53 protein-coding genes and 1 riboswitch (1 of these 54 running past the window's edge) are annotated in these 57671 nt (G+C 44.6%); of the genes, 7 read left to right on the forward strand and 46 right to left on the reverse strand.

Annotated elements, in window-relative coordinates; all coding sequences use genetic code 11:
• The 25 genes from AC0MXB_RS06105 to AC0MXB_RS06225 all read right to left on the reverse strand — a co-directional run.
• The coding region (locus tag AC0MXB_RS06105) for a branched-chain amino acid ABC transporter permease (protein ID WP_474038757.1) at positions 1–587 on the reverse strand (587 nt) is incomplete at its 3' end.
• Positions 588–732: 145 nt separating this feature from the next.
• Positions 733–1902, reverse strand: a complete 1170-nt coding sequence (locus tag AC0MXB_RS06110; RefSeq protein WP_474038758.1) for an ABC transporter substrate-binding protein — start codon at positions 1900–1902, stop codon at positions 733–735.
• A gap of 350 nt (positions 1903–2252) precedes the next feature.
• Positions 2253–3401, reverse strand: coding sequence for an NAD(P)/FAD-dependent oxidoreductase (locus tag AC0MXB_RS06115; protein ID WP_474038759.1), 1149 nt, complete (start codon positions 3399–3401; stop codon positions 2253–2255).
• The gene (locus AC0MXB_RS06120) at positions 3391–3681 is read right to left on the reverse strand and encodes a (2Fe-2S)-binding protein (protein WP_474038760.1); all 291 of its coding nucleotides are present in this window, start codon (positions 3679–3681) and stop codon (positions 3391–3393) included. The genes AC0MXB_RS06115 and AC0MXB_RS06120 overlap by 11 nt, the downstream gene beginning before the upstream one ends.
• Complete coding sequence (locus AC0MXB_RS06125) at positions 3681–4118, reverse strand: 4Fe-4S binding protein (RefSeq protein WP_474038761.1); 438 nt, start codon at positions 4116–4118, stop codon at positions 3681–3683. Before AC0MXB_RS06125 ends, AC0MXB_RS06120 begins: the two co-directional genes overlap by 1 nt.
• Entirely contained in the window at positions 4119–5207 is a 1089-nt protein-coding gene (locus tag AC0MXB_RS06130; protein WP_474038762.1) for an NAD(P)/FAD-dependent oxidoreductase, read from the reverse strand.
• The gene (locus AC0MXB_RS06135) at positions 5204–5509 is read right to left on the reverse strand and encodes a (2Fe-2S)-binding protein (protein ID WP_474038763.1); all 306 of its coding nucleotides are present in this window, start codon (positions 5507–5509) and stop codon (positions 5204–5206) included. Before AC0MXB_RS06135 ends, AC0MXB_RS06130 begins: the two co-directional genes overlap by 4 nt.
• Positions 5510–5753: 244 nt before the next feature.
• Positions 5754–7238, reverse strand: coding sequence for a sigma-54 interaction domain-containing protein (locus tag AC0MXB_RS06140; RefSeq protein ID WP_474038764.1), 1485 nt, complete (start codon positions 7236–7238; stop codon positions 5754–5756).
• Positions 7239–7272: 34 nt separating this feature from the next.
• A complete protein-coding gene (locus AC0MXB_RS06145) occupies positions 7273–9117 on the reverse strand; it encodes a methyl-accepting chemotaxis protein (RefSeq protein WP_474038765.1) in 1845 nt (614 codons plus the stop codon).
• A gap of 194 nt (positions 9118–9311) precedes the next feature.
• Positions 9312–9857 (reverse strand): TetR/AcrR family transcriptional regulator, encoded by a 546-nt coding sequence (locus AC0MXB_RS06150; protein ID WP_474038766.1) that lies wholly within the window; start codon positions 9855–9857, stop codon positions 9312–9314.
• 58 nt (positions 9858–9915) lie between these two features.
• A complete protein-coding gene (locus AC0MXB_RS06155) occupies positions 9916–10338 on the reverse strand; it encodes a response regulator (protein WP_474038767.1) in 423 nt (140 codons plus the stop codon).
• An 87-nt stretch (positions 10339–10425) separates the two neighbouring features.
• The gene (locus AC0MXB_RS06160) at positions 10426–12432 is read right to left on the reverse strand and encodes a methyl-accepting chemotaxis protein (RefSeq protein WP_474038768.1); all 2007 of its coding nucleotides are present in this window, start codon (positions 12430–12432) and stop codon (positions 10426–10428) included.
• Entirely contained in the window at positions 12429–15413 is a 2985-nt protein-coding gene (locus AC0MXB_RS06165) for a chemotaxis protein CheW (RefSeq protein WP_474038769.1), read from the reverse strand. The genes AC0MXB_RS06160 and AC0MXB_RS06165 overlap by 4 nt, the downstream gene beginning before the upstream one ends.
• A gap of 19 nt (positions 15414–15432) precedes the next feature.
• Positions 15433–16416: a GGDEF domain-containing response regulator gene (locus AC0MXB_RS06170; RefSeq protein WP_474038770.1), complete on the reverse strand. Its 984-nt coding sequence runs from the start codon at positions 16414–16416 to the stop codon at positions 15433–15435.
• A 151-nt stretch (positions 16417–16567) separates the two neighbouring features.
• Positions 16568–17197 (reverse strand): Fe-only nitrogenase accessory AnfO family protein, encoded by a 630-nt coding sequence (locus AC0MXB_RS06175; RefSeq protein ID WP_474038771.1) that lies wholly within the window; start codon positions 17195–17197, stop codon positions 16568–16570.
• A 14-nt stretch (positions 17198–17211) separates the two neighbouring features.
• A complete protein-coding gene (locus AC0MXB_RS06180) occupies positions 17212–17520 on the reverse strand; it encodes a 2Fe-2S ferredoxin (protein ID WP_474038772.1) in 309 nt (102 codons plus the stop codon).
• A gap of 16 nt (positions 17521–17536) precedes the next feature.
• Positions 17537–18796: a nitrogenase cofactor biosynthesis protein NifB gene (gene nifB / locus AC0MXB_RS06185; RefSeq protein ID WP_474038773.1), complete on the reverse strand. Its 1260-nt coding sequence runs from the start codon at positions 18794–18796 to the stop codon at positions 17537–17539.
• A 24-nt stretch (positions 18797–18820) separates the two neighbouring features.
• On the reverse strand, positions 18821–20185 hold the full coding sequence (locus AC0MXB_RS06190) for a nitrogenase component 1 (protein ID WP_474038774.1): 1365 nt from the start codon (positions 20183–20185) through the stop codon (positions 18821–18823).
• Positions 20145–21530, reverse strand: coding sequence for a nitrogenase iron-molybdenum cofactor biosynthesis protein NifE (gene nifE, locus AC0MXB_RS06195; protein WP_474038775.1), 1386 nt, complete (start codon positions 21528–21530; stop codon positions 20145–20147). Before nifE ends, AC0MXB_RS06190 begins: the two co-directional genes overlap by 41 nt.
• 76 nt (positions 21531–21606) lie before the next feature.
• A complete protein-coding gene (nifK, locus tag AC0MXB_RS06200) occupies positions 21607–23004 on the reverse strand; it encodes a nitrogenase molybdenum-iron protein subunit beta (RefSeq protein WP_474038776.1) in 1398 nt (465 codons plus the stop codon).
• Between the two features lies 1 nt (position 23005).
• A complete protein-coding gene (gene nifD / locus AC0MXB_RS06205) occupies positions 23006–24616 on the reverse strand; it encodes a nitrogenase molybdenum-iron protein alpha chain (RefSeq protein ID WP_474038777.1) in 1611 nt (536 codons plus the stop codon).
• A gap of 34 nt (positions 24617–24650) precedes the next feature.
• A complete protein-coding gene (locus AC0MXB_RS06210; protein WP_474038778.1) occupies positions 24651–25061 on the reverse strand; it encodes a P-II family nitrogen regulator in 411 nt (136 codons plus the stop codon).
• 11 nt (positions 25062–25072) lie between these two features.
• The gene (locus tag AC0MXB_RS06215) at positions 25073–25399 is read right to left on the reverse strand and encodes a P-II family nitrogen regulator (RefSeq protein ID WP_474038779.1); all 327 of its coding nucleotides are present in this window, start codon (positions 25397–25399) and stop codon (positions 25073–25075) included.
• Positions 25400–25443: 44 nt separating this feature from the next.
• Positions 25444–26262, reverse strand: coding sequence for a nitrogenase iron protein (gene nifH, locus AC0MXB_RS06220; protein ID WP_474038780.1), 819 nt, complete (start codon positions 26260–26262; stop codon positions 25444–25446).
• A gap of 562 nt (positions 26263–26824) precedes the next feature.
• Positions 26825–27883 (reverse strand): response regulator, encoded by a 1059-nt coding sequence (locus tag AC0MXB_RS06225; protein WP_474038781.1) that lies wholly within the window; start codon positions 27881–27883, stop codon positions 26825–26827.
• A gap of 241 nt (positions 27884–28124) precedes the next feature.
• On the opposite strand from AC0MXB_RS06225, the gene AC0MXB_RS06230 reads away from it, so the two are divergent.
• A complete protein-coding gene (locus tag AC0MXB_RS06230; protein ID WP_474038782.1) occupies positions 28125–28556 on the forward strand; it encodes a MarR family winged helix-turn-helix transcriptional regulator in 432 nt (143 codons plus the stop codon).
• A gap of 77 nt (positions 28557–28633) precedes the next feature.
• On the opposite strand, the gene AC0MXB_RS06235 is transcribed toward AC0MXB_RS06230, so the two are convergent.
• The 6 genes from AC0MXB_RS06235 to AC0MXB_RS06260 form a co-directional block, all read right to left on the reverse strand.
• Positions 28634–30568, reverse strand: a complete 1935-nt coding sequence (locus tag AC0MXB_RS06235; protein WP_474038783.1) for a sigma 54-interacting transcriptional regulator — start codon at positions 30566–30568, stop codon at positions 28634–28636.
• A complete protein-coding gene (locus tag AC0MXB_RS06240) occupies positions 30565–31734 on the reverse strand; it encodes an MFS transporter (protein WP_474038784.1) in 1170 nt (389 codons plus the stop codon). The genes AC0MXB_RS06235 and AC0MXB_RS06240 overlap by 4 nt, the downstream gene beginning before the upstream one ends.
• A 21-nt stretch (positions 31735–31755) precedes the next feature.
• Complete coding sequence (locus tag AC0MXB_RS06245; RefSeq protein WP_474039294.1) at positions 31756–33753, reverse strand: LTA synthase family protein; 1998 nt, start codon at positions 33751–33753, stop codon at positions 31756–31758.
• A gap of 179 nt (positions 33754–33932) precedes the next feature.
• On the reverse strand, positions 33933–35648 hold the full coding sequence (locus AC0MXB_RS06250) for a methyl-accepting chemotaxis protein (protein ID WP_474038785.1): 1716 nt from the start codon (positions 35646–35648) through the stop codon (positions 33933–33935).
• A gap of 87 nt (positions 35649–35735) precedes the next feature.
• Positions 35736–37178 (reverse strand): tetratricopeptide repeat protein, encoded by a 1443-nt coding sequence (locus AC0MXB_RS06255; RefSeq protein ID WP_474038786.1) that lies wholly within the window; start codon positions 37176–37178, stop codon positions 35736–35738.
• A 29-nt stretch (positions 37179–37207) separates the two neighbouring features.
• On the reverse strand, positions 37208–38611 hold the full coding sequence (locus AC0MXB_RS06260) for a sodium:solute symporter family protein (protein WP_474038787.1): 1404 nt from the start codon (positions 38609–38611) through the stop codon (positions 37208–37210).
• 159 nt (positions 38612–38770) lie between these two features.
• Here AC0MXB_RS06260 and AC0MXB_RS06265 point away from each other — a divergent pair, with 159 nt between their 5' ends.
• Together AC0MXB_RS06265 and AC0MXB_RS06270 are read left to right on the forward strand one after the other, a co-directional pair.
• The gene (locus AC0MXB_RS06265; RefSeq protein WP_474038788.1) at positions 38771–39670 is read left to right on the forward strand and encodes a LysR family transcriptional regulator; all 900 of its coding nucleotides are present in this window, start codon (positions 38771–38773) and stop codon (positions 39668–39670) included.
• Between the two features lie 14 nt (positions 39671–39684).
• Entirely contained in the window at positions 39685–40749 is a 1065-nt protein-coding gene (locus AC0MXB_RS06270) for an AbrB family transcriptional regulator (protein WP_474038789.1), read from the forward strand.
• Positions 40750–40759: 10 nt separating this feature from the next.
• On the opposite strand, the gene AC0MXB_RS06275 is transcribed toward AC0MXB_RS06270, so the two are convergent.
• The 3 genes from AC0MXB_RS06275 to dapF form a co-directional block, all read right to left on the reverse strand.
• On the reverse strand, positions 40760–41383 hold the full coding sequence (locus tag AC0MXB_RS06275; protein WP_474038790.1) for a LysE family translocator: 624 nt from the start codon (positions 41381–41383) through the stop codon (positions 40760–40762).
• Entirely contained in the window at positions 41376–41846 is a 471-nt protein-coding gene (locus tag AC0MXB_RS06280; protein WP_474038791.1) for an Lrp/AsnC family transcriptional regulator, read from the reverse strand. The genes AC0MXB_RS06275 and AC0MXB_RS06280 overlap by 8 nt, the downstream gene beginning before the upstream one ends.
• Positions 41847–42021: 175 nt before the next feature.
• Positions 42022–42864: a diaminopimelate epimerase gene (dapF, locus tag AC0MXB_RS06285; protein WP_474039295.1), complete on the reverse strand. Its 843-nt coding sequence runs from the start codon at positions 42862–42864 to the stop codon at positions 42022–42024.
• Between the two features lie 236 nt (positions 42865–43100).
• On the opposite strand from dapF, the gene AC0MXB_RS06290 reads away from it, so the two are divergent.
• Positions 43101–43982, forward strand: coding sequence for a helix-turn-helix domain-containing protein (locus AC0MXB_RS06290; protein ID WP_474039296.1), 882 nt, complete (start codon positions 43101–43103; stop codon positions 43980–43982).
• On the opposite strand, the gene AC0MXB_RS06295 is transcribed toward AC0MXB_RS06290, so the two are convergent.
• The 3 genes from AC0MXB_RS06295 to AC0MXB_RS06305 are packed head-to-tail and all read right to left on the reverse strand — an operon-like array spanning position 43957 to position 46360.
• The gene (locus AC0MXB_RS06295; RefSeq protein WP_474038792.1) at positions 43957–44970 is read right to left on the reverse strand and encodes a LacI family DNA-binding transcriptional regulator; all 1014 of its coding nucleotides are present in this window, start codon (positions 44968–44970) and stop codon (positions 43957–43959) included. The two genes, AC0MXB_RS06290 and AC0MXB_RS06295, sit on opposite strands and share 26 nt — an antisense overlap.
• Positions 44970–45884, reverse strand: a complete 915-nt coding sequence (locus AC0MXB_RS06300) for a bifunctional enoyl-CoA hydratase/phosphate acetyltransferase (protein ID WP_474038793.1) — start codon at positions 45882–45884, stop codon at positions 44970–44972. The genes AC0MXB_RS06295 and AC0MXB_RS06300 overlap by 1 nt, the downstream gene beginning before the upstream one ends.
• Before the next feature lie 41 nt (positions 45885–45925).
• Positions 45926–46360 carry a Fur family transcriptional regulator gene (locus AC0MXB_RS06305; protein ID WP_474038794.1) on the reverse strand — a complete coding sequence of 145 codons (435 nt, stop codon included), beginning with the start codon at positions 46358–46360 and terminating at the stop codon, positions 45926–45928.
• A gap of 149 nt (positions 46361–46509) precedes the next feature.
• On the opposite strand from AC0MXB_RS06305, the gene AC0MXB_RS06310 reads away from it, so the two are divergent.
• A complete protein-coding gene (locus tag AC0MXB_RS06310) occupies positions 46510–47484 on the forward strand; it encodes a P1 family peptidase (protein ID WP_474038795.1) in 975 nt (324 codons plus the stop codon).
• A gap of 311 nt (positions 47485–47795) precedes the next feature.
• Here the strand turns inward: AC0MXB_RS06310 and AC0MXB_RS06315 are convergent, their stop codons facing one another.
• Positions 47796–47936 (reverse strand): hypothetical protein, encoded by a 141-nt coding sequence (locus tag AC0MXB_RS06315; protein ID WP_474038796.1) that lies wholly within the window; start codon positions 47934–47936, stop codon positions 47796–47798.
• Between the two features lie 296 nt (positions 47937–48232).
• On the opposite strand from AC0MXB_RS06315, the gene AC0MXB_RS06320 reads away from it, so the two are divergent.
• Positions 48233–48898 (forward strand): GntR family transcriptional regulator, encoded by a 666-nt coding sequence (locus AC0MXB_RS06320; protein WP_474038797.1) that lies wholly within the window; start codon positions 48233–48235, stop codon positions 48896–48898.
• Between the two features lie 102 nt (positions 48899–49000).
• Here the strand turns inward: AC0MXB_RS06320 and AC0MXB_RS06325 are convergent, their stop codons facing one another.
• The 8 genes from AC0MXB_RS06325 to AC0MXB_RS06360 all read right to left on the reverse strand — a co-directional run bounded on the left by AC0MXB_RS06325 (position 49001) and on the right by AC0MXB_RS06360 (position 56978).
• Positions 49001–49438, reverse strand: coding sequence for an ATP-binding protein (locus AC0MXB_RS06325; protein WP_474038798.1), 438 nt, complete (start codon positions 49436–49438; stop codon positions 49001–49003).
• 89 nt (positions 49439–49527) lie between these two features.
• A riboswitch (cyclic di-GMP riboswitch) is annotated at positions 49528–49612 on the reverse strand.
• A gap of 194 nt (positions 49613–49806) precedes the next feature.
• Complete coding sequence (locus tag AC0MXB_RS06330) at positions 49807–50664, reverse strand: CoB--CoM heterodisulfide reductase iron-sulfur subunit B family protein (protein WP_474038799.1); 858 nt, start codon at positions 50662–50664, stop codon at positions 49807–49809.
• The gene (locus AC0MXB_RS06335) at positions 50661–51620 is read right to left on the reverse strand and encodes a succinate dehydrogenase/fumarate reductase iron-sulfur subunit (RefSeq protein WP_474038800.1); all 960 of its coding nucleotides are present in this window, start codon (positions 51618–51620) and stop codon (positions 50661–50663) included. Before AC0MXB_RS06335 ends, AC0MXB_RS06330 begins: the two co-directional genes overlap by 4 nt.
• Positions 51620–53329, reverse strand: coding sequence for an FAD-binding protein (locus tag AC0MXB_RS06340; protein WP_474038801.1), 1710 nt, complete (start codon positions 53327–53329; stop codon positions 51620–51622). The genes AC0MXB_RS06335 and AC0MXB_RS06340 overlap by 1 nt, the downstream gene beginning before the upstream one ends.
• Positions 53330–53362: 33 nt before the next feature.
• Complete coding sequence (locus AC0MXB_RS06345; RefSeq protein WP_474038802.1) at positions 53363–53920, reverse strand: Fe-S-containing hydro-lyase; 558 nt, start codon at positions 53918–53920, stop codon at positions 53363–53365.
• Between the two features lie 15 nt (positions 53921–53935).
• Complete coding sequence (locus tag AC0MXB_RS06350) at positions 53936–54781, reverse strand: fumarate hydratase (RefSeq protein WP_474038803.1); 846 nt, start codon at positions 54779–54781, stop codon at positions 53936–53938.
• Between the two features lie 383 nt (positions 54782–55164).
• Complete coding sequence (locus tag AC0MXB_RS06355) at positions 55165–56034, reverse strand: LysR family transcriptional regulator (protein ID WP_474038804.1); 870 nt, start codon at positions 56032–56034, stop codon at positions 55165–55167.
• Positions 56035–56186: 152 nt separating this feature from the next.
• Positions 56187–56978: a fumarylacetoacetate hydrolase family protein gene (locus AC0MXB_RS06360; RefSeq protein ID WP_474038805.1), complete on the reverse strand. Its 792-nt coding sequence runs from the start codon at positions 56976–56978 to the stop codon at positions 56187–56189.
• Between the two features lie 146 nt (positions 56979–57124).
• Here AC0MXB_RS06360 and AC0MXB_RS06365 point away from each other — a divergent pair, with 146 nt between their 5' ends.
• Positions 57125–57671: the 5' portion of a LysR family transcriptional regulator gene (locus AC0MXB_RS06365; RefSeq protein WP_474038806.1), read on the forward strand. 356 nt of this gene lie beyond the right edge of the window; 547 of the gene's 903 nt are visible here — the first part of the coding sequence; the start codon lies at positions 57125–57127; its stop codon lies off the right edge, out of view.

A 57671-nucleotide genomic window follows, 5' to 3' on the forward strand; every position in this document is an offset into this window, starting at 1 on the left:
GTAAAGGAAATAACCGTATTGACGTTAATGCCCATAAGCATAGCCGCGTCATTATCAAAGGAAACGGCGCGCATAGCTTTGCCGAGCTTCGTATATTGCACGACGTAGGTCAGGATCACCATGAGAACGACAGAAACAACAAGGATTAAGAGCTGCTGGCTGTTAATCACGAGAGGTCCTATGTTATATACATCGGCTGTAAAAATGGCCGGGAATGTTCGAGGCTGAGGCGTTACAAGCAATACACCGCCATATTCTAACAAGAGCGATACGCCAATGGCGGTAATTAAAACGGCAATTTTCGGCGCATGGCGCAGCGGGCGATAAGCCAGCCGCTCAATGACCATACCGGCGATTCCAGTTAAAACCATCGATGCTAGAAGTGCAGGAAAAAAAGACATGTGTAAAAGTGTCGTTGAGAAAAATCCTACATAAGCCCCCACCATGTAAATATCGCCATGAGCAAAGTTAATCAGACGAATGATACCATAAACCATGGTGTACCCCAGGGCGATCAGCGCATAAATGCTGCCGAGAGAAATGCCGTTGATTAACTGTTGTAATAGTTGTTGCACGAAAGAATCCATTCGGGCTTCCCCTCCTAATAAACATAATAGACAAGCTACTAAACATTAGAAATGCTTTTTAAGCAAGCAGGGCAAATGCCGTCTAAAAAGCGATCGGCATTTGCCGTAACTTACAATAGAGACAAAAGAAAGTTACTTTACACTTTTAGGGTTTTACAGTTTCTTTATAAACCTGTTTGCCGCCTTTCATCTCGATGATGACAGCGCTCTTGACAGCATCATGCTTGTCATTCAGCGTCAAGGAACCAGTAACAGCAGGGAAGTCTTTCGTATTTGCTAAAGCTTCCCGGATTTTTTCCGGTTCAGCGCTGTTGGCCCGTTTAATGGCGTCAACGAGAGCGTAAGCAGCATCATAACCAAGAACGGCCATAGCGTCAGGTACTTGACCATATTCTTTTTTATAAGCTTCTACAAAAGCCTGTGATTTAGGACTCTTATCTTCTACAGAATAATGATTTGTGAAGAAGGTATTATTCAAAGCATCAGCTCCGCCAATTTCAGCAAGCTTCGGCGAATCCCAGCCGTCGCCGCCAACAAAAGGAACAGTAATTCCCAATTCGCGTGCTTGTTTAACAATCTTACCAACTTCTTCATAATAGCCAGGGAGATAAATCACATCAGGATTTGCTGCTTTAATCTTCGTTAAAGTCGCTTTGAAGTCCTGATCTTTTTGCAGATAGGCTTCTTCAATGGCAATTTTACCGCCGCCTTTTGTAAAGGCTTCTTTAAAGAACTGCGATAATCCCTTACTGTAATCACTGGAATTATCAATCAGTACAGCTGCATTCTTCAGTTTTAATGAGTTCAACACGAAATTCGCACCAACAGTGCCTTGGAAGGGATCAATGAAACATACGCGGAAGGTATAATTTTTCACCTTGCCAGAGTTTTCATCAAGAGTTACTTTAGGATTTGTCGTAGCAGCAGCAACAAAAGGAATTTTGTTGGCTTCCGCTACCGTCGAAGCGGCAATCCCATTTGAGCTTGTAGTAAAGCCCGTAACAGCTACCACTTTGTCCTGCGAAATAACTTTTGTCATGGCATTGGACGATTCCGAAGGCTCGCCTTTGTTATCAGCTACAACCGTTTGAATCTGCTTGCCTAAAACCCCGCCGTTGGCGTTGATTTCTTTAAAAGCAAGCTTTGCGCCATTGGCTGCTGCCGTTCCAAACGAAGCTGTATTGCCTGTCAACTCGTAGACAACACCAATTTTAATATCTTTGCTGGCGCTATCGCCGCAACCCGCCAAAAGACCTGCCGAAAGTGTTACGGCAATCAAGGCGCTAACCCATTTTTTACTGATTTTCTTGAACACAGCCAAACCCCCTCATTTAATTGTACTGTGGACACCAACCATCGCTTCTTTTGCCCCATCACCTCCAAGTAAAATAAAAAGGCGCTTCAAATAAGGCTTTGTGCCTTATTCGAAGCGCCTTCGCTTCCAACTCATTTAATTGATATACTTATATTACATTGTATTTATCAAATTGACAATCTTTTTTTTAAATATACTTGTATTCAATCGAACTTTTCGCAAATTGATTCTTCACTACAAGACTACCAGGGATATATAGCACTATAAGTTCACTACTAAACGACAAAGTTCCTTTTACACTGTTGATCTGTCAGGAATCGGACACTTGAAATATATTCTGCTGTAAAGACTTAGACAACAGACGGCTCCACAAATAACTCACCTTTGGCAAAGCGATCTGCGCCAAACATTTGGATCGGAAAAGTCGTTGGCAAACCTAAAATCATTTCAGCCATTAATTTTCCCGTAATGGGCGAAATCATAAAGCCATGACCACTAAACCCCGCTGCCGTAAAAAACCGCCCCAGTGACGGAGTGCTGCCAAGAATCGGCGTCCGGTCAGGACACATATCATACAAACCAGCCCACTGACGAATCACATTCAGTCCAGCAAGGGGCGGTAAAATCTCTACAACCCGCTCAGCCATGTCAACCATGAACTCCCAGCTTGATTTAATATTGTGAGTTTCCGGCTCATTAGGATGGCCAATTCCCATAATAAAGCTGCCATGAGGACTCTGTTGACAATAGAGATTATGGTGAAAACTCATTACCATAGGCCCCATAAGCGGTTCCACTGGTTCTGTAACAAGAATTTCATGACGTTCTGGGAAAATGGGCAGTTCAACGCCAACCATCCGCCCCACTTGTTTGGCATAACCGCCAGCAGCATTGACAATTGTATCTGTCAAAATATTGCCTTTCGTCGTGCAAACAGCTTCCAGCTTATCCCCTTTGTAAATAATATCAGTCACTTCCGTATCGGTATAGATTTCAACCCCAAGATTTCTGGCAGCTGTCGCATAAGCTTCTGTAACCTTAAAGGGGTTGCAGTGACCGTCTTCACCGCAATAAGTTGCGCCTAGCACGCCATCCAAACTTAAAAACGGAACAATATCCAGACAATCTTCCGGTGCAACCCAGCGAGCAGGAATTCCCAAAGAATGCTGTAATTCAAGATTCTTCTGAAACTGTTCCACCATCTTTTCCGTATAGGCGGGCATTAAATAGCCGCTTTGATGAAATTCAATATCAATATCCACATCAAGCAGTTGTGGCAGTTGAGATAGCATTTTCACACTTTCTCGCGACAATAGACAATTTGTTTCCGTCCCCCACTGCATGCGCATACCGGCGCCGCAGCGGCCGGTAGCGCCGCTAGCTAAATATTTTTTTTCTAATAGAACAACTTTACCAGCGCCTAGCTTAGCTAAATTATACGCGGTAGAGCAGCCGATTACACCGCCGCCAATTACTACAATATCCGCCTTATTTATCATGAGAGTTTCCTCCGATCAATGCTCCGAGCTTGATCGCCGCCGTCGGTTGCCGAAAGGTAGGCAGAGCAATTTCGCCAACACTTTTCCCGGTAGCTTGAGCAATCTCTTTTGCAATCAGCGGCATACAGTTACGGCCCTGACAGGGCCCCATACCACAACGGCAAGACCGTTTAATTTCTTCTAGCGTATGTTCCCCTTTTTGAATTCGATCTCTCACGTCTTTTAGGGTAAGGTCTTCACAACGACAGATAATGGTATTTTCCTCAGCTGTTTGGCTCATTATGCTTCCTCCTTCGGTACGCGAATCGCTCTGACTTCGCCAGCAAGTTCTTTCGGCATCGCCAGCCAGAGAACGGTTGTTTTGTTGGGCGAATTTTGCACGCGAACAACGTCAACAACCCCCACTGTTTCACCGCTGCGATTTAACCCTTCAACTTGACTATCCGCCTTAGGCACAGGATAAAATTCGTAAGGGATTTTTACTAAGGCTTTATCAGAGCGATAAGCAGAATCAATAACAAAAATTGAAAGGCCCGGGCAATGGGTCATACAGATGCCACAACCATTGCATTTTTCAGCATCGACAGTCGGACAATCGTTAATTTCTTTCACCGTAATTGCACCGCGCGGACAAGCGTCAGCGCAGGGGTTGCAAGGAATCTGCTGTAAACATTCAAATACAGCGACAGGCCCTTGTTTCAAAGCTGCAACTGCCATTTAAATAACCTCCTTTAGCGCTACCTGTTCCAAGCCAGCACAGACTTTAGCGCTGGCCGGACCACTGCGCAAAGCTTGTAGCTGCGCCTTCGCCGCCGCCAGCTCTTTTGTGAATGAAGCTTGCTTCAAACCGAGTGATGCCGCGGCGGCAAGCCCGGCTACTTTACCTTCTACCATAGCGGCAGACGCTTCTTCTACGCCAGATACATCACCAGCAACATACAATAATTCCTGGGTAGTCGCCATAGATTCGTCTCTAAGCGGCACATAGCCGCCCAATTCCGGTACAAACTTCATTTTGCAGCCTGCCTGCCATAGCAGTTCCGCCAGAGGCGTCAAGCCTACAGCCAGACAAAGACCATCTACCGCAATATACTGTTCACTGCCAGCAATCATTTCCCACTTTTCATTAAGGCGGCAAATTGTGACGCCTTCTAGACAATCCTTACCATGGGCTTCTTTCACAGTATGGGATGTATAAATTGGTACGCCATAGCGCTGTAATTTCGCCGCATGAACATGATAGCCGCCAATTTTCGGCGCCGCCTCGACAATTCCGGCTACTTCTACGCCAGCCTGCATCAGCTGATAGCCTACAATAACACCAATATTCCCCGCACCAACCATTAAAATCCGTTTGGCTGGCACAACACCATGGACATTCATTAAAGTCTGCACAGCGCCAGCGCCATAAATCCCCGGCAAATCATTATTGGGAAAAGCCATCGTCTTTTCTGATGCGCCTGTAGCTACGATAACTTTCCGCGGTTTTGCTGTCAAAAAACGGCCAGCCGCTGATAATGTAACAACGCCGTCAGGATAAATGCCTAAAACTGTTGTCTGTTTTAACAGTTCAATCCCCGCTGTTGCCTCACATTCAGCAATCAGCTTGTTAGCAATATCAATCCCGCGTTCCCCAGCAAATTCTGCTTTCGAACCAAAAAATTTATGAGTTTGTTTAATCAGTTGACCGCCAAGACGATCAGACCGTTCGGCAAGCAACACTTTAGCGCCTGCTTTTGCCGCATAAATTGCCGCCATAAGACCGGCCGGACCTGCGCCAATGATAAGAATATCTGGTGTCATCATAATATTTTCCCCTTCCCATTCTGTGTTTCTACAGCCATGCCTTCTTTTAGGGGCTCAACACAGACTCGTACATTGGGAACGCCGTTTACAGTCATCAAGCAGGAAGAACAGTTGCCAATCGCACAAAACAGACCGCGGGGACGATGATTATTGTGACTGTGACTTAAAACCTTAACCCCGGCGGCGTGAAGCGCCGCAGCAATCGGTTCGCCAGCCACTCCCGTCAAAGGCTGCCCATTGAGTGTAAAAGAAACAAAAGTTTGCTTGGCAAAATCTAAAATAGGATGATTTGCAATTCTCAAAGAAAATACACCTCCTGATCCATGCAGCACGTTGAATAAATAAAACCAACTGCATTTTCTTTATTAATAAGCAAGAAGCGTGCCATAAAAAAAGCAGGCAATCGCCATAAGTAGCGATTCCTGCTGTAAATAGCGCCAGCGCTTAAGTCAGCTATATTTTAATATAGTGGAGCTCCTTACTTTTAAGCCCCCTTTTTTCTGCCAAACTACGAGAAAACGTCAGTTTTCTGACGAAAGTGTCAATTTACTGACACTCGATATGAAGTTTGCGCAACTTGTAATATAAAGTACTGCGAGGAATCCCCAGGCGTTTCGCCGTATTGGCCTTGTTATAGCTCTCTGCCTGAAGAGCCCGATCAATGGCATCTCGTTCTAACGCTTCTGTCGCTGTTGTAAGATTTTTCTCGCAAGCTGCCGCTAATAGAACCGCTGGACTCTGATTGGCTTCGGTACAAACAGAAAAAATGCTCTCAGGCAGATTCGTTTCGTCAAGAATGACCTGATCCGCTAAAATAACTAAACGTTCCAACACATTAAACAACTCACGAATATTACCAGGCCAGGAATATTCCAATAATACGGCCAATAAAGACGGCGCCAGCCGTTCTATCTTTTTATGATGGAGCGAACGAAAATACGCCAACCCTCGCTGTACCAACTCGGGAATATCTTCCTTGCGATCACGTAGTGGCGGTAAATGAACAGAAACTACATTTAAGCGATAATACAAATCCTGTCTAAATTGGCCTGTTTGAATCATTTCCTCCAAATTGCGATTTGTTGCTGCAATAAGTCGTACATTCACTTCAATCGGCTTTTGTCCGCCAACACGATAGAAAGTTTTATCTTGCAGTGCTCGCAACAGCTTGACCTGCATTTCTTTCGGCATATCGCCTAATTCATCTAGCAGCAGCGTGCCGCCATCTGACTGTTCCAAAAAACCAGCCTTCCCCTTGCGATCCGCTCCAGTGAAAGCGCCAGACTCATAGCCAAAAAGTTCACTTTCAAATAAATTAGCCGGTATGGCGCCGCAGTTAATCGCTACAAATTGGCCTTGACGTCCACTGGCTTCATGAATCGCTTTCGCAAAGAGTTCTTTTCCTGTACCACTTTCACCGCGCAGCATTACCGGAACGCTAGCGGCGGCGACGCGTTTCGCAATGGCAATGGCTTCTTTAATGGGTTCACTATGACCGTAGACTGTAGCAAAAGCGTCGCTTTTTTGATGAATCTTATGAATCTCCTGCTTTAAAGACCGCACTTCTTCATGGGACTGCGACAACTTCTGGTTTAACTGCACAAGCTCTGTAATATCCCGTTCACAACCAACACCACCGATAATACGATCATCTAACTGTATCGCTCTCGCATTAATCAAGACATGCTTATCAGAGCGCGGTCGGTGGTAGGCATCCTTTACTTGTTCTCCCTCCTGCACGACTTTACTGACAATGAGGTTTGAAAAAAACTGTGTTACGGCTTTACCAACAATATCGGCCTGATCAATCCCGTAAAGCAATACAGCCTGCTCATTCCAGGCAACAACCTGGTCGTTCTCGTCAACCATGCATACAGCCTCATTCATTGTATCAAGCAGTGCCTGAAGGCGAGCTTCTTGCAAATTTCGTTCCTGCTGCAACGCTTCAAATAAAGCGATAATCCGTTCATGATCGCCAACTTGTAAAAGATTCTGTAAGGTTGACTGCGCTATCGATTTTTTTTCTTTCATTGCGCTCCCCCCATAAAATATAAAACTTGCTGACTTAAGCTTTCAAGCGAAAGTGTCCAACTACTTCGTGCAATTCCTGAGCCATTCCCGCAAGAATTTGACTTGATGAGGCAATTTCTTCGACAACAGCAGATTGTTCCTGTGTAGCCGCCGAGACTGTCTGCGCCTTTTCCACGGCGTCATGGCTAAGTGTATCCAGGCGGCTCATGGCGCGAACAATTTGTTTTGTCCCACTAGCTATCTGTTCAACTGCTGCTGATACTTCCGTCACCTGACCGGAAACATCCTGTACTAGTTCTTCAATAATCTTAAAAGTCTGGCCAGAAAGATTAACAGCTTCGGTTCCCAACTTCACTTCTTCTGTGCCACTATCCATTGCTTTCACGGCCTGTGCCGTTTCTGTTTGAATTTCACCGATTAAGGCGGCAATTTGTTTGGCGGCGCCTTGTGATTGTTCCGCTAGTTTTCTGACCTCTTCCGCAACTACGGCAAATCCCCTGCCTTGATCACCAGCACGAGCTGCTTCAATCGCCGCATTGAGCGCCAATAAATTCGTCTGACTAGCAATGCCAGAAATCGTTTGAACGATTTCACCAATCTCCTGTGACCGTGTCCCCAGCTTCGCAACAACAACGGCTGACCCGGTTACAGCGGCCTCAATACGCTCCATTTGGTCAATGGCCTGGCCAACAGCCTTACCGCCATCAGTAGCCTGTTTCGCCGCCTCGCTGGTTTTTTCTGCGACACGATTTACATTATTTACAACAAGCTGCACCCCAGCAGCCATCTGCTGTACAGCAGCAGCTGTTTCATTGACCGTAAGTTGCTGCTGCTCTGCGCCTTGAGCTACACTCATGCTAGCGCCAGCTACTTGCCCTGACGATTTTGCTGACTGTTCGGCATTGCCAGTAAGCTGCTCCGACAGAGAGGCTACCTTGGCAGCGGCCTGATTGACTTTAGAAAGTAACGATTGCAAATTTCCTTTCATTTGATTAAAGGATTGACCTAAATGACCAATCTCATCAGAAGAGTCCATAGTAAAATCATCACCGGTCAAGTTGCCTTCAGCAATTTCAGCCGCAGCAGCGGCAATACGATTGGTTGGGCGAGCAATCCCATTACTAATATAAATGCTTATCACGACTGCCAAAGCTGCCACTAATAGACTAATTAGCACAAGTAAAAGCTGCACTTCCTTGGCTGTTTCCATACTTTTTTCTTCTTCCGTGCGAATATAGGCTTTCACAGCGCTTACCAGTTGCTTAGTCATGGCAATGGCTTTTTCCGAAGGATCACCGGCTTGTTGCATAAGTAATGCCACTTCAGCCGTATTATTATTCCGTTTTGCCGCAATAGATTTCGCCGCAATAGTATCAAACTCGGTTTTTGCTTTCTTTAAATCCGCCAGAATCGCTTTCGATTGTTCTGAGCTAAGTAGGCTTTCCAACTTAACGATTTTATCATCGCCATACTTACGATGATCTTCAAAAGCTGCTACATCTGCTAGTACGCCAGTAAAATTAAACCGCCGCATCGCGACAGCCTGATTGGCAACATCCACTGCCAATTCTTCCGCCAGCTCTACCTTATAAAGATTCTGCTGCATTCTTTCCTGAGACTCTCGCGTCACAGCGCCAAGCTCATAATAAGTAATACTGCTCATAAGAACAACTAAGAAAATGACAAGGGCAAAACCGCTTAAGATTTTCTTTTTCACAGTCATAGTGCGAAACATACGAAAATCTTTCGGCCAAATTTCTCGGCGCGAAGGGGATTTCTGAGGCAGGGAACGTTTCTGAAGCCGCCATTTGTCAAAGATTTTTTTTCCAATTGCCATCATTTCCACCACCACTTTCTGCAAATCGATTTCAAATTCCAAGCCTAAAAATCCCTATATATATAAAAAAAGCCGGCCTATGGCCAGCTTTTTAAGCATGCCGATAAAGAAGATCGGCAGCATTGCCTTATCATGAAATTAACATTCGCAATTTATTGTTCTTAATTATAATATAAATTGTAAAAAAGTCAACGTATTATTTTTGCAAAGGTTTTTTCTCCAGAGACATTTTTCGACTATTTTTTGCTACACGGCGGTAAAATACTGTCAAGAGCCTGTGCTAAAAAAACTTCAATCGGCTGCAAATTACCATTGACCTGCATACGAATTAAAACGCCTTCCCACGCCGTATAAAGAAATTCTGCTAAACTCTCAGCAGACGCTTCATCGGAAATCTCTTGCTGCTGTTGCCCTTCGGCAATACATTTAGCAAATAAAGCAGTCCATTTATCAAACTGCGCCTTTAAAGCAAGCCGCATCGGTTCACTTGGATCAGCCACTTCCGTCGCTAATTTGGCGACAAGACAGCCGCGCCCAAACCCTCTACTTTCATAATAATCGCGAACCGCTTGAAAATAACGTACAATCCGCTCTCGCGGACTATATGCTGTATCCTGTAAAAATTCGTCGATATTTTTCGCAAGTCTATCGCCATAATATTCAATAATGGCCACACCAAAGGCTTCTTTCGAAGCAAAGTAATGATAAAAAGAGCCTTTCGGCACTTGCGCTTCGGCTAATACTTCCTGTAGCCCTACGCCATGATAACTTTTGGCTAGCATAGCTTTTGCACCAATTGTAATAAGCTTTTGTTTCGTCGTAGTATTCATAATTATTATATTATGACAGGCCTTTTGAACTGTCAAGATTTTCTGAATAAACTTTCTGTTCTACACAGCAAGCCACACATTCTTCGATCTTCTGGGTCAATTCTTCTAAGGTAAAGGGTTTGATTAAATAGTTAATCGCCCCAGCCTGGACCGCCTGAATCATATTTTCCCGCTCACTTTCTGTCGTCACCATCATCACCGGAATATGGCGAAAGGAAGGACAGCTTTTAATTGCATGTAAAAACTCCAATCCATCCATCTCCGGCATATTCCAATCAAGCAAAATCAAATCAATCGCAGCACCTTGTTCTGCGAGGAGATGTAAAGCTGCTTTACCGTCGCAAGCTTCCACCATTTCAAATTGCATGGCTTCCACACCACTGCGAATAAATTTTCGAATCACTGCCGAGTCGTCAACCGATAAAATCCTCACAGGCCTCACCTCAATGATTTAAAATACAGGGATAATTGCCATCATTAGACTCGACATTGCTGCAGTCCTTACAACAGTCTATAGAATTCACACCTTAAATCGCCGCGCTAGATCCGTCAATTCGCCTGAAATATGTACTAGATCATCCGCAGCCTGACGCGTTTCTTCCCCTTTAGTCGCTGTATCGCCGGAAGCTTTACTAATTTCCCCCATACTATGAGAAATTTCCTCAATATTGGCGGCAATCAGTTGCGATGATTTTACTACTTCTTCCATACGAGACGAAACCTTTTCCGTACTTTGCGCTAACTGGCTAGCAGCAGACGAAAGTTCGCCCACAGACAAAGCAATATCTTCCACACCTACACTACTTTCCGCCGCATTATGAGCCACAATGGCCGACTTATCGGCAATCTTACTAATTTCGTCGGAGATTAAATTCACCTTATCAGCTGCCTGCACAATGGCGTCAGAGATATTACCAACAACAGCCGATTGTTCCGTAACTGCTGCGGCGATATTATGACTATTGCCACTCATGCTGCTAATTACCGTGGTAATCCCGCCGACAGCAACCACAGCATCATTAATTTCGCTTTGCATGCGTTCAATCTGTTCGGCAATATCATCTGTGGCATGAGAAGTCTGTTTCGCTAGCTCTTTGACCTCATTAGCTACGACAGCAAAGCCGCGGCCTGCCTCACCAGCGCCAGCCGCTTCAATAGCTGCATTTAATGCAAGCATATTGGTCTGGTCGGCAATATCATCAATCAAGTTAACGACCTTGCCGATTTGCCGCGACAAATCGCTAAGCCGATTCATAATCGCCGTCGTCTTCATCGCCTGAGTTTCGGCGTCCTTTGATACAACAATAGACTCCTCGCAATTTTGACTGACTTCACTTAACGAACTATTAATTTCTTGAGCCGCTGCCGCAATCTGCGTGACTGATCCGGAAATTTCCTTTGATGAACCAGCTACAACGGTAACCCCTTCAGACACTTCTTCAATTAAATGGCTCACCTGCAATAAATTTGCCGATGTCTGGGCCGATGTCGTTGCTAAACTCTGTATTGTTGCGGAAATTTCTTCCGTAGCAGCTGAGATAGAATGAAGCTGATCGCCCGCTTCTTGTATAGACACCGTCATAGACTGCGTACCTTGACTAATTGTCTCAGCCGCCTGACTGGCGCCGCTAGTGACAGCACTCATTTCTTCACTATTGGCTGCTACACTTTCGGAAACCGAAAGCATTCGTTCTGACGCTTGATTTAATACCCCGGTAGAATTAGAAATATCTTGCGTCATATTATGCATAACGCGAATCAAATGATTAAAAGAAACTGTAAGCTGGCCTAATTCATCTTTGCCATAATCGCTTTCCTGTACAGTTAGGTCGCCTTTTTCGACGAGCGTCATCAGATCTTGCAGACGACGAATGGGCTTTGTAATCTGCAGAGTAATAAAAATAGTCATCAAGATCGCGGCAATAAGGCTCACTATCAGCAAGACGCTCATTTCCTGCGTCGCAGTTTTGGCTAGTAATTCATTGCTTTTTTCTTTATACCCCGCCTGAGCCACTTGCAGTTCAATTAAATTATCAATAACATAACTAAGTTCATTGGCCACCTGATTGATTTTTCCAGTATGAATGGCCTGCGCTTCCTGCATATTTCCCGCCAAAGCGGCACGAACGACTTCGTCTTGTGCATCCATGGCGTTTTTCTGCAATACTTTTATCCGTTCAAAAGCCTGCATGGTTTCAGTCGACTGGGGATTTTTCGTAAAGTTCGAAAACTCATCATTCATTCGCTTTCTCTGATCTAAAGCCATTTGGATGTATTGCTGCCGCTTCATGGGGTCCTGCTCTAATATAGCTTGTCCTAATGTTACACGACTCTGTTGATAGGCAATAGCAGCTTGCGCCAAATCAGCTAAGGGCACTGTATTTTCCTGATAAAGTTCTTTATCAACGGCTGCCATATTGTAGATATGCCTTACACCAACCAAGCCAAGCAAAGCCGAAAGTAAAACAAGAATAAAGAAACTAAAAAACAACTTTTTCCCAATGGAAAAATCACTAAATCCCTTCATACAAAACGCTCCTCTCCATATATGGCTGGGGTACTTTCCGCTAACAGCTGCTGAATGTCAAGCACTAAAATAATCGTAGCGCCAGTTTGTACAACTTGGCTTACAGCCGTTTCTTTCTTATTGCCGAACTGCGGCGGCAAAGATTCGCGGCAAGCATCATCAATCGTAATCACATCGCCTAACCGATCAATGAAAAAACCCGTATTTTCTAAAATATCGCCTTTCAAAATGATGCAATGACGCTCCTTCACCGTTGCATCAGTCTGTTCATGGAGCAACCGTGACACATCAAATAAAGTAATTACTTGTCCGCGTAAATTTAGTAATCCGGCAATAGATTCTATTTCCCCGGAAATTTTTGTATATTCACTGATGCGATTAATTTCGCGTGCATAAATTAACTCAATTCCATAAAGCTTCGAACCTAAATAAAAAGTTAAAATCCGCTTTGTTCCTGATTGCTCACCGAATGTCACTGGATGATTCTCCCCTTGCACTACTGAGTGTTCTGCTAAGGGAGCTTTTAACTGCGCATCTCTAAAAATAGCTTTTAAAGAAAGTAAAAATACTAACTTACCGCCGACAACCAGCGAAGAAAACAGATCCTCGACAGACTGCAGCCGCTCTTCGAGCATAACAGCCACAGTATCTTCAATTTTATCAGCTACAATAGCAGCAGGAAAAGGCCCATTTTTTAAAATAAGGGCATACCTTCGCTTGGGAATCTCCGGTTCGCTTGTTGACGGTAAAAACTCACTAGGGTACAGTAATCGCCAAATATGTCCATGGGCATGATAAAAATCTTGACCGCCCACCTGAGCCATGTTTTGTGGCAAAATTTCTTCAATACGAAGAATAGCCGCAAGCGGTACCGCCAAAAAGCCTGTTGGTCCCGAACGAAAGAGCAGAATTTCCTGCTGAGAAGCCTGACGTAACTCTGTCTGGATTTTCTTGACTGATCGAGGAAACTGCTCAGCCGATCTTGCTAAACGATACACTTCGGCAACGCCTTCTACATCTAGCACCATAGCAATCTTGCCATCACCTAAAATCGTCACACCAGAATAGATTCTTTTACGCTGCAAATAATGCGGCAATGGCTTAATTAAGACTTCCTCACGATCCTGCATTTCATCGACCTGAAGTCCAAAGACAGTGACGGCGCTTTTTAAAATGAGAATTTTAGTGATAGGCCGTATCAGCGCTTCGGAAGAATGGCTACCAATCACGGTTGTAAGATCAATAACAGGTACAAGCGCGCCGCGCAATTGATATAAGCGGCAATTTCCTACTTGTTCCAACCCTTCCCACTTTTCGCGACTTATGCGAACCACTTCCTGTAAATTGACTTGCGGTAAAGCAAATAAAAAATCACCTGCGCCTAAAATTAACGAAGGAATAATGGCTAACGTAAAGGGAAGAATCAAACGAAAAACTGTTTCTTTATCTTCCTGGGAATGCACTTCGACAATGCCCCCAAGTTTTTCAATATTAGAGCGAACCACATCAAGACCTACGCCACGACCGGAAATATTGCTTACTGTGTTTACTGTGGAAAAGCCCGGCAAAAAAATTAATTTTAAGATCTCTGCCTGCGATAGCTGCTCAGCCTGCTCTACTGTAATAAGGCCCTGCTGCAACGCCCGTTTGCAGACCTTCTCACAAGAAATACCAGCGCCGTCATCTTTCATATCAATAAAAACGCGGCCGCCTTCATGATAGGCCGCAATTTGCAACGTTCCCTGCGGAGCCTTGCCCTTTTGAGCACGTATTTCAGGCGTCTCTATTCCATGATCTAAGGCATTTCTCACTAAATGCGTAAACGGATCCACTAAGCCTTCAATAATGGACTTATCCAGTTCTACCTGTTCTCCTTGTACGCTTAGTTGAACCTGTTTGCCTAGCTTACGGGAAAGTTCCCGCACTAGGCGGGGCATCGAATGAAGCAACATGGCAATTGGCTGCATCCGTGTGCGCATGATCCGTTCCTGCATTTCGCTAATCGTAAAATCGAGCTTTTGCAACACAGGTTGTAAAAACGCGAATTCATCATTTAACGGACCGATCGCGCGCAGTAGTTGATTTCTGGCTAAAACCATTTCGCTTGATAAATTGACAAGTTGATTTAATAACGTCACATCTACCTTAATCCGGTCCTCAGCAAAGATTCGTGTCGAATCACTCGTTTCAAATTCACTACTGGCTTCCCCAACTAACTGACGAACTGGCGGCGACTCTGTGAAAACGCGTTCTTTCTTAGCGGTCTGATTTAAACAAAATAGCAAATCGTCTTGTTCCTCAGGCAAATGAAACTGATGCAATTCTTCGGCACTGATTCCTAACGCCATAATAACAAGATCTTTTTCTAAAACAGAACTAAAAACAAAACAAGCCTCTCCGGAGGCCCCCGCTTCAGTCACTGGCTCAGTTTCTGCTAAGAGCGAACCGATTGACTGAATATTTTTCCCTAAGGTTGCACAAAAGTTAACAGCATTGCGTTTTCGATCGGAAGCTTGCCACAAAAGGCGATAAAATTTACGGCCTTGTTTCGTCATGACTGCAATCATATCTCGATACTTGTCCAGCGCCGCGTCTGATTGAATCACTTTAGGTTCATCAGCGCTTAAAGCAGATAGTTCTCGATCAATCGCAGCATCTTTTCCTGTCAATACTCCCGCAAGCAAATATTTCAACCGGTCATTCGCCCCCAAAAGGGCGTCAATCTCTTGCGGACTGGGAAACTTTTTTTCTTTGCGCATTTTTCCCAGCAAATTTTCCATAGCATGAGATAATTCTACGATTTTCTCCAGACCAAAAAAGCTAGCCGTTCCTTTAATACTGTGAGCGGCACGGAAAATTTCATGGAGCAAATCGGCTTCACCATTTCCCTGCTCTACTTGCAACAAACCTCTTTCAATTGTTTCGGTATGGGCCTTCGCATCAGCTATGAATTCTTCCAGCAGCTCTTTGTCTTCAATCATCGCTTGCACCTCATTTTACTTAAAAGGCAATCCACTGATGCCGACCTTCTTCTTTGGCTCGATACAAAGCATGGTCAGCCTGTTGAATCAAATCCTCGTAGGAACTGTTTGTAGCAGGAATCGCTGTAGCCACACCTAAGCTAATCGTTAACTGTGAGCTGACTGGCGAACCTTCATGAGGAATTGCGAGAGCTTTCAGCTTATCTTGAATTTGTTTCGCCAGCTCAGCCGCCCCTACTTTACTCGTATTTTGCAAAATAATACCGAATTCCTCACCGCCATAACGAGCTAGCAGATCGCAAGGTCTTGTAACACACTCTGCTAACGCCCTCGCTACCTGCTTTAGACATTCATCGCCAGCCTGATGCCCATAGGTATCATTGTAAAGCTTAAAAAAATCAATATCGGCCATCATAAAAGTAACTTCTTCCTGTTTATTCAAAGCATGCAGCCAGGTTTTCTCAAAAAAAGTTTCCAAATGTCGCCTGTTGGCGATCCCAGTTAATTCATCAAGCAAAGATAGTTCTTTTAACTGACTGTTCGCGGAATTGAGCGCCTTCATGACTCGCTCCATAATCTGCGTTGTCTCTTCTAAGGCATGATTGCGCTGTTCTAATTCATATTGATAAGTTAAAATCCGTTTACCAACGGAAAGCCGACAGTTTAACTCTCGTGGTTCAATAGGCTTAAACAAAAAATCGTCAGCCCCGGCTTCAAATCCCATAACGACATCGTCAACACTATTTTTTTGTCCTGTCAACATGATGACATGGACGTGTCCTGATTTTACATTCTGCTTAATTTTACGACAAAGTTCAATGCCGTCCATGCCGGGAATAATCCAGTCAAGCAGCACAATAAGCGGTTCTTGAATGAGCTGAACAATTTGCCAGGCGCTAATACCATCAGCGGCAAAGAGGACCTCATAGCCCCATTCTCCCACCATATTAGCCAAAATTTTTCGTACACTTTTTTCATCATCAATAATTAATAATTTCATCATTTTGCACCTTCACCGCACAAATTCAACGTATCCTTTCTCATTGTACAACAGGTTAGAATTTTTTGCTAACCATTACGTAAAAAGAAAGCACCCTGCGTGATTTGCCGCAAGGCGCCTTTCCCATGACACTATATTTCACCACAACAAATTTTTATTCTTGACAGGCTTTTCGCTTTATTTTCACTAGATACTGCTGATCAGGTAATTTTTCTACTTTTCCAGCAAAAACATCGCCAATCAACTCCAGTTCCAACCACGGCGGCACATGACGGCAAGTTACAGCAAGTTCATAAAAAGGAGTCTTCTGTAAAAAAGGCAGTAACACTTGTTTAGAGGTAATCGTACTATCGCTGCGCTGAATCTCCGTAAGCGAAATAGCAAAACATCCGTCGCCTAGCGCCACAGGTTCCGGCGGTACTAGTGGCGCTTTTTGTGTAACTTGCGCCACTGCTACCAGTTCCTGCTCCCATACATAATCAAGAAAATCTAGCGGACTACCCGTAAATTCCCACACATGAATATCGCCTTTTTCCAATTCAAAAAAAGGAAGACCTGTCACTGTCTGACCGACAAAAATCTTGCAGTCTCCTAAAAAAGCTAAAAGCTCCTGCATTTTTCGCCGCAAAGCAGGCATAGATGCACTATGGGCTAAAGTAAATTCCAGCTTGCGTGACGGCTGCCAGACTTTCATCCGCCGCTCAAAAACAATGATTTTGCCCACTTCATACAAGCTGGCCGCAAAGCCTGTCTCCCCGACAAATACAGCAATATCTTCCGCCATGGTTTTTCCCCTTTCTATAAGGTAAGACGCGCCACAGGCGTACCGCCTTCAATATGCTGATCCATAATTTCTTCTACATCATCAGGTGTTACCGCGCCATACCACACATTATCAGGATAAACTACCACGATCGGACCTTGGCTGCAAATACCAAAACAGCCTGTATTGGATACAAAAACCTCACCGCCTAAATCGCGCTGTTCAATTTCCTCCAGAAAGTTAGCCACAATTTGAACGCCATATTTCGAATGGCAATAGCCTTTCTGCTGACCATTGACCCGGGAACTCGTACAGACAAAAATGTGCTGTTTCGGCTTATTCATCTTGAAATCTCCCCTTTCAAACTGCTTGTGGCAGACGAAGCTGTTCTAGCGCATAACGAAGCCCCTCTTCCAAAGTATAACAATACTCGATAGCCGTCACACCTCGTTCGGCCAGCCGCTTTTGCGCCTGATAACCGATCCGCATGGTAAGAACTGCATCGCAGTCGCTTAACTGCTCCATAATCGCGTCACGCTTCGTTTCAGCGTCATCACATTCCGTAACGCCTAGACAGTACTTCGGCAAAGCCCGTCTTTCCACCAACTTTGCTGCTCTTCCATCTATTTCATAAATCAAAAATTCCGTAGCATGACCAAAATGCAAATCAATGAGCTTACCGTATTTTGAAGTAACAGCAATTTTAAAGCTTCGATCAGTCTGATTCGCCGCCTCTGCCGCAACTGCTGTCGCCTCAGATTCTGTAAATAGCTCTCGAAACTCTGCCGATCGATCTTCCCCCAAGAGGCCGATCGCGTCGGCACGGCATTGCTTACAGTGGCGCATCTGCTGCACATCGAGTTCACAACGATCCCGCATGGCCTGCACGTCTTTCATACTCGTTTGAGGAAAATCCTGAAAGGCACTGCCAGGCGCCGGAATCAGCGGCATAATATTCGTAATAAATACGCCAAGTTCTTTCATTTGTTTGACTACATCAGGAATATGATGATCGTTGATTCCCATCAGCATTACAATATTAATTTTAACGACAAGACCAAGTCGAATCGCCTGTTCAATGCCAGCAAGCTGATTTTTCAGTAAAATAGCAGCGCCTGCTTCTCCTTCATATTTTACGCCCTCATAAAATACATGCTTATAAATCTTAGCGCCAATCTTACTGTCAAGACAGTTTACAGTCACTGTGAGATGAGTTACGCCAAGCGCCGCAATTTCTGCTGCATACTGAGGCAGCATGAGTCCATTTGTGGACATACAGAACACCATATCGGGATTTTCGGCGCGAATTAACGCAATCGAAGCCTTTGTTTTGTCCCAATTCGCCAAAGCATCGCCAGGTCCAGCTATACCGACAACAGAAAGCTGACCAATTTTTTCTTTTACATAATCAAATTTCAGTTTGGCCTGCTTAGGTGCCAAAACCTCACTAGTAACTCCCGGCCTGCTTTCATTAACGCAATCAAACTTACGATTACAATAATTGCAGCTAATATTGCACTGCGGCGCTACCGGCAGATGCATTCTGGCAAAAGATTGATGCGCTTCAAAAGAATAACAGGGATGTTTTTTCGTTTTTGCTTCAAGTGCTGCCAAGTCCATGAAATCACCTCCGCGAATCTTCTTCTAGGCCTTGTTGGCTCTGGTGTCGTAATATTGTTCATACATCCTACTCCGATAGGAATGGTATTTATGTTCTAACAGCATATTGGTTAAACGATCTAATAAAAGCATCGTTCCGGCATAACCCACTGATAAAATCCGTTGGCCGCCTATGCGATCATGAATGGGAAAGCCAATCCTGACTAGTGGAATCCCGTCCTTTTCTGTAAGATAATGACCATCAGAGTGACCAATAGCAATATTGGCTTTCTGTTCGCGGCTTTTGGCCCGAATGGCCACAAAATCACTTTCATGCATAACATTTATTTTCTTACCAAGCAATTTTGTTAAGAGTCCTGGCTTACTGCCTGTAGCCACAACCACAGGCTCAATCCCATTTTCCAGGCAAACCTTAGTTACGCCATAGACAAGCTCTGGCTCGCCATAGACCACGCTGCGTCCCTGCATATTATATTTATGGGAGTCAATCATCGCGTCAATGAGCCGTCCCCGTTCTTTTTCCAGAAGGACTGGGATAGTTTTTCCTGTAATTTCGCTTAAGCGATGAATAAATTGATCTGTATTTTCGATGCCCATCGGAATTGGTAATGTATAGAGCGGCACGCCAAAGGTCTCTTCCAAGTACTTACCTGGCGACAATTTTTCATCAACGGTCACGCCAAGCTGTATGGTAGCTATAGCTCCACCCATCGCTTTTATATCCGCTAATTTCGTACCTCCCTGGGGCATCTTGGAAAAGGAACTGACATAAGGCGCGTCAAGCGTTTCGGAATAGTCAGGGCACATAATATAGTCAATATCCATAAGCGCCAAAATGCGCTTTAACTCGCGAAGATCAGCCGGGCTCATATGGGCGGTAATAATATTAACCCGATTATGCTTTTTAGTCGCTTCCGCTAGACCCATAATCGTCCGCTTCACTGTAAAGTAATAGCCTTCTGCTTGACTTGAACCATAGCCAGGCGTCGGCGCCGTAATAATCGGAAAAGTTTCTTGGTTCTTTTCCCGCAAATATTCGGTCACAATCCGATCAATATCTTCACCGATCGTCTCAGCCAGACAGGTAGTCAAGACACCAATTAAATCGGGTTGGTATACCTTAAGAATATTATCAATCGCTTTAACTAGGTTCTTTTCACCGCCGTAAATCGTTCCTTTTTCATTGAGCGAAGAAGAACCGACATCGACAGGTTCATTAAAATGTGCCGCAATATGGCGCCGCATATAAGTGCTGCAGCCTTGCGAGCCGTGAAGAATCACCATGGACCGCTCAATCCCTTTGAGAGCTAAAATGCCGCCCATGGGCATACACATGTGACAAGGATTTTCATTCACATTTTTGCAAGACTCCATAGCTTGGTCGCTCATAATCGGCCCCTCCCCGCGGTATATATTTCCAAACAGGTGAACAAACCGTCGTATAGACTTCCTCGGCGAAATTGACGGCTCCGCAAAAACCGCTTAACGGATGTTTGCGTTCGTGATTATGATCAATAAAGGAAATCCCCAGTTTATAAGCGAGGGGCCGTTCCTTTACGCCGCCGACTAAGAGATTTGCGCCTTGCTCCACCATGAATTTTTCCAGCTCAGAGGGATTGGCGTCATCTAAAATGATTGTACCGTCATAAACGAGATTGTTAATTGTTTCGTACTCTTCTTTCCGTCCCGTCTGGGTGCCAATCATGACAACTTCAATACCAATTTCCCGAAATTGTTTAATAAGTGAAATGGCTTTGAAACCGCCGCCCACATAGACAGCTGCTTTTTTTCCTTGTAGTTTCTCATAATAGCCTTGAATCACCGGTTGCACTTTGGCTGTTTCCCGCGCAATCAATGCTTCAGCTTTGGCCAGCATAACCGGATCATCAAAAGCTTCGGCAATCCGCCGCAGCGAATTGGCTGTATCGGCTAAGCCTAAAAAAGAAATTTGAATATAGGGAATTTCATAAAGCTCTTCCATTTTAGCTGCTAAATACTGCATCGATCCGGCACACTGAATCATATTCAAACTGGCTTCCGGCGCCTTTTTGAGTAGTTCATACTGCGAATCGCCCGTAAAGACCACATTGACAGTAACGCCGATTTCTTCCAGATAATTGCGAATGATCCAGGCTTCGCCAGCTAAATTAAAATCACCTAAATAGTTCAACGTTTTGTTTCGTTTTACATAGGGCTCTTGCGGTTCAATGAGGCGCAGCAGCGCATCACAGGCAGCTCGATACCCTGCCGACTTATTGCCAATAAACCCACTGGACTGCACAGGAATGACCTCAATCCCATACCTCTGGCTTGCCTGACGGCAGACCGCTTCCAAGTCATCGCCAATCACGCCTACAATGCAAGTCGAATACACAAATACCAGTTTCGCCCGATATTTGGCCACTAACTCATCAATCGCCGCTGCTAACTTCTTTTCTCCGCCAAAAATCACGTCTTTTTCCTGCAAATCCGTGGAAAATCCCTGGCGAAATAGTTCCGAACCGCTAGTCAAGCTACCCCGGAGATCCCAGGTATAGCTTGAACAGCCAATCGGTCCGTGAACAAGATGAATTGCATCGGTGATCGGATTGAGCACGACCCTTGCGCCGCAATAAACGCAGGCACGCTGACTGACGCAGCCAGCAATGCTGTCAGCATCGCATTTGGGCTGTGACTTTTGCTTTCCTTTCGTGACAATAAAATCTTGTCGTTCATTGATGGCCGGTCCGCTCAATCTCCTCACATCCTTTTCATTTCTTACTAAGCTAACAATTACAAAGTTCTGCTAAAACTAGCGAATCTTGCTACAGTTACATAACAAGTTCAAAGTCCTCGTCGGCGGCATCACGATCAGCGCGATCCAAGAGAGCGCCGTCGATCATTTCGATTAAGCGCATCGCACCGTGATAGCCCACAATCGGCAAATACGAATGAACCGTACGATCCAGTACCGGGAAACCGCAGCGAACAAAAGGAATATCCTCGGCTCTGGCGATATATTTCCCATAGGTATTGCCAATCAAGAGATCTACTGGCTCATTTTTAATCCATTGATGCAGCATAAAGAGATCGCCTGCCGCTTTCACATTGCCTTTTAAACCAGAAGCAAGCAGCATTTCCTTCACTTCTTCTTCAAAACTGCCAAGCCCTGACCCAAGAGCGCCGCCTGGCGTACCTGTCAGTACATGAACCGGGATCATACCGAGACTTAAAACAAATTCCGTCATAGCAATGACAATATCAGGATCACCGAAAATCGCTACTTTCTTGCCATGGAAATGGAAATGAGCGTCAGTCATAATGTCAACAAGCTGTCCCCGCTCTTCTTCTAGCGCATAAGGTACTTCTGCCGCAAAAGTTGAGCGAAGCGCCATAACGAATTCGTCGGTCGCTTTAATCCCAATTGGTGTTTTCAGCGAGAGGAAGGGAACACCGCATTTTTTCTTCAATTCTTCGGCGGCGCCATAGGAAGCAAACCGCCCTAATGACAGGGTTTGTTTCGAGTTGCCTGTATCATATAACTCAGCAAGCGTCGTACCGCCTTTAGGATACATGGTAAATTCGCCAGTCATGGGTGAATCGACTACACCTGACGTATCAGGAAACATAATAAATTTAGCGCCCATCAAACCAGTAATCCGTTTGATTTCCCGCATGTCGCCAGGATTGACAAAACCGGGAATCAAATTAACCTGTTCTTTCGGCTCCGGCTGGATTTTCTGCGAAAAATAGGTCACCATCGCCTTGGTCATATTGGAAAAACCGGTAATATGCGAACCTTGGTAACTTGGCGTGTTAGCGTGGAATACAACCTTACCTTCCGGTACGTCTTTTTCGGCAGCCTGCTTAATGAGTGTCGGTATATCATCACCGATGGTCTCAGACAGACAGGTTGTATGAATAGCAATGATATCAGGATCATACAAAGAAAAAACATTTTTAATGGCGGTCTTCAAATTCGCACCGCCGCCAAATACGGAGGCCCCTTCGGTAAAGCTACTTGTCGACGCCATAATGGGATCACGGAAATGCCGTGTTAAATGCATACGATGGAAAGAACAGCAGCCTTGAGAACCATGGCTATGAGGCAAACATTTATGAATGCCGAGAGCCGCATACATGGCGCCAATAGGCTGACAAGTTTTGGCGGGATTGATCATACCGCCGCTAGTACGTTCTTTGATTTCTTTCGGTGTATAATCAAGCATCTTACGCTTTCCCCCCTTCATTGATTTGTCCGTCTAAAAGCGGCTGGCCCTGCCACGGCGGCGTAATAAAATTCCAGGTAGGCGAAGCAAACGCCATGCTCACATCGCGGGCAAAATTTACAGCACCGCGAAAACCAGCATAGGGACCGCTGTAATCATAGGAATGGAGCTGTTTAGCCGGAATTCCCATTTTCTGCACCACATATTTATCTTTGATGCCAGAAGCGAAAATATCTGGCTTAAATAGTTTAATGAACTCTTCGGTTTCAAAGTGGTTCATATCATCCACCATAATTGTGCCGTCTTTCATATCAAAATGCATGCCATGGTAAGTGCTTAACGGAATTTCGGCCTGCAATTTTTCCAGACGTTCCGGTGAAACCTTCAGCCTAAAACGGCCTTCATCAGCCGTTACATGCAGTTCAGGAATATTCTTACTGTCTGCGTCAGGCTTGATTGTCGGAATGACCTGGCGACCTTCATAGTCGTCGCGATGAGCAAACTCATAGCCTGCCAACACTGTTTCAATTCCTAGTTCGGCAAAAAGTCCCTGATAATGATGGCCACGGGAGCCGCCGACAAAACAGAACGCCGTTTTTCCTTCACAGATCTTACGATATTGATTGAGCGGCCCTTCAATCTGACTTAATTCTTTGGCAATGACTTCTTCAGTTTTGCGGCTTAATTCTTCGTCTTCAAAGTACAAGGCCATATTCCGCAAAGTCTCAATGGTCGATTGAACACCGATAAAGTTTACTTTTAACCAAGGCGTACCGTATTTTGTCTCTAGCATCTCAGCAATGTAGTTAATGGAACGATGGCATTGCACAAGATTCAGTTCGGCCGTATGAGCATCGCGCAGCTTCTCCCAAGCGCCGTCGCCAGTCATAACCGAAACGACTTCATAGCCGATCTCTTCTAGCACTCGCTCAATCTCCCAGCTATCGCCGCCAATATTATACTCGCCTAAAATATTAATGGGATACTTGCCAGCAGCTTTTTCCTTATCACTATTGCCAATGACCCGTTCCATCAGGTTATTGTTTGCTATATGATGACCTGCCGACTGGCTGACGCCTTTATAACCTTCACAACTAAAGGCAATGACCTGAATTCCATGGCGTTTTTCCGCCGCTTTTGCTACGGCGTTAATGTCATCGCCAATCAGACCAACAGGACAAGTAGCGGAAATCGTAACCGCTTTGGGATGAAAAATATCAACAACTTCATCAATCACGGCAGCCAATTTTTTATCACCGCCAAAAACAATATCCTTTTCCTGCATATCCGTCGAAAAGCAATAGTTAATGTAATTATCTAAGTCCTTTTCGTCACGAGCCTTATTGCGGCGAGTGCCCCAGGTATAATAGCTGCAGCCGATCGGACCGTGAACAATATGGATCATATCTTTTAAGGGGCCGAGAACAACGCCTTTACAGCCGGCATAGGCACAGCCGCGGTTCGTAATGATGCCGGGAATCGTGCGCGTATTCGCTTCAATCTGCTGTTCAAGCTCGCCATTTTTGATGATAATATGCTTCTTACGATTTTTCTGCACTTTACTGGGATATTGATCAAGTATCTTCTCTAACTGTCTTTCCGTTATAGCCACGGCGAAGTTCCCTCCTTTGTGATCAAACCATTAATTACAGTGCCGCTTCGCCCGTTTCGCCGGTACGAATTCGAATACTGTCGCCAAGAGGCATTACAAAAATCTTGCCGTCGCCCACATTATTGTCAGTCTTATTGACGTCAATAATGGCTTGCACGATTTTCGGCACATCTTCGTCCTGGGCTACAATATTAAATAATCGTCTCGGAAAGAGACTCGTTCCGTTTAAAAAATTGTCAATCAGAGCAATCGATTCCTTATTATCTTCATCGCTAACCATAGAAATTAAATCAGCTCTTCTCGCTGCAATCATCGTCGGGTCTGTGACCAGATTGCCACGGCCCAGCACCTTCACAGCTGTAAAGCCAGCAGCGCCGCTTTCAATGAGAGCCTGTTTCGTAGCACTTGTCTTGTTCATCCGTACAATCGCCACAATTTCCTTCATGCTGCCCCTCCTTACAAGCCAGTGTCAGAACTGGATATAGTGTAAGCCTCTTCCACAGGAGTAATAAAAATTTTACCATCGCCAAAAGCGCCTTTTTCGCCAGTTTTCGCTGTCCGCAAAATAACACTTACCATATCTGCCTTATCTTCATCGCGGATCGCCATCATAATCATAACCTTAGGAATCTCATCATAGACAATACTGCCGATTTTAATGCCTTTTTGCTTACCTCGGCCTACTACATCAATCACTGTAGCGGCATGAAATCCGGCTGTGGACAATTCATAGAGTACTTCATCTCGTTTTTCGGGACGTACAATGGCTCTAACTAATAACACGCTACCACTCCTTCATTGCTCATGATTTTTGAAGCTAGATGCATTTAGCCAAGAATGCCGTAAGACATCATTAATTCTTCAAGACGATCCTGCGTCATCGGTTTGGGAATAACAAACATATCATTATTGTCGATGGCATTGGCCAATTTTCTATATTCATAGGCCTGACCTTCTTCAGGATCATAGTCAATGACTGTTTTCTTATTAATTTCAGCTCGCTGTACAACATTGTCGCGCGGCACAAAATGAATGAGTTGTGATCCCAGCTCTGAGGCGAAGGCCTGCAAAAGATCAAGTTCCCGATCGACTTTACGGCTGTTACAGATAATGCCGCCTAACCGTACCTTGCCATTTACAGCATACTTTTGAATGCCTTTGGAAATATTGTTCGCTGCATAAAGAGCCATTAGCTCGCCGGAAGCAACAATATAAATTTCTTCGGCTTTGCCTTCTCGAATCGGCATGGCGAAACCGCCGCAAACAACGTCGCCGAGAACATCATAGAAAACGTAGTCAAGTTCGTCCGTATAAGCGCCCAGAGATTCGAGCAGATTGATGGAAGTGATAATCCCGCGTCCGGCACAGCCAACACCTGGTTCCGGCCCGCCTGATTCCACACACATGGTACCTTTGAAACCTGGTTTCAAAATGTCTTCTAAATCAATGTCGTCCCCTTCATCGCGCAGTGTATCAAGTACGGTTTTTTGGGCCAAACCGTTTAAAAGTAATCGAGTTGAGTCAGCCTTCGGATCACAGCCAACTACCATAATGTTCTTTCCGGCCTCAGCAAGAGCCGCCACCGTATTTTGTGTTGTCGTCGATTTGCCAATACCGCCCTTACCATAAATTGCTACTTGTCTCATGATCGAATGCCTCCTTATATTTCACCTTATATTTCACCTTGAAATGAATCTTCGTAACCGTTATAATGAAAAATGGGTAAATCAAATAAACCTAGTGCTTCTGGGATTTAGGAGATTTTCCTTGGCTTCATGAGTACTGCGAATACTCGTGAAGCCTTCTTATTTCTCACCGATACAATCACCTCCTTTAGATAGAAAACCCTTGTACCTGAATCATAAAGGCGCCTACGAACTTTTGGTTCGTAAGCGCCTTTGCTTAGTCAGCAAGAGAATAAATTCTCTCTTAACAGGAAGAGGCTTATAAACGAAATTCGTTTATAAGCCTCTTTGCTTATGCTGATATATTCTATTGCGTTGATAATACCATATGTTTTTTCGAAGATCAATAGGAAAATCAAATTTCGCAATAATCAATCTTTACAAACAAATAAACAAACAAGCTAAAAACAGTGAAAAGACCACACCATGTCCCTTTGGAATGAGCAAGAATATCATATTAAAGGAACAGTATTATCTTTTTAAACGTTTTTGCTATTCAACAGTATTTTTTCAGAATAAACATTTATTTCTTTTCTTCCGGCACAGCCCACACGAGACGCACGCTGCTTTTCTCTAGCTCCTCTTGTTTCAAGCGCACATTGAAATTATAAGCTTTGCCCATTTCATTCAAGAGGGAGCAACCAATCTTCAGCAAATTCTGCTCTGGCGACGCCAGTAGCTTCGGCCCGGTAATATCAAAAATAAGAATCGGAACTTCCACATTCTTGCGATCTGCCGCTACGGAAACCATGGCAAGCTGCGTATCCAAAACGCCTAGTAAAGTTAGAATAGAAGCAAGGAAAAATCGCAGCAATTCGTGATAACCAACCACCTTTTCTGGCAACTCTGGCATATCGCCAGCTAAAAAAACTTCCTCGCCTTGTTTTAACAGCTCTGACCAAAAAAGGTCCTTAGGTTTCGCTTCACTACCGAGCGGCAACAAATCAATATAAGTCCCCAACAGTTTCTCCAGTAAATCACTATATTCAGCAAATAGCGCTCTCCCTTCGGGACCAGTTTCCTTGCCGCTACTAAATTTCTTCAAAAAAGAAAAAATCCAAGTATTAATCTGTTTCAGTTGGTTTAGATCACGGCGTTCTTTCGCAAGAGTCTGTTCCATTGTCCGGAACATATTCTGATAGGCCGTATTCTTCTGCACCAGACCCTCTTTGAGCCGTTCGCGTTCTGCTTCAAGGTTATAATGTTCAATGGCCTGACGGACGGTGACGAGCAGTTCGTCCTCCATACTCCAGGGCTTGGGAATGAATTGAAAAATATCGCCGTGATTCACTGTAGCAAGAACCTGTGACAGCTGTGTATAGCCAGAGAGAACAATGCGAACTGTTTTCGGATATTTTTCCCGGACTGTTTTCAATAAAGAAAGACCATCCATTTCTGGCATGCGCATATCTGTTACAATAACACTAACGGCCTGTTCTTCCATCAAATGCAAGGCCTCTTTCCCACTATTGGCAAAGAGACTTTTAAAAGGCTCATCTTCTGTCGCTCGGCGAATGGAATTTAAAATTTGCTGCTCATCATCCACAAATAGAACACTATTTCTCGTCTTTACTTCACTCATTCTATCACCAGCTCTCGCGAATTTATCAATCACCAAGACATCATTGTCAAAATTCGCTATTTTTTTCGTTATTTCCTTTCTGATAAGAAAAAAAACATAAAAATCGCTCAGCACTTTATCAGATTATTTGTTAATTTCAAAATTCCATTGACAATCGCAAATAATCAGCTAAAATATAGTTTATGTACACATATTTTGTAGACAAAAAAATAATGAAATGACTGTGGAGGTGAAGAATAGCATGGTTGATATTTTTGATAGTCTCTGCGTCTTATTGGCCAAAGCAGAACAAAAGCACTTTGCCTACACAAAAAAAGCTTTGGAAACAGAGAATCTAGAAATCTCCCCCGGCCAGCTTGTCGTCTTATATGTATTGTATAAGAAAGATAATATTTCCATATCAGAACTTAGCAAAAATGTCTTGTTAGATAATTCGACTTTGACAGGTCTTATCGACCGCTTAGAACGCCTCGGCCTTGTCATGCGGATGGCAACTCCTAATGACCGCCGTTCCTTTCAAATCATCCTAACAGAAAAAGCCCTTGAACGCAAAGCCGATCTGACAGCACTCATGAAGCGAGTCGAAAAGCAAATGCTTACAGGTGTCAGCACTGAAGAAATTGCCACATTTCGCAAAACATTGCACGCCATTTTTACAAATTTATCCTTATAATCTTTCGCGTGCTAAAAAAACTGCCTTACAGCAAAAGGACCTTTCCCCTTTGCCGCAAGGCAGTTTTTTTATACATTTTATCGTTTTGTTGTGGGGAACTGCAGCTTGCGCCACAAAGTACTTTTGCCAATCGCTAAAATTTCAGCAACTTTTTCCTGATTCTCGTCGTGTTGCTGCAACAAATACTCAATAATTTCTTTTTCCACCGCAGCTACGGTCTGTTTCAACGGCGCCTGCGCCTTCACTTGCACAGTAAGCCGGGTTTCAGTTGCCGCCTTAGGCATAGGCCCCATGACCGTATGGAAAAACCGTTCGCGTTTTTTTTCTGACAGCACAGGCTCTTGCAGCAACAAGGCTAATCGTTCCGCCACGTTGCGCAGTTCCCGTATATTTCCGGGCCAATCATAGGCTAAAAGTAGCTCCATTACTGAAGCGGGCAACGTCGCTGCCAGCTCTTTGCCGACAAATTCTTGTAGAAAAAACTTTGTCATCAACATAATATCGCCTTTACGCTGCCGAAGTGGTGGCAGTGTTACGTTAAATACACTAAGCCGATAATAAAGATCTTCGCGAAACTCGCCTTGTTTTACTTTGCTTGTTAAATTTCGATTTGTCGCACTAAGTATTCGAATGTCTACAGGAAGAATCTTATCCCCGCCAACGCGCATAATCTCTTTTTCCTGCAGTACTCTAAGCAACCGCGCTTGCAGTGATGGCGGAATCTCGCCAATTTCATCAAGAAAAATCGTACCATGGTGAGCTAATTCAAAGAGTCCTTGTTTACCTTCTTTTTTCGCACCAGAAAAAGCGCCGCCTTCATACCCAAAGAGCTCGCTTTCTAAGAGCGGTTCAGGAATCGCCGCACAATTGACAGCCACAAAGGGGCCTTGCTGGCGCTTGCTGGCATTATGGATACTCTGGGCAAATAATTCCTTGCCTGTACCGGACTCCCCTTCTAGGAGAATTGCCGACTCAGTCGCAGCAAATAAAGCAGCTAATTCTTTTAACTCCGTCATCGCCATATCTTCTGTTAAGATATCGTCAAAGTGATATTTAGCAATAAAACCTTTGTCATAGATCTGCTTGCGAATTTGTCGCTCCAACTGCTGTATTTTCGTGACATCTTCAAAGGTGCTCACTACGCCAATGGGCTTTTCATCTAAGAATAGAGGAATGCGGCTTGTTGTAATAATTCCACCGTGAATTTCTTGAAAGGAACCGATTTCAGCTTGGCCTGTGGCAAAAACCTTATGCATCCGCGTATTGGGAATCGTTGGTTCTACAGCCTGTCCCAACACGTCCTTCTCTGGTAAACGAAAAATCCGTTCCGCCGCCGAATTATAAACAATCACTTTATTTTGTTCATCTGTTACAATAATTCCCTCGTTAATAGAATCCAAAATAGCTTCAAACCGAGTGGAACGCCGCCGTTCATTGCGACGCACCGTAACAACATGAATCGCTTCCAACATAGAGCGATATACGGCATCTTCACCACATTCAATCAATCGACCAGCTAGACCATATTTTTTGGCCAGCGCTACAGCCACAACGCCGCCAATCACCACTTCTACCCCGCGCGCTGCCGCCTCTTGCAAACCAATTTCAATTTCCCCCTCTGATTCAAAGGTATATTCGTGCAAGGTAAGGTCAAACATTTTCTCAATCGCACTGATGTCAAACAGAGGCTGCTTAAAATTAAAAAAAGCCATAGGACGGCGCCGATTCTCCACTTGATGAATCGATTTAATCAGATCAAATGGGGTGATGGGTATGGATATCACCGGAATATCAACAACTTGACGAATATATTCAGCCGTACCGCCCCGACTGAGAATCGCGTCAACTTCGCCTTGTAAGCCCGCTGCCAAACGCGCCGCTTCATCAAGAGCGGCAAAAGCCACATGGTAGTCAATTTCCTCCTGTTTCGCTAGTGTGGTAAATACCTTCGCCATTTCCGGATAAGTGGAAATAAGCGCCAGTTTGACTGCTTCTTTGGCCTGTTCTTTCATACTTGACCAGCCTCTTTCTTAGACAAGGCACTGTAGAAATAGTAAATACAGCCTAATAAAACGAGTGACGCTGCCAAAAATAACGCTACATAACCAAAATGTTCCGCCACGCCGCCTAAAACAGCGGTTGAGAGTGCATTGGCAATATCACCGGCGGCTGTCATAATTCCCAAAGCAGTACCGCGATTGGCTCCGTCAGTGCCTTTCACTAGAATCAAAACTAGCGTAGGAAAAACAATGCCGAAACCGAGACCAAATAAGACGCCTGCGGCTAACAGCGTTAAGGGGGAAAGCTTGATCACAAGCAGCACTAAACCAAGTAACATGAGTAACGCCGAATATTCAGCCGCTTTCTTCACACCGAAAAGTTCATCGACCTTCTGCACAAATAGACGGGATAAGATGACAAATACCGCAAAGGCAATATAAAAGAGCGAGTAAAAAGAGATTCCCTCGGCCAGCGAAGCCAAAGGAATAAAAGTAAATAAAGCCCCAAAGGAGAAACTCGCGCCAAACTGTCCGGCCGTAACCGCTAGAACTACTTTATCCTTCAGCACTGTCGTAAAGGAGCTGCGTTTGCTGCCGCCGCCTCTAACAAGCGCTGGCGCCTGACGAAATTTCATAACCGCAAAAGCACCCGCAACAAGTATGGCGCTAAGAACAATAAGCAGTGTAAAACCAAAACGCTCAAAGGCAATTTGAGCAAAACTCATACTAATGCCAAGACCGACCATCGTCGTAAGAGTATACATGGCAATTGCACTGGCATTCAAATCGCCCGTCCCAATACTGCTGGCAAAGGTGACAGCTCCCGTATTATAAAAAGCCAAAGCTAAGCCAAAAAGCGATCTAAGCGCTACAAAAGTCCAAAAACCAGCTGCTCCTAAATAGCCCACAACCGATAGAAACAGCAGAATTTGACCAAATAGAATGATGGGACGGCTACCGCGTGTATCCACCTGAATACCGACCCAGGGGCGAACTAACAAAGAACTCGCTGCCGTCGCCCCCATGATTAAACCAATCTGAGTCTCGCTAAAGCCTTGGTTATGCAAAAAAACCGGCAGAACAGGAATAAGTAAATTCATGCCAAGAGTCGTATTCAAGTGACACAGTGCAATATTTTGAAACTGTCTTAGTTTAAATAAAGCAGAAAAATTTGCCATAAAAGCCTCTTTTCTCAGGTCTTATTGCCCCGAAATTCCTTGCTCTGCTGTTGGCAGTTTCATTGTGTTGCCATGCTTAATTCGCCACCAGGCCACAGATCGAAGCCGCTCAAAAGCTGCTTCAATTTGCTCCTGATCCAAATCACCGGCAGGATCGGCCCCAAAAACGGCTTCTTGCTCTTTTGACGCCTCTTTCCCAATGGCTTTACTCGTAATCCAAAAACCATAATTAATTCCCAGACGACTGCCCCGTGTTAAGCTATCACCTAACGAGTAGTAAGTGAACCCCTGCGGCGCAATCAATTCAAGTAACGTGGGCGTTACATTAATATGACTTCCCGCCGCATCAACTGGCAGGCTTTGCTTCGTAATTCCCTTGCCATAAACAATCAGCGGAATCCCATAGCGTTTATATAGACCGGGATTGGCCTCAATATTAAGACGGTCGGCGTGATCGCCCACTATCATAAATACGCTGTCAGGATACTGTTCTTCCGTACGTTTAATAAAAGCCGCCAATTCCTTATCGGCGTACCAGAAATGACCTAACTGCTTAATCAGATTTACATCATTTTTCTTATCGTCTGGTAAAGCGGCCCTCACCGTTTCACTGTCAAAACCAGCTGCTGGTAAATCCACTGTAAAGGGGGCATGATTCGATACCGTCAAAATCACATCAAAAGTAGGTTGTTCCGCCGTAAGACTTGCTGACACGCCTTGAAAGAGATAGGCATCATCAGAGCCCCATACATTTCCTGAAGCGCTGGGATAATCGCCGGAGCCGTAAAAACGATCAAAGCCCTGGGCCAACGTAAAATCTTTAATTTTTTCCCAAGAACTCGGACCAGCATACCAAAACTCCGCCTTGTAGCCAAGACGCTTCATTTGCGGTGCAATCGCTGTGGAAAAAGGTCCCCCATAAGCTTCTGGCAAACAATTCAAATAGAGATTCACGTCAGGAAAACCTGTCAATACACCCATGACACCGGAAATCGTGCTCATACCATTGGGCAGAAAGGTTGGCACATAAGCAGAATTCTGTTTTTGAATCAAATTTTTCACGCCATCAGCAATATGCAAATCTTTATATTCCGGCAACAGCGGCCAATTGGCATAACTTTCGCCGATAATTAAAAAAACATGCTTAGGCTTGGGATGAGCTGCACCCTGGGCCGTTTTCTGCAAATAGTCATCCAGTTTGTCTGATTGAAGCGACCGACCAGCTAGGGCTTGACTATAAAGTTGCAGCTTCGTAGAATCAATGGCTAGTCCTGTAGAGCTATTAACGCGCTCATTTAATTCATAGGCGCGATAAAGCGCTTGCACATCATCTAAGATTGCTTCATTCAGCAGTTGGTCTTTCGTCACACCAGAGTTTTCCCAATCAATATTTTGGGCGTAGGTTAGCGTTCCGCCAAACCGCATAAAGAGACAGAAAAAGTAAAAGGCAACTAAAAATCCGGCCCGTAGTAATGCCGTATAATACCACCGCGAAAAGCTCGGCAAAAATACGATTCTTACTGATAGCCAACGAACGAGCAGTCTCTGAAGCAGAAAAGCAGTCACTGCCACCAACGAAAGACGCAGTGGCAGATTATATTGTTCTAATAAGGTGTGCCCCAAGGCCGAAACATCATCTTGAAAAGTATTAAACAAAAGTTGGTTAAAACTCATATGAAACTGTTCATAATAGGGAATTCGCGCATAAAAAAGCAAAGTCAGCAAAAACAAATAACCTCCGCCAACGATCAAGCGAAGTTTGTCAACCCAGTGCGGCTTAAGGCCACGGCAAATCAGACAGAAACTAAAACAAAAAAGCCCCATGAGTCCGGCGCTTTTTAAGCTAATACGCAAGCCATAGTAAAGAGCGGCAAATACATCAGATAAAGTTGTCATATCAGCCAAATAATGATGCATATAGACAATAAAAGCAATGCGAAAACATGAAATGACCGCGATCAGAAAGAAGACTAGCTTCAAATCCTGCTGCAGCTCCCGATAAATTTTTTCCCAAATCATCACGTAATTAAAAGCCTTCTTCCTCTAAATAGTTCTCGCATGCAAAAAATGCGATCAGTCAAAAAACCTAAAGTTTTGCTGCCTAAGCCAAACTTTAGGTTTTTTCTCCTTAATCATAGCAAATTCCTTGTCCTTAGAGCAAGAAGGCAAAGAAAATATTTTATACTGTAATCATTGATTTATACCTGGAATTTTTCTGTAATGTTTCGTAAATCCACGGCAAGCTGAGCCAAAGACTGACTAGCCCCAGAAATTTCGCTTATTGACGCGGCTTGTTCTTCCGTAGCAGCTGATACAGTTTCCGTTTCTGACGCCGCTTTCTTGCTAAGATTATCAATCTCCTTAACAGAACCAACAATTTGGTTGCTATTTTGCGCCAATTGATCAATCACACGGGAAATTCCCGCTACCTGTTCAGATACTGCTGTGACACTAGCCACAATCTCAGTAAAGGCGCCCCCAGCCTTTTGAACGACCGCTGCCCCATGCTTAACCTCTTTCGTACCTTGATCCATCGATAAAACCGCTTTTTCCGTATCGCCCTGAATTTCTTGGATTAAGGCTGAAATTTGCTTGGCTGCTTCTTCCGATTGTTCTGCTAGCTTGCGCACTTCATCAGCGACAACGGCAAAGCCCCGCCCCTGTTCACCGGCGCGAGCCGCTTCAATGGCGGCATTTAAAGCCAACAGATTGGTTTGTCCGGCAATATTAGCAATGACTTCAACAATTTGCCCAATCTCTTTCGAGCGTTCGCCTAATTGAGCTACTACAAGAGCCGAGCCATTGACAGAGCTCTCTACATGGGACATTTGCGCTACCGCTTCCTCGATCGTTCCTGCCCCGCCTTGAGCAGTATCAGCCGCTTGCAATGACTGCTGGGCAACTCGATTCGTATTGCCAGAAGCTTCCTTAATGCGATCAGACATGGACTCAATAATGTCTGTTGCCGCTCCGGCCGCTGAAAGCTGTTGGGCCATCCCTTGGGCGACATCGGTAATGGAGTTAGCCACGACCTGCGAGGCCTGCGACGACTGATCGGCACTAGCAGTCAATTCTTCTGCTGACGCCGCCAGATGTTCCGCCGAAGAACCCACTTGGCGCATCAATCGATTTAAACTAGAGCGCATCAAGACAAGCGCATCTGCTAGCTTACCAACCTCATCAGAACGCAGTACCCGACGAGGTTTTTCTCTAAAATCGCCGTTGGCAAGGTCTTGACAAGCTCTTACCATCAAAGATAAAGGAACGGTAATATTGCGAGTAATATAAAACCCACTACCTAACAGCAATAATCCGGCTACAACCATAACGCCTACAGCAACTAGAACCGAGTGGGTTAAAGCCGCTTTATTATCTTCATCCATCTTATTAGATAAAGTGGAATAATACGCTGACAATTGATTTAAGTTAGAAAAATACTCTTGAGCCTGAGGATATACTTCTTGGACATACACAGCGTAGGCTTCCGTATTTTTATTGGCCCTAGCCAAAACAAGCGCTTTTTCACGTATATCACGGTACTTTTGCCGTGAGGTCTGCACCTTCGCCATTAAGGCTTTTCCTTCTGGCTCAACTAAGGACTTTTCAACAATCTCTAGATTCTTGCCAATCTGAGCCGATCTTTCAGTCATGTCTTTTTTGATCTCTTGATTGCGTTTCTCGTCAGTCGTCACCATAAGCTCTAGCGTTGATGCATTAGACAGCGCCACCATCGAAAAAGTCTGATTCACCAACTCAACTGGCTTTAATCGATCGCGATACATAATTCCTACATCCGAACTAGATCGTTGTAAAAAATAATAGCCTGTATAAGTCACTACAAAGAGTGAAATAAGACCAATACAAATAAGAATACTTAACTTCAAGCTCACTGGCAGGTTATTCACAAATTTCATCGCAGATCCTCCTTATTCGTAAAGCGCCTTTTCCTGTAAAAGTTCTGCATTTTCAAAAATATCCCTGCCATAATAATTCTTTGTTCGTCATTTTTTTCTTACACTTGCCCTGATTTCTTGCTGCAATAAAGCAATAACATTCTGCCAATTGCCCGATTGCTGCTGCCGAAATAGCTTCATTGAGGGGTACCACGGACTATCGGTGCGCTGATACTGCCAGCGCCAATCAGGATCATAAGGGATACATACCCACGTCTTTTTTCCTAAGGCTCCGGCTAAATGGGCTACTGCCGAATCAACCGTCACAACGAGATCTAATTGGCTAATTAACGCTGCAGTTTGCGAAAAATCCGTTAGTTCTTCGGTAAAGTCAAGAAAAGCAGGTAAAGCGGCGCCTTCGCTACTGCGCGAACCAACTTGGAGACTAATCCATTCTGTATTTTTCATGAGCAACAACGGTCGAAATAGTTCGGCCGCAATAGACCGATTGCGATCATTATGATGCTGGGGATTCCCCGCCCAAACAAAACCAATGCGCATTTGTTCAGGCCGCCCTTCGGCGGCAAGGCGCAAGCGCCACTTTTCTTGCAGATCCGTAGAAACGGCAAGATACGGAACAGCTCGGGGAATTGTCGCTTCATCTATTTTCAACACAGCTGGCAAGCTAGGCAAGGGACAGCAAAAATCAAAACGCTGTTGCGTTACGGAGCTACTATAGTAAAGCGGGATTGATTCATCTAGAAGTTGAATACCTCGCATAGCTTCTGGCAGCCACAGCGAAATTTCAGCAGCTTGAGCAGCAAGGAGCGGCGCAAATCGCAAAAATTGAAAAGTGTCGCCAAAGCCTTGCTCATAGAAGAGCAGCACTCGCTTGCCGCGAAGCGCCTCACCTTGCCACAAGGGCAGAGGCGGTCTGCGGCCTGAATGCTGCATACGAAAAGACTCATACAAAGGCCACGCCACTTGAAATCGCCCCTGCAATAAATAAATAAGCGACAAAGCAAACTGAGCTTCCTTATAAGCAGGAGCAATGGTTACAGCCTTGATAAGATATTGTTCTGCTTCAGCGACTCGTTGCTGCTCTCGTAGTAAGTTAGCCAAATTATAATAAGCCTCAACATATGTTTCATCAAGCGAAATGGCTTGGCAAAAAGCCGCTTCTGCCGCATTGCTACAGCCGATTTCCCAATAATAGAGACCCCAGTTATTATAAAAAGTAGAACTTTCTTCACCGCACTGCAAAGCTCGTATAAAGCAGTCGCGGGCAGCCGTCAAATCGCCTTTTTCCATAAAAACTAATGCCAAATTATGATGAGCTTTGCCATCCGCTCCATTGAGCTCAATGGCCTGACGCAACATGACTTCAGCTTCCCATATCTTTCCTTGCTGCAACAAAAGAAGCGCCATATTATTATAGGCTTGACCATATGATCGATCTAACGAAACAGCTTGGCAATAATTATAGATCGCCCCTTCGATATCGCCCTGCTTCGTTAAAGCTAGGGCCCGTAAAAAATAAGATTGCGGCAAATAAAACTCATCCTTTCCCCATTACAATGTCAAACTTCATGGACTTCCGCCAACTTCGCCTTCGCTTTTGGCCATAAGAATCCACTCAATAAAATCAGAGCGCTTACCAACAGGCCAACGAATAGCGGCGGGAAAGGCAGACTTAAATAAACTTCGCTATAGACAGCAACTGCCGTACTAAAGAGAATCGAACCTTGAACCCAGCCCGACATCATAGGGCGCTGATAAAACACCGCCAATGTCAAGGGAATAAATACGCCGCCGCCGCGCAGTGCCATAGACATAAAGTTCCAGTCAAGTACAAGCGAATCTAAATTCGTCAACGCAATGGCCATAGACAGCCCAGTCACCACCACAACGGTACAACGATTGAGCCATAAGAGTCGAGAGCTGTTAGTGATCTGAAATAGGTCTGCAGCAATGTCGCGAGCAATCATTGTGCCGATTCCCAGAACAAGACCAGCAATCGACCCCACTACTGATAACAGCAGTCCAGCCAAACCAATACCACCAATCCAACTAGGCAGATAGGTCGTTAAATACATGGGCAGAGCTAGGATTGGTAAAATATCGGGATGATAGACATGCATAAACATGCCAACGGCAACAGAAGGAAGCCCCACTGGAATAATAATCGCTGCAGCCGTACAGGTGCCGATGAGAGCAGTCTTGACATTGGTAGCGGCATATACAGCCTGAATATAGGTCTGCGTGCAGACAATGCCGACAATCAAAGAAAACAAATTTTCCAACCCATGGCTAAGACCTTCACCAAATAAATTAAACCAAGGATCAGCAGGAAAAAGAACGGCACAGTCTGGCCGTTGTGAAAGAATATAAACAGCCGCCCCACCGGCGGCAAAAAGACTGAGCCAAATAATAAGCAGCTTTAACAGACCAGCTACCCCAGCCCCTTTTAATCCGCCAAAAAATACATAGGCTACAACAAGTATAACAATGAGACCTGCTGCCTGCCAGGGGGGGATAGAGAGCAAGCCCGCAAGAAGTGAAATTCCCGAAAGACTGCTGGCAACTACGCTTAGTAGAATTCCCAAAGAAGAAATTAAACTGGTAATCGGTCCAGCCGTTCGGCCATAGTGAACCACAAGATATTGAGAAATTGTTTCTAAACCGCTTTGGCGCAACGCTCGCGCGTAAAAAAGTCCTAGTAAAAGCAAGCCGATTCCTGAGCCTAACGTAAACCACCAAGCTGATAAACCATGTAAAAAAGCCAGTTGCGCTGTTCCAATGGTCGACGCACCGCCAACAGCCGTTCCAGCAATCGTTCCGGCAATCATAGCGCTCCCAGCGGAACGACCGCCTAAACTAAAGCCTTCAGCTGAGCGAACTTGCCTGGCACTATAAATTCCCCAGCCAATCACTGCTGCCACGGTTCCTACCAGAATGATTCCCTGACTAAAACTAAGTTCCATCAGTCTCCACCTCTCCTAGTAAAAATCCTGCTACGATTCAGCCAAAGCCTTTGACAGGATTTCACAGATTCGATATGATTATAGCAAAAAGTTTACTATATGAATAATATTCATTTCGTCTGTCTTCTATTCGAAAATCGACTACAAAGGAGTTTTTCTATGGAACTGCGTCAATTGAAATATTTCCTAGCAGTCGCCGAAGAGGGGCAAATCACCAAAGCGGCCAAGCGGCTTCATGTAACTCAGCCGCCCTTAAGCCAGCAGCTTATCGCTCTGGAAAAGGAGCTAGGTATAGCGCTTTTAGAACGAGGCAGCCGCCAAGTTCATTTAACCGAGGCTGGACAAATCCTAAAAAAGCGAGCGGGCCAAATGTTAGAACTCCTGGCAGCAACGCGCCGAGAAATTTCCGAAACAGCCAAAGGAATCAGTGGCAATCTCGCCATTGGCGCCATATCTTCTATCGGCAATTCCCTGCTGCCCCGCTATCTAGAAACGTTTCATCAATCGTACCCGAATATCTCGTTTCATCTTTGCCAAGGAGAAACGAGCAAACTGCTTGAGTTATTAGAAAACAACCTCATTGAAATCGGGATCGTCCGGTTTCCCGTAGACCCAAATCGTTACCATGCTCTCCCGCTGCCAACGGAGCCCATGTGTCTCGCCTGTAAAAAAAGCGAAACGCCGCAAAATGAAACAGATTTGCTTACTTTATGGCAAGGTCCCCTGCTGCTCCACCAACGCCATCGGGAAATCATCGTCGAATACTGCCGCCATCTTGGCTTCGAACCGCATCTGCTCTGTACTAGCGACGACATTACACCGCTGCTGCTGCTAGCGGCCCAAGGCATCGGCTCTGCAATCGTCCCGCTTGCCGCCAAAGATTTATTTGACAACCTAGCTTTATCCTTTTATGCTCTCCATGAAAAAAGTTTAGCTACAACCAGCGCCGTTATTTGGAAAAAAGGTCATCCCTTATCCCAGGCGGCCGATCATTTTATCGCCTTGTTTCAACAGGATTTAAGGAAAAACAGCGAAATAGACCTCTCAGAAGACCCCTAAAGGAAGGTATTACTATGAAAAAAACATTGTTACTTTTTTTAATTGGTTCACTCGGCGGCATTCTTTTTTATTCGCTGCATCTGCCGCTTCCCTGGACGCTCGGTCCGCTTCTTACGGTTTTGTTTTGGAAACTTTGGCGCAAAGAGAAACTACTCTGGCCAAAAAAACTGCGCGATGGCGGTATGATCATCTTAGGCTATGCGCTCGGCAGTCCCTTTACCATCGAAGTGGGCCATAAAATTTTAGGACAACTTCCCGGCATGGTTGGCGCAACCTTTGTAACCTTGGCAGTCAGCCTGCTGTTCGGCTGGCTTACCTGCCATAAAACCGGTGTAGGCCTTATAAACGGTCTGTTGGGCAGCGTACCTGGCGGCTTAGCCCAAATGGTTGCAATTTGCGAAGAAGTGGAAGGCGCCGATGTGGCTGTCGTAACCTTGATGCAAACCCTCCGTCTGCTAACAAGCGTATTTACGGTCCCCTTTATCGCCATTTACGGTCTCGCCGATCAAGCCCATCAAGCCTCTCTAGCCCTTCCTGATTTTGTTCACTATCAGCCTGACAGCGTGTTGCTCTTTGCTAGTGCAATTCTTGCGTCTATCTATATCGCCAGCAAACTTCATATGCCAACGCCGTATCTCTTAGGCCCGATGCTCACGACCATTGCCCTTATATTAGGCGGTTTTGAAGCGCCCTATCTGCCACGCCCTTTACTAGCGCTTGCCCAAATTACCATAGGAATCCGGATCGGCGCTGATGTCGAACTGGCAGGCCTAGCAAACTGGCGAAAAATTTCATTCTTTACTTTTCTGAGCGTTCTTGCCGTAATTACAACATCAGCCTTTGTTGATTATGGGATATCTCAAATATATCTAGTTCCTTTTTTAACAGCCTTTATTGGGACAGCACCAGGCGGCATGGCTGAAATGGGTATTACGGCCTTATCGGTCGATGCTGATATTTCAATCGTTATTGCTTATCAATTATTTCGTCTATTATCGATTTTATTGTTACTCATTCCCGGACTTAAATGGTGGCTGTCGCGTCAGGGCAACCGCCAAACTCAAACGGAATTCACCTGACTTTCATGTACTACCACGGTTTTACTAACCCAACTACGGCTGCGATGCCAAACCCCAAGAGCAAAATACCAGCAAAGCGATTTACCCAGACAAGACGGGACGGAGAAATCTTTTCTTTTAGATAAGCTACGGAACAACTCAGACAAAGCCACCATAAAATGGATCCTGATACCACGCCTCCTACCAACAAAACCGCCGAATCTCCGCCCCTATTGACAAGGCCTAAGCCTAAGCCAGAAAAAACAGCGCCGAAAGAAAGAATTGTCATAGGATTCGTAATGGTCAAGAAAAAAGTCGATAAATAATTGCGACCCAAACTAAACACTTCGCCTTGAGCAGCCTGATCTCCCGGCCTTGACGCCAAAGTAGTCCAGCCAAGGTACACTAAAAAGAAACTGCCAAACCACTGCAAAATAATAGCTTGATCCAGAAAAAACTGCGAAATAACAGTAAGACCAAAAGCCGCTGCGGCGCCATAAAAACCATCTGCTGTAGCCGCTCCCAAACCGGATATAAAGCCTCCGGCCATTCCCTGTGTTAAAGTTCGTCGAATGCACAGTAACCCAATTGGCCCCACTGGCGCTGCAATAGAAAATCCTAAGATAAGTCCTTTCAGAAAAAAGCTCTCATCCATGCCCTTCCATCTCCTTAATCGGTAGTTGCAGCGACTCCTTGACTGTTGATAGAACAATGGTCGTGCGTGTTTTTATCACGCCAGGCACGGCTTTCAAATCTTCGCTGATCAGCCTTTCTAAATCACGCGTACCACTGCAGCGCACTTTCAAAAGATAATCCTCGGCCCCAGCCATATGATGACATTCCTGAATCGCCGGAGTCTCCGTCACAAAATTCAAGAAACCGGCTCGATTCTCTGGACGCTCTAAACATACGGCGATAAAGGCGGCTAACCCCAAGTCTAGTGCTTCCGGATCAATAACAGCGTTATAACCACGAATTACATTTTTTTCTTCCAGTCGCCTGACTCGATCTGCCGCCGCCGGCGCCGATACCCCTAAAAGTTGACCAAGCTCAGCCCAGGTGCTGCGTCCTTCAGTCATAAGTCGCCGGATAACTTTCAAATCTAATGAATTAATCATAAAAACATCTCTTTTCATTTATTTTAATATTATATTACTTAATAAACAAAACATTAACAAGTTTTTTCGCAAAATAAGAAAATCCTGGCCGTCATAATTCGGCCAGGATTTTTGTTGTATTTGCCCATAGGGATTGACAATGACCTTATGCGGTTGTATCTGAATGAAGTTTCATTTACATCATTTCTGAAAAACAGAAGCTACCTGTAGCAATAGCGTGGACCGGCCCAGTAATAACAATATGCCCGTCTTGCTGCACGGTAACCGCAAGAGTACCGCCAGGCATATGAACCGTAAGATTTCGTTCAACCATACCTAAAGCAAAAGCAGCTTTCGCCACAGCAGCGCTACTACTGCCTGAAGCGAGCGTATAGCCAGCGCCGCGTTCCCAAATCTCAATTTCTAGATTATGACGATCTAAAACACGTACAAATTGTACATTCGTCCGTTCTAAAAAATCATCATGCTGTTCTAGCAAGGGCCCCCAGGTCTTTACGGTTTCCGTCGTAAAAGCTGGATCAAAGATCACACAATGGGGATTACCAATCGATAGACACGTCACTTGAAAACGTTTGCCATGAACGCAGATCGACTGTTCCAACATTTCTCGACGCGCTCCCGCTGCCGGAATGGCAGCGCTATCAAAAGTAGCTGTTCCCATATCCACGCAGATATTTTCGCCCAATTCATCAAGAATGGTGACTGCCACATCGCCGCCAAGTGTAGTCAGGGAAAAATGTTTTTCTTGTACATAACCTTGCTCCCAAAGAAACCGTGAAAAAATGCGAATCCCATTACCGCTTTTTTCCGCCTCGCTGCCGTCGGGATTAAAAATTCTGACCTGAATTTTTTCATCTTGAAAGAGCGGACCATATAAAATCCCATCAGATCCGACGCCAAAATGACGATCGCAGATTTTTGGGATACGCTGTGGTGTTAGTTCTAAAGAAATTTGCTGCGGATCTATCACAATATAATCATTCCCTAAGGCTTCATATTTATAAAAATCATGTTTCATCACTACTTCTCCTCCCAGAACTCCTCTGTTGATTTCGCTTTGCTCACTTATGAAACTATCTTTAGTATAATAAGCATTTTTTAAAACTTCTTGGCAATTATTGCGAAAATCATTGCAAAAAATGCTATAAAGACTACAATAGCAAGTAAGATGCAAACACCGTAATCACAAGAAGATTACGAATGAGCAAATCCTATAAATAGCCAATCATATCGATAGGAGGGCTTACAAAATTGATGATTGATGCACCACAGCAAGAAATCGCCAACGAACGAGGTTATTTAAATAAAGACTTCCAGTTCTTTCACCTCAAAGACTGTCGCGAAAACAAAATTGAATCTCACTTTCACGACTTTTATAAGGTGCTTTTTTTCCTAAGCGGCTCGGTCACCTATTTAATCGAGGGAATGAATTATCGCCTCCAGCCAGGCGATATTCTGCTGCTTCACCGCGGCACAATTCATAAGCCCTTAATCAGCGCCGATAATACCTATGAACGCCAAATTGCCTGGTTCAGCCCTGCTTTTCTGAATCGCAATAGTGAACAAGACTGCGACCTACAAACTTGCTTTCAGCAAGCTCACCAAAACCGTTCTTTTCTGCTCCTCCCGTCAACAGCAATAAGACAGAAACTCAGTATATTACTTACCGAATGGGAAACAGCTTTGACAGAAACAGGCTTTGGGCACAAACTGCGGCAACGGCTTTTAGCTTTAGAACTCCTTATCGTCTTAAATCAAGCGTATCAACATCCCGCCAGCGTTTCCCGTCAAGCAAGCTACTATGACAAAGCCATTGTGAACGCCTTAGTTTATATTGACAACCATCTTACCGCCCCACTAACAGTCGATCATTTGGCAGCCAGAGTCTGTTTAAGCAAATACCACTTTATGCGCAAATTCAAAGAACAAACTGGCTATAGCCCCCATCATTATATTACGCAAAAGCGGCTCATCTGCGCCAATCAATGGATTGACGCAGGCGAGCCGCTCTTAAGCGCCGCTTTAAACAGCGGTTTTAGCGATTATTCTACTTTTATCCGTTCTTTTAAAAAAGCCTATGGTCTAGCGCCAAAAAAATACTATAATCGCCTTATTCCGTCGAACCGCGAAAAATAATGCGATTCGGCAATTCCATAATCTTCGGCGGCGCTTTACGGTCATTTTGTAAACGAAACATCATTCGTTTGACACAGGCAGCCCCCACATCATAGGACGGCTGATCAATCGCCGTAATTCCCGGACCAACAAGCTCCGCCCAATCCCAGTTATCAAAGCCGCAAACGCCTGCAGCAGCGGGGACTGACAAATCAAGACGCTTCATGGCTTTTAACACCTGGAGCAACGCTACGCCGTTCGGCGTAAAAATCGCTTTCTTTCCCTCTGCTCCCGCTAAAAAAGCCAAAATTTCCTGTTCGATCAGAGCTTCATCTTCCATAGCCACAATAGCTTTCCAAGGTTCTTGGTGCAAAATCTCGCGACAAGCTTGTTCATAAGCCTGCAGTCGTAAAATTCTCGTTCCTACTTCATTTAAAGGCTCACTAAAAAAGGCAACTTTTTCGTACTGACGCGCCTTTAATCCGGCCATCAGTTCCAGCGTAGAAGTATAGTCTGTCGTACGAACCGTATCAAAGAGTGTAGGAAAAGTTGGCCTATCCGCTAGAATAATCGGCACATACTGCTTGGCGACTTCTAGTAAGAAAGCATTATTTTTACAAGTTGTATTGACAATAAGACCTTCGACGCGCTGATCAAGCATTGATAAAATATATTCTTGTTCCTTCTCAGGATTATTATCTGTTGTAGCAATCATCACATGATACCCGTAATCTTTGCTGCAGTCAGTAATCCCTTTGACCAAAATGGCTGAAAAAGGACTCGTAATATCCGCGATGATCACACCAAGTAAGCGACTCTTACAGGATTTTAAACTGCGCGCTAAATTATTGGGCCGATAGTCTAACTCTTCAATCACGGCGGCAATCCGCTGCCGTGACTCTTCCGACATAAACCCAAACTTACCATTTAAATAGCGGGAAATCGTTGTCTTAGAAACACCAGCCTGTTTGGCCACTTCGGAAATCGTTACACGCTGTCGCCGTTCCATTAGTTTTGCCGCTGCCGCGGCGAAGCCATACAAGCCAGCGCTAACGAATAGAGCTTGCCTTCGGCATTATCAGATCGAGAAGTCATCACAACAGGATGGGTTGTCCCTAAAATTACACCAGCCATTTTCGCCCCGCTATAATAAATAAGACCTTTCGTCAGCAAATTTCCTGATTCAATATTCGGCATAAGAAACAAGTCAACCTGCCCCGCTATCTGACTATCAATTCCTTTATGATGCGCCGCTTCCGGACTTACTGCCACATCTAAAGCAATCGGACCTTCGATTTGACCAAAGCGACAGAGTCCTGTTTTGACCGCAAGCTCCGCTAGGTTTTTCGCATCAACAGTTGCCGGCATTTTGGCGCTGACAGCTTCATTGGCTGTCAAAATAGCCACTTTCGGCTCGGCAATTCCGAGGTTCTGCAAGACTTGCAGGGCATTCATCAAAATGTCTTTCTTTTCTGCAAGTCCTGGCGCCACATTCATACCGCCATCGCTAAACGAAAGCAAGCGATCCTGCCCTGGTACTTCCAGAACCGCTAAATGCGACAATAGACGCCCCGTACGCAATCCCACAGCCTCGTTAAGTACGGCTTTCAAAAAAGTAGCACTGTTCACAAGTCCCTTCATTAACACCTGAGCCCGCCCACTACGTACTAGCGAAACAGCTTCCAGAGCAGCAGCCTGCTCGTCAGGCGCATCAATGATTAAAATATCGTCAGGCAAACCTACCTGTTGCACCAGCGGTACAATTTTTGTTTTATCACCAACAAGAATCGCCTTCGCCAGTTTTGCATCAGCTGCCGCCTTGACCGCTTCCAAAACCTCTAAATCCTGAGCTACTGCTACGCTAATCGTAACAGGCCCTTTTTCTCTTGCTTGCTCTAGCAAATCCTTAAAATTTCGAATCATCTTTTCCACCCTTCCTGTACCACTCTCAAGAAAATTCAGCTCTATTTGGTGGTGTCATTTTTTTCGCAGGTTTTACAGTAGCCGTAAATTTCCAAAGAATGACTCACCATGCGAAACTGGTCAGCCGTCATCGATTTCAGTTCATCAAAATGAACCGGACAATAATCAAGACACTCAATCTTACCGCACAACAGACAGACAGAGTGATGATGGTGATGCTTATTCTTATTCAGTTCGTAAACAGTTCCTTCGCGCCCCGGATAATTAATGGGGCTGACAAAACCGAGCATAATAAATAATTTCAAATTGCGATAAATGGTATCAAGACCTACATCAGGGTGGGTTTCTCTGACCTTCTCTAAAATCGTATGGGCATTCATAAATTCTTTTGACTCAGCCAAAGCCCGAAGAACCGCCCGTCGCTGCGGTGTCATTTTATAACCTTGTTCTTTTAGGGCTTGAAAAACCTCTTCCACTTCTAACACCTTCCAGCTTCTGTTACGTCTTTCTCTCATTATAACGAATTCAACCAAGCCTAACAATCCCTTTCTGACTGAAGCGTCCAAGCGTAAAAACAGGAATCCGCCGGGTCATACCGAATATTTTTAAAAACGGAGGCGATGGCATGATGAGTAAACGAACAACCACCCCGCCAAAACTTGAAACTCTGTCATTACAGGCCTTTCCTGCCTTAAAAATTGGTCATGAACAAGATGAAACAGCCAAAACAGGCTGCACTGTCATCTTATGCACCAACCAGGCAGGCGCCACAGGCGGAGTTGACGTGCGCGGCGGCGCTCCTGGCACAAGAGAAAGCGACTTGCTCCGTCCAGAAAATACAATCGAGAAGATTCACGGCATTATTCTATCTGGCGGTAGCGCTTTTGGCCTAGATGCGGCCGGCGGCGTCATGCAGTTTTTGGAGGAACAAGGAATTGGCTTTGATGTGGGCGTTACGAAAGTTCCCATCGTTCCGCAAGCTGTATTATTTGATCTCACTTATGGCGACTGGCGCATAAGACCGAATCAAGCAATGGCCTATAGGGCTTGTGTCAAAGCCTTTAAGGCTGTCCCCTGGGAAGACGGCAGCATTGGCGCCGGTACCGGGGCGACAGTGGGAAAAATTCGTGGCATGGAATATGCTATGAAAGGCGGCCTGGGATCCGCCTGCTTTAAAATTGGTTCACTTTACGTAGGAGCTCTTGTTGCTGTAAATGCCGTAGGCGATATCGTTCAACCTAGTACAGGCAAGATTCTGGCAGGCGCTCTAGCTGATGATCATCAAACCTTCTTAAACACGGAGGAATATATTTTAAAAACAAATTATCAGAAACCGGTGACGTTCTCACGAGAAAATACAACCATTGGTCTAATCATGACCAATGGACGACTCACCAAGGCGGAAGCAAACAAACTGGCCACTATGACCCATGATGCTTATGCTCGAACCATTCGCCCAGTTCATACGCTTCATGACGGTGATACGATCTTTACCATGGCTACCAATGAAGTCGATACAAATCTAGACTTTCTAGGCGTCCTTGCGGTAAGAGCAATGGAACAAGCTATTTTAAACAGTGTAAATGCTATTACAAAATAACAAAGAGAGTCTTATTTGCTATTTCTTGCAAATAGGACTCTCTTTGTTTTCTTGTGCATCATTAAAATGGGATTTCATCCTTTTTAGTTTCAACGTACCAGAAGATTCGTTGCTTAATTGCGCCACGAATGTCTACCTTCATAAAAATCCTGCGAAAACGAATTTTTATGCATGACAAGGTATAAAAAAAGCAACCCATCTAACTGGATATAACTATCCAATTAGGTGCGACGCCATTGTCGCAATACGAATAGAACTTCTTGCTCCGCTGCCTTTCGTATTTTTTACTTTTTACTGACATTCTAACGCAATCAATGTTCGGCAAATAATCCAAGTTCAAAATCAAGCCATTTTTGTTCTTCCAGTAATTCTTCCTGATCTTTGTCCAAAATCTCTTTCGCTACTTCTTGCGCCATAATTTCTTCTTGTGCATAGGCTTCCATTACGAACATATCATCACGCCTCCCTTATGTTTTAATTGATGTATTTTTGAATTAACGTATACATCAATTATGTAATACATTATAACAGTCTTTGTTTCATTTGGCTATACCCCAAGAAAAAGTTTTTATTTTTGGACTATTTTGCCAATATCATGTTATACTATCAATAGGTATTTTACAAGGTTCTATCGGTTTTCAAATAAATTAACTAAAAATTTATAATTATCTTATTAGTAGCTATTAGAGTATTTCGTAAGTTATAATAAAATATTAGAGAGTGAAATTTTTTTTAATGGAGGCCCGCTATGCCCAAAGATTTAGAATTCCTTTCTACTAATGATACCTCGCTACGCAATAAGGTATTCCAACATATCAAAGCGCAAATCATCGAAGGAGCCTATTCCCCCGGCGATATTCTGCTAGAAACAAAATTAGCCGATGAGTTAGGCGTAAGCCGCACCCCCATTCGCGAAGCAATTTGGCTGCTGGAAGTAGAAGGTTTAGTAGAAACGACCGCAAAAAAAGGCGCTATTGTCCTGGGAATCTCGGCGAAAGATGTCGCTGATATTTGCGCTATGCGCCAATTGCTAGAAGGCTTGGCTGCCCGTTGGGCTACTAGTCGTTTAACCGAAAATGAACTGAAAGAACTACAAAAAATTGTTGATCTTACGGAGTTTTATGCTCAAAAACAAAATATGGAGGAAATTGCTGAGTTAGATAATAAGTTTCATCAGCTCATTTATGAGGCTTCTGGCAGCAAAATGCTTAATTTGACGTTAAGCAATTTGCATAAATATATTAAGCCAGCTCGCTTAAACTCCATTGCTGTAGAAAATCGTTTATCCCAAACGATTACGGAACATATTACGCTCATGGATGCCTTTTATAAACGTGATCCTGATGCTGCCGAAAAAGCCATGACCTATCATGTAAGTATGGCGCACCGTAACATTACCAGCCTCCATCACTAAAGGCCCGCAAAACTAAAAAAACACTTGGTTTCTAATCGAAACCAAGTGTTTTTTTATTACAACATGCCCAAGAAAGAAAAATCTAACTTTACGCCGCACATATCAGGTAATCTTTTTATCGTTTTGGGATAAACAAGGTTCTGATAGCATCTTCGCTAACAATATTTCCGTTCCTTGCCTGTTGTAAAAAACACAATCCGCCGCCGCTTGCATAATCAGCAGGCCACGACCGCCTTCACGCCAGAGCTCTTCTTCGAGGCACTTATGACTATCTTGTGCTCGTTTTGACGCTGTAACCAAACCTAGTCCTTGATGCTTCAAGCGAATCACGAGTACGCTGCCTCGCAAAATATCCATCGTGAGCTGACAAGGCTTGCCTTCACTAAAACGCAAGGCATTATTGACTGCTTCATTCACAGCAACTTCCATCATATGATATTGTCCTAGTAGCACTTTTTGCAAAAAACATTTTACAAGCGGTCTCACCAGTTTAAATTCAGCATAATCGCAAAAAGAAAAGACAATTAAACGCGGTCTCATTCTTCTTCCTCCCTCATTTTTACAGCTCTGGAGGAATACCAAAAAGCAGGGAACCGCCCCCTGACCTCAGAGCATGCTTAAAGATCCAGCATGGCAGCCTGGCAATCCTAGGTAAAAACCCTTAGATCCAAGGCTTTGCGTCCTTGCCTTTCGGCAAGTTTGCCTAATATTTCACTAAGTAACTAATTTAATTTTACTGTAAAAATTCATAAAAAGTCAAGGAAATAACTGCCGTTTTTTTTACTAAAACACCATAAAATTACAAAATTCCAACTACGTTGTTTTTAAAAAACCTCTCAGAAACATCGCCGCTAAGCGCTGTACTGAGAGGTCTCTAGCATTGTTTAAGCTACAGCTAACAAATCAAGTTACAGCTTTAAAACTGCCGTGCTAACAATATGGCGCTTCATGCCCAATTCATCCTGCGACAGCCCTAAAGCTAGACCGATGAGCTGCGACATATGAAGAATGGGGATTTCCTTGGCCGCACCAACTGCAGCCTGTCCTTCTGGGTGGAACATATCAAGCTGCATCTGACACAGCGGGCAAGGCGTAACGAGACAGTCTGCCCCTGCTTTAATCGCGCTGAGGTTCGTTTCTCCCGTCATCTTAAGCACACTGTCACGCGCTGGATATACAGCATGGAAGCCACAACATTTCAGTTTGGCATCAAACTCGACCGGTTCAGCTCCCAATGCGCGAATCAGATCTTCTAAAGAATGAGGCACTGCATGATCTTCAAAATTCATAATTTCAGGCGGTCTTAGCAGATGGCAGCCATAATAACCAGCCACTTTCATACCTTGCAAAGGGCGCACTACTTTTCCCTTTAATTTATCAAGACCATAGTCGCGAACAAGCGCCCACAGTAAATGAGTGATTTCGCTTGTTCCTTCATACTTCATCCCCGCCTTAGCTAGAATCGGGTTTACCTTTTCTTTCATGCCATGATCTAATTCATGTTTTGCTTTGCGCAGCATGAGCGTACAAGTATTACAGACCGTCATAATATCAAGCTTCAGGCCTTCGGCCAAAGCAATATTACGGGCATTCACGGACAGAGCTGTTAACTCATCAATATCTTGTACATGAGAGGCGCCGCAGCAAGTCCAGCCGGGAAGCTCAACGAGTTCAATTCCTAGTTTTTTCGCAACGGCAAGTGTTGCCATCATATCTTCTTTGGCCGCCGCTTCGAGGACACAGCCAGGAAAAAATCCATATTTCATTCTTTCTCCGCCTCCTTGACTGCTTTCATAATGGCTCTCACTTTGTCAATTCCCTGCACTGGCGTAGCCGAGTGAATCAGATGAAGCGGATTTAATTTGCCGCGAACAAAAAGACGCATAGCAAAAGCAGCGCGAGTCGACGACTTTAACAAGCCTTCGGTTTTCACCGACATGGTCGCTTCGTTTAAGCGGCCTGTTTTGGCAATATCATCTCGGAAGGCCATACCATGACGAGCGCCCATATTATCAGTCATACCAGCTTGCACCGATTTTTGCCGTAATTTTGATATATCTTCCGCTGGCTCTAAATGTTTCGGACACTTGGTCACACATTCCTGACAGTGAACGCATTTCCACAGGCCTTTGGCCATAGCTGGCGTCAAATGAGCCATAAAATCTTTATCACGCGAGTCAGCTACAAATTTCTGAGCTTTACTAAAAATAAAGGGCTCTAAAAAGTCTCTTTCATCGGCGCTGAGCTTATTACATTCAGACGCACAAGAACCACAGAGAATACAGTCAGCTTGCTGACGTATCTTTTTAAAATCTTCCGGCGACTGACGACAGCCGCTTTTCGCCGTAAACTGTTCGTCAGGAATCAGCCACGGTTTGACTTCTTTTAAGCGCTGCGCCTTGGGCTCCCAGTCCACAACAAGATCGCGAATAACTTTGAAGTTTTGAATTGGGCTAATTTCGAGCGTATCGCCAAAACGCGCTGTCACATCATCAAGACCAACTTCACAAGCTAGCATAGCCTGGCCATTGACGCGAACGGCACAAGCGCCGCAGACAGCAGACCGACAGGCAGCTACGAAAGTCAGTGTCGGATCCATCGTATCTTTAATTTTTATTAAACCCCATAAAATCGTTTTGCCAGGCTCATGAGGAAAACTGTATTCCTGTACAAAGGACTTATTATCTTGAAAACGGTGTATTTTATAGGTAATCTGTCGCATTAGTATTTCCTTTCTGCCGGTTGATGCTTCGTAATGACGACCGGCCGGTAGGATAATTTATAATCAGAACCATCTTTGGTGATCAGCGTATGTTTTAAGAAATTTTCATCATCGCGCTTTGCATAATCATCACGCAGGTGGCAGCCCCGGCTTTCTTTGCGGGCTAAAGCGCCTGTTACAACAGCCTTGGCAATTGTCAACAGATTCCCCATTTCCACATAGTTTACGAAGGCGCTGTTAAATACACGGCTGCTATCGCCGACTACGCAAGTTTGGTATTCAGCAAGCAAACCATCAACGACTTGTGCTGCTTTTACCATATCGGCTTCATTGCGGAATACGCCCACATTGTACCACATGATTTCGGCCAAGCGATCACGAATCGACGCAACGGTAGCGCCTTTCGTACGGGAAACAACTTCTTCAAAACGTTTTTCCCAGCCTGTTGCGGCTTCACTTAGCAAATTTTCACCGGTAATCGTTCGTTTTCTGGCACAATCGCTAGCGCCCATGCCTGCTACTTTACCAAAAACCATTACATCAGCAAGCGAGTTGCCGCCCAAACGATTCGCACCGTGAATAGATACGCAAGCTGCTTCCCCGGCGGCAAAGAGACCGCTGACCGCTGTAGCGCAGGTTTTATAATCGACTACGTCTATGCCGCCCATCGAATAATGGCAGGTTGGACGAATCGGAATCGGTTCTTTCACAGGATCAACATGTTCAAAAGAAATGGCCAGATCACGAATACCATGAAGTTTCTCGATAATCGCCTCTTCTGGTAAATGACGTACATCGACCTGAACATAGGCAGTAATGCCTTCGCCAAAACCACGGCCTTCCTTAATTTCCGTTTCAATGCCTTTGGCAACAACGTCACGCGTAGCAAGTTCCATTTTTTCCGGGGCGTAACGCTTCATAAAACGTTCGCCAAGACGGTTGATAAGATAGCCGCCTTCACCGCGCACTGCTTCTGACATCAAAATACCGGTGCTAGCAAGGCCTGTCGGGTGGAACTGCACCATTTCCGGATCTTTTAGGGCAACGCCTGCTCTAAAGCAAGCTGCCATACCATCGCCAGTAGAAGTGAAGGGATTAGTTGTACGCATCCAATACATCCGACCAGCGCCGCCTGTAGCGATGACTACGCTTTTTGCGGCAATCGGCACAATTTCACCTGTTTTTATTTGTAGCGCCACTACGCCGCGCAGTTCGCCGTCTTCTACAACAACATCTAAGAGCTGCCACTCTTGCAGCACTTTTACATCATGCTTCAAACACTGCTCGTACATGGTATGCAGTATGACATGGCCGGTTTTATCAGCGGAATAACAGGTACGCGGTGAAGATTGACCGCCGAAGTTACGCTGAGAAATACGACCTTCTTTGTCACGAGAAAAGGGAACGCCAAAATAGTCAATCTCGTTAATACAGTCAGGACTCATATTACAGAAAAATTCAATGGCATCTTGGTCGCCCAAATAGTCACTGCCTTTAGCAGTATCGAAAATATGTTTTTCTAAAGTATCGGTCGCATCGGCATTTTTCAGAACGCCGTTAATGCCGCCCTGAGCCATCGCGGTAGCCGAGCGGGTCGGAAATACCTTCGTCATCAAAGCTACATTTAAATCGCCCTGCCTTGCCGCTTCCAGCGCGGCGCGCATACCGGAGCCGCCGCTGCCGATTACTAATACGTCAAAAGTAAGCATATGTCACCTCAATCCAAAATTTTACGCCTATCTTTAGATTTGCGCATAAGGCTTTTGGCCTTGTTCATAAAAATTATTGCCTTCACAGTCAATGACAACAATCGCGGGGAAATCTTCTACCGTAAGTGCCGCTAAGGCTTCTGGACCTAAATCACCGTAAGCCAGCACTTCATATTTTTTTACGGAACGAGCAATTAAAGCGGCGGCGCCGCCAATCGCAGCGAAATAAGTTACGCCGTGCTTTTTCATAGCGTCTACGACTTCTTTCGAACGATAGCCTTTGCCAATCATGCCGCGCAGTCCCTGTTCAATCAAGGCTGGCGTATAGGCATCCATACGACCGCTCGTAGTCGGACCGGCGGAACCGATAGGTTGACCTGGTTTCGCTGGCGAAGGTCCTACATAATATACAACCTGATCGGTCAGATCAACAGGCAGTTTTTCACCGCGAGCGAGCGCCTCGGTCATTTCTTTATGAGCTGCATCGCGAGCTGCATAAATCACGCCGCTAATTAAAACACTGTCACCCGCTTTTAAGGATTGTACCTTTTCTTTTGTTAAAGGGGTAGTAATGCGAATTGCTTCAGCCATTTTCGTAACCTCCTCTTAAAGTTCCACTTCCGCATGGCGGGTGGCATGACAGTTAATATTGACTGCAACAGGCATCCCGGCAATATGCGTCGGATACCATTCGATATTGACGCCAAGCGCCGTCACATCACCGCCGAGTCCTTGCGGTCCAAGACCAGTTTTACGAATTAACTCCATCAGTTCTTCCTCTAATTTGGCATAGCGAGGATCTTCGTTTTTCGATGTAATCGGACGAGTCAAAGCTTTCTTCGCAAGGTATGCGCATTTTTCAAAGGTTCCGCCGATTCCTACGCCAACAACCATGGGCGGACAAGGGTTTGATCCCGCTTTTTTTACTGTGTCAACAACGAAATCCTTAATTCCTTGAATTCCATCAGCTGGTACAAGCATTTTAATCGCGCTCTTATTTTCGCTGCCAAAACCTTTCGGCGCTAGCAGCAGCTTTAACTTATCGCCAGGGACAAGTTCCACATGAATAATCGCTGGCGTATTGTCCTTCGTATTTTTCCGTTCAAATACAGGCTCAGCCACAACGGACTTTCTTAAATAGCCTTCCGTATAACCTTTCGCTACACCTGCATTAATAGCATTAGCCAGACTGTCACCGACAATTTGTACATCCTGCCCTAATTCCACAAACAAGACAGCCATCCCCGTATCCTGGCAGATCGGCATATCTTCGGCGCGAGCAATATCGGCATTTTCTACAAGTTTGCCGAGAATTTCTTTGCCAAGAGGAGAGCGTTCGACTTTCTGATTTTCTACTAAGGCGTCGTAAATATCGTGAGACAAGTAGTAGTTGGCATCAGTAGCCAATTTAGCAACGGCTTTTGTGATTTGCGAGGCTTCAATTTTACGCATGAAACTTCCTCCCTTAATTAACCTTTAAGTATTGTAGGCAAAATCAGCTTAGGCAAATACCTATAAACCCAAACTACGCCGCCTATCCCGACTAGTGTATCCTGAAAAATCAGCCTAATCAAAACAGCCAGCGTAAAGCAAAAAGATTTATTATCTAACAGTATATCCTATTTCTCGTCTACTGTCATCGCCAGCCCTATTTACTTTGTGATTTTTTTCTCTTTTAATAGACTAGCAGATTCTGGCGAAAATATAAAATAGTTATTCGTCATGTTATCATAGACATAGGCTATATTTCATAATTTTCTTGCATAGCAAATAAAAAAACTCGTCTCGTAACTAAACAGACAAGTTTTTCTAGCAGGTTTCATTTCGTAACCGTTTTATATATACTGTTGCATAAAATCCATAAAGGCCCGCGATGCTCGGCTCAAATAGCCCTCCTTTTTCCAAACAAGACCTACTTGAACTTGCAGCGGCTCGGAAAAAGGCCGCGTAACAAGCAGTGGCTCCTTTTGCGCAATTACATCTAACAAAAAAGAAATGCCTGTTCCACTTACGACTAATCCCTTAATTGTTTCTACCTGACTTGATGATAAGACGATTTGCGGTAAAATGGAGGCTTTAGAAAACTTCTCAGCAATCACCCGGCGATGATAAGAATCTTCTTTAAGCATAATTAAGGGCTCCTGGTCGAGATCGTAGACCGACAAACTTTCTTTTTGGCTTAAGGGATGATTGGGCGGCATACAAACAAGAATTTGATGCACTGCCAAAGGAATTGTCTGCAGATTAGAGGGTGTTTCATTAATAATGGCAATCCCTAAATCCAATTCGCCCTTTTCTAATTTATCACGAATCATCAAAGAGCCTTCCTCGGAAATAAACGTTTCTAATTTAGGATATTGCTTACGGAAATGATAAAAAATCTTTGGGAACAAGTAAGAGCCTACCATAGGGGGAATGCCTATTTTAATCGCGCCTTTTTGGAGCTGCTGATAATCCTTCAGCTCAAATAAGGCGTCATCAATCATATGCAAAGCTTTTTCTATCCGCTCTAAAAAAACAGCTCCTTCTGGTGTTAAGGCTAGATGTTTCTGACTGCGATCAAAAAGCTGTACGTTTAACTCGCCTTCCAGTTTCTGAATCGCTTTCGTAATACTCGGCTGCGAAACATGAAGTCGCTCGGCAGCCCTAGTAATACTGCCAAGCCTGCTTGCCATTTGAAAATACTCCAGCTGCCGTAATTCCATACACTGCCCCCTCAATCGCTCCCCTAAGACAATTGGCTCTTTTCTTTAGTATAGCATACTTCGAACAGAGAAAAGCTGCTCCTTGTACAAGCTTTTCCGAAGAAAAGCGCATTGACAAGAAGCAGCTTTTATTATTTTTTCATAGCAATACATTACTTTACATAATTTACAAGAGTACCAATTCCCGCAACAGTAACTGTCACTTCATCACCGCTTTGCATCGGGCAAGTCCCTGAAGGCGACCCAAGCGCCAAAACATCACCTGGCTCTAGCGTCATTACCTGCGAAATCCAACTAATCAAGAAAGGAATCGATAGAGACATTTGCGCTGTACTGCCTTGTTGCACGATTGTGCCATTTAAAGTTGTTGTAATTTTAAGATCCGACGGATCGAGATCTGTAACGATCCACGGTCCAATGGGACCAAAAGTATCAAACCCTTTACCTCGGGTAAACTGGGGATCGCTTTTCGTAAGATCTCTTGCTGTTACATCATTAAAAACAGTATAGCCAAATACATAGTTAAGCGCCTCAGCCTCAGTCACATTTTTGCCGCGTTTGCCAATAATCAAAGCAACTTCGCCTTCTAGTTCCACCTTATTCGTTAAGGTAGTCGGCGGCAAAGAAATTGTTTCACCGGTAGCAATGAGCGACGATAAGGGCTTAAGAAAGAGAAAGGGCTCACTCAAATTGGCTTGTCCGCCAGTTTCCTGGGCATGACCAGCATAGGTCCAACCAAAATTAACGACTTTCGTCGGTTCTACAGGAACAAGGAGCTTCACTGCGTCTAACAAAATTTTCTCGCCAGTCAAACTAAAGTCGCCTGCTGCCATAGCCGCAAAGTCGCCTGCTAAACGGAAGACTTCTTCTCCCTGGATTAAACCATAACGAATCTGGTCGTCTTGTGTCTGATAACGGACGATTTTTTTACATACTTCCTTCATATTTCTCACCAATCTGCTTTCTAACTAATTTGTAAAGAATCAAATAAATTTGGTGAGCTCATTATACGCCGTTGTCAAAAAAAATTGAAATACCAAAAAATCATGATATGATAACTATAGTTCATAATAAGGCAAGGTGAATCACCATGGAGCTTCGAGAGCTGACGTATTTTGTGACAGTATGTACCTTACATAATTTTACGGCCGCCGCCGAGGCGCTCCACGTCTCGCAACCTGCCGTATCAAAGGCAGTGACTAGACTAGAAGCAGAGCTAGGACTCTCGCTCTTAGACCGCAGCCAAAAACGCGTTCAGCTCACAGCCGAGGGGAAAATCTTCCTAGAACTGGCTAAAGGATTTCTCGATCATTTTCAATCATTACAAAATACTATGGCTGAATATAAAAAACTGTCTCACGATACTTTTCGTCTAGCCGTGCCGCCACTGTTAGGCGCTTATGTCTTTCCCGCCTTGTTTGCCGCTTTCAAAAAAAGTTATCCAGCCTTAGATATGCTCGTAGTAGATGACGGATCAGCAGCAGCAGTCAATCTTGTTCTGGAAAAAAATGTTCATGCCGCTCTGGTCATGTTTCCTGATAATTTAGCGGCTTTACCACTGTGCTCTCACCAGATTACCACTCAGGAAATAACAGTTTGCCTACCACCGCACCACCGCCTTGCTGCAAAACCAACCT

The organism is Pelorhabdus sp. sgz311001 (assembly GCF_055901755.1).

What these genes read in the sequence shown, in the direction of transcription:
- AC0MXB_RS06115 (WP_474038759.1), bottom strand. Translation starts at nt 3,401, where the DNA reads ATGATAAATAAGGCGGATATTGTAGTAATTGGCGGCGGTGTAATCGGC.
- AC0MXB_RS06120 (WP_474038760.1), bottom strand. Translation starts at nt 3,681, where the DNA reads ATGAGCCAAACAGCTGAGGAAAATACCATTATCTGTCGTTGTGAAGAC.
- AC0MXB_RS06125 (WP_474038761.1), bottom strand. Translation starts at nt 4,118, where the DNA reads ATGGCAGTTGCAGCTTTGAAACAAGGGCCTGTCGCTGTATTTGAATGT.
- AC0MXB_RS06130 (WP_474038762.1), bottom strand. Translation starts at nt 5,207, where the DNA reads ATGATGACACCAGATATTCTTATCATTGGCGCAGGTCCGGCCGGTCTT.
- AC0MXB_RS06140 (WP_474038764.1), bottom strand. Translation starts at nt 7,238, where the DNA reads ATGAAAGAAAAAAAATCGATAGCGCAGTCAACCTTACAGAATCTTTTA.
- AC0MXB_RS06150 (WP_474038766.1), bottom strand. Translation starts at nt 9,857, where the DNA reads ATGCTAGCCAAAAGTTATCATGGCGTAGGGCTACAGGAAGTATTAGCC.
- AC0MXB_RS06160 (WP_474038768.1), bottom strand. Translation starts at nt 12,432, where the DNA reads ATGAAGGGATTTAGTGATTTTTCCATTGGGAAAAAGTTGTTTTTTAGT.
- AC0MXB_RS06165 (WP_474038769.1), bottom strand. Translation starts at nt 15,413, where the DNA reads ATGATTGAAGACAAAGAGCTGCTGGAAGAATTCATAGCTGATGCGAAG.
- AC0MXB_RS06170 (WP_474038770.1), bottom strand. Translation starts at nt 16,416, where the DNA reads ATGATGAAATTATTAATTATTGATGATGAAAAAAGTGTACGAAAAATT.
- AC0MXB_RS06175 (WP_474038771.1), bottom strand. Translation starts at nt 17,197, where the DNA reads ATGGCGGAAGATATTGCTGTATTTGTCGGGGAGACAGGCTTTGCGGCC.
- AC0MXB_RS06180 (WP_474038772.1), bottom strand. Translation starts at nt 17,520, where the DNA reads ATGAATAAGCCGAAACAGCACATTTTTGTCTGTACGAGTTCCCGGGTC.
- nifB (WP_474038773.1), bottom strand. Translation starts at nt 18,796, where the DNA reads ATGGACTTGGCAGCACTTGAAGCAAAAACGAAAAAACATCCCTGTTAT.
- AC0MXB_RS06190 (WP_474038774.1), bottom strand. Translation starts at nt 20,185, where the DNA reads ATGAGCGACCAAGCTATGGAGTCTTGCAAAAATGTGAATGAAAATCCT.
- nifK (WP_474038776.1), bottom strand. Translation starts at nt 23,004, where the DNA reads ATGCTTGATTATACACCGAAAGAAATCAAAGAACGTACTAGCGGCGGT.
- AC0MXB_RS06210 (WP_474038778.1), bottom strand. Translation starts at nt 25,061, where the DNA reads ATGAAGGAAATTGTGGCGATTGTACGGATGAACAAGACAAGTGCTACG.
- nifH (WP_474038780.1), bottom strand. Translation starts at nt 26,262, where the DNA reads ATGAGACAAGTAGCAATTTATGGTAAGGGCGGTATTGGCAAATCGACG.
- AC0MXB_RS06225 (WP_474038781.1), bottom strand. Translation starts at nt 27,883, where the DNA reads ATGAGTGAAGTAAAGACGAGAAATAGTGTTCTATTTGTGGATGATGAG.
- AC0MXB_RS06230 (WP_474038782.1), top strand. Translation starts at nt 28,125, where the DNA reads ATGGTTGATATTTTTGATAGTCTCTGCGTCTTATTGGCCAAAGCAGAA.
- AC0MXB_RS06235 (WP_474038783.1), bottom strand. Translation starts at nt 30,568, where the DNA reads ATGAAAGAACAGGCCAAAGAAGCAGTCAAACTGGCGCTTATTTCCACT.
- AC0MXB_RS06240 (WP_474038784.1), bottom strand. Translation starts at nt 31,734, where the DNA reads ATGGCAAATTTTTCTGCTTTATTTAAACTAAGACAGTTTCAAAATATT.
- AC0MXB_RS06245 (WP_474039294.1), bottom strand. Translation starts at nt 33,753, where the DNA reads ATGATTTGGGAAAAAATTTATCGGGAGCTGCAGCAGGATTTGAAGCTA.
- AC0MXB_RS06250 (WP_474038785.1), bottom strand. Translation starts at nt 35,648, where the DNA reads ATGAAATTTGTGAATAACCTGCCAGTGAGCTTGAAGTTAAGTATTCTT.
- AC0MXB_RS06260 (WP_474038787.1), bottom strand. Translation starts at nt 38,611, where the DNA reads ATGGAACTTAGTTTTAGTCAGGGAATCATTCTGGTAGGAACCGTGGCA.
- AC0MXB_RS06265 (WP_474038788.1), top strand. Translation starts at nt 38,771, where the DNA reads ATGGAACTGCGTCAATTGAAATATTTCCTAGCAGTCGCCGAAGAGGGG.
- AC0MXB_RS06270 (WP_474038789.1), top strand. Translation starts at nt 39,685, where the DNA reads ATGAAAAAAACATTGTTACTTTTTTTAATTGGTTCACTCGGCGGCATT.
- AC0MXB_RS06275 (WP_474038790.1), bottom strand. Translation starts at nt 41,383, where the DNA reads ATGGATGAGAGCTTTTTTCTGAAAGGACTTATCTTAGGATTTTCTATT.
- AC0MXB_RS06280 (WP_474038791.1), bottom strand. Translation starts at nt 41,846, where the DNA reads ATGATTAATTCATTAGATTTGAAAGTTATCCGGCGACTTATGACTGAA.
- dapF (WP_474039295.1), bottom strand. Translation starts at nt 42,864, where the DNA reads ATGAAACATGATTTTTATAAATATGAAGCCTTAGGGAATGATTATATT.
- AC0MXB_RS06290 (WP_474039296.1), top strand. Translation starts at nt 43,101, where the DNA reads ATGATTGATGCACCACAGCAAGAAATCGCCAACGAACGAGGTTATTTA.
- AC0MXB_RS06295 (WP_474038792.1), bottom strand. Translation starts at nt 44,970, where the DNA reads ATGGAACGGCGACAGCGTGTAACGATTTCCGAAGTGGCCAAACAGGCT.
- AC0MXB_RS06300 (WP_474038793.1), bottom strand. Translation starts at nt 45,884, where the DNA reads ATGATTCGAAATTTTAAGGATTTGCTAGAGCAAGCAAGAGAAAAAGGG.
- AC0MXB_RS06310 (WP_474038795.1), top strand. Translation starts at nt 46,510, where the DNA reads ATGATGAGTAAACGAACAACCACCCCGCCAAAACTTGAAACTCTGTCA.
- AC0MXB_RS06315 (WP_474038796.1), bottom strand. Translation starts at nt 47,936, where the DNA reads ATGTTCGTAATGGAAGCCTATGCACAAGAAGAAATTATGGCGCAAGAA.
- AC0MXB_RS06320 (WP_474038797.1), top strand. Translation starts at nt 48,233, where the DNA reads ATGCCCAAAGATTTAGAATTCCTTTCTACTAATGATACCTCGCTACGC.
- AC0MXB_RS06325 (WP_474038798.1), bottom strand. Translation starts at nt 49,438, where the DNA reads ATGAGACCGCGTTTAATTGTCTTTTCTTTTTGCGATTATGCTGAATTT.
- AC0MXB_RS06330 (WP_474038799.1), bottom strand. Translation starts at nt 50,664, where the DNA reads ATGAAATATGGATTTTTTCCTGGCTGTGTCCTCGAAGCGGCGGCCAAA.
- AC0MXB_RS06335 (WP_474038800.1), bottom strand. Translation starts at nt 51,620, where the DNA reads ATGCGACAGATTACCTATAAAATACACCGTTTTCAAGATAATAAGTCC.
- AC0MXB_RS06340 (WP_474038801.1), bottom strand. Translation starts at nt 53,329, where the DNA reads ATGCTTACTTTTGACGTATTAGTAATCGGCAGCGGCGGCTCCGGTATG.
- AC0MXB_RS06345 (WP_474038802.1), bottom strand. Translation starts at nt 53,920, where the DNA reads ATGGCTGAAGCAATTCGCATTACTACCCCTTTAACAAAAGAAAAGGTA.
- AC0MXB_RS06350 (WP_474038803.1), bottom strand. Translation starts at nt 54,781, where the DNA reads ATGCGTAAAATTGAAGCCTCGCAAATCACAAAAGCCGTTGCTAAATTG.
- AC0MXB_RS06355 (WP_474038804.1), bottom strand. Translation starts at nt 56,034, where the DNA reads ATGGAATTACGGCAGCTGGAGTATTTTCAAATGGCAAGCAGGCTTGGC.
- AC0MXB_RS06360 (WP_474038805.1), bottom strand. Translation starts at nt 56,978, where the DNA reads ATGAAGGAAGTATGTAAAAAAATCGTCCGTTATCAGACACAAGACGAC.